Source organism: Paenibacillus sp. PL91 (assembly GCF_012935325.2).
GTDB lineage: Bacteria > Bacillota > Bacilli > Paenibacillales > Paenibacillaceae > Pristimantibacillus.
In genome coordinates, this window is record NZ_JABBYG020000006.1 from 1 (window position 1) to 57,671 (window position 57,671).

Annotated in this window: 54 protein-coding genes and 2 pseudogenes (1 of these 56 running past the window's edge); 35 read left to right on the forward strand and 21 right to left on the reverse strand. The window is 51.0% G+C overall.

What is annotated here, in order from left to right; translation table 11 throughout:
- A pseudogene (locus tag HI950_RS15280) lies at nt 1-276 on the reverse strand (hypothetical protein); the annotation flags it as partial.
- A 168-nt stretch (nt 277-444) separates the two neighbouring features.
- On the opposite strand from HI950_RS15280, the gene HI950_RS15285 reads away from it, so the two are divergent.
- Nucleotides 445-864: a hypothetical protein gene (locus HI950_RS15285; RefSeq protein WP_169085563.1), complete on the forward strand. Its 420-nt coding sequence runs from the start codon at nt 445-447 to the stop codon at nt 862-864.
- A gap of 418 nt (nt 865-1,282) precedes the next feature.
- Here HI950_RS15285 and HI950_RS15290 read toward each other — a convergent pair whose 3' ends face one another.
- The 3 genes from HI950_RS15290 to mscL all read right to left on the reverse strand — a co-directional run bounded on the left by HI950_RS15290 (nt 1,283) and on the right by mscL (nt 2,583).
- Complete coding sequence (locus HI950_RS15290; protein WP_187768100.1) at nt 1,283-1,420, reverse strand: hypothetical protein; 138 nt, start codon at nt 1,418-1,420, stop codon at nt 1,283-1,285.
- A gap of 79 nt (nt 1,421-1,499) precedes the next feature.
- Nucleotides 1,500-2,135: an NUDIX hydrolase gene (locus tag HI950_RS15295; RefSeq protein WP_169085567.1), complete on the reverse strand. Its 636-nt coding sequence runs from the start codon at nt 2,133-2,135 to the stop codon at nt 1,500-1,502.
- Nucleotides 2,128-2,583 (reverse strand): large-conductance mechanosensitive channel protein MscL, encoded by a 456-nt coding sequence (gene mscL / locus HI950_RS15300; RefSeq protein ID WP_169085569.1) that lies wholly within the window; start codon nt 2,581-2,583, stop codon nt 2,128-2,130. Before mscL ends, HI950_RS15295 begins: the two co-directional genes overlap by 8 nt.
- Nucleotides 2,584-2,826: 243 nt before the next feature.
- Here mscL and HI950_RS15305 point away from each other — a divergent pair, with 243 nt between their 5' ends.
- From HI950_RS15305 to HI950_RS15320, 4 genes are all read left to right on the forward strand, one after another.
- On the forward strand, nt 2,827-4,584 hold the full coding sequence (locus tag HI950_RS15305; protein WP_169085571.1) for an ATP-binding protein: 1,758 nt from the start codon (nt 2,827-2,829) through the stop codon (nt 4,582-4,584).
- A gap of 66 nt (nt 4,585-4,650) precedes the next feature.
- Nucleotides 4,651-5,418 (forward strand): sporulation protein, encoded by a 768-nt coding sequence (locus HI950_RS15310; RefSeq protein WP_169085573.1) that lies wholly within the window; start codon nt 4,651-4,653, stop codon nt 5,416-5,418.
- Between the two features lie 141 nt (nt 5,419-5,559).
- Nucleotides 5,560-6,687, forward strand: a complete 1,128-nt coding sequence (locus HI950_RS15315) for a DNA alkylation repair protein (protein WP_169085575.1) — start codon at nt 5,560-5,562, stop codon at nt 6,685-6,687.
- Nucleotides 6,684-7,745, forward strand: coding sequence for an FUSC family protein (locus tag HI950_RS15320; RefSeq protein ID WP_169085576.1), 1,062 nt, complete (start codon nt 6,684-6,686; stop codon nt 7,743-7,745). Before HI950_RS15315 ends, HI950_RS15320 begins: the two co-directional genes overlap by 4 nt.
- 116 nt (nt 7,746-7,861) lie before the next feature.
- On the opposite strand, the gene HI950_RS15325 is transcribed toward HI950_RS15320, so the two are convergent.
- The 6 genes from HI950_RS15325 to HI950_RS15350 form a co-directional block, all read right to left on the reverse strand.
- Nucleotides 7,862-8,161, reverse strand: a complete 300-nt coding sequence (locus HI950_RS15325; RefSeq protein WP_169085578.1) for a transposase — start codon at nt 8,159-8,161, stop codon at nt 7,862-7,864.
- A gap of 26 nt (nt 8,162-8,187) precedes the next feature.
- Nucleotides 8,188-8,331 (reverse strand): hypothetical protein, encoded by a 144-nt coding sequence (locus HI950_RS15330; RefSeq protein WP_169085580.1) that lies wholly within the window; start codon nt 8,329-8,331, stop codon nt 8,188-8,190.
- Between the two features lie 111 nt (nt 8,332-8,442).
- Nucleotides 8,443-8,814, reverse strand: a complete 372-nt coding sequence (locus HI950_RS15335; protein ID WP_169085582.1) for a zinc ribbon domain-containing protein — start codon at nt 8,812-8,814, stop codon at nt 8,443-8,445.
- Between the two features lie 11 nt (nt 8,815-8,825).
- The gene (locus HI950_RS15340) at nt 8,826-9,434 is read right to left on the reverse strand and encodes a TVP38/TMEM64 family protein (RefSeq protein WP_169085584.1); all 609 of its coding nucleotides are present in this window, start codon (nt 9,432-9,434) and stop codon (nt 8,826-8,828) included.
- 15 nt (nt 9,435-9,449) lie between these two features.
- The gene (locus tag HI950_RS15345) at nt 9,450-10,643 is read right to left on the reverse strand and encodes an MFS transporter (RefSeq protein WP_223285311.1); all 1,194 of its coding nucleotides are present in this window, start codon (nt 10,641-10,643) and stop codon (nt 9,450-9,452) included.
- A 19-nt stretch (nt 10,644-10,662) separates the two neighbouring features.
- The gene (locus HI950_RS15350; protein WP_169085586.1) at nt 10,663-11,826 is read right to left on the reverse strand and encodes an MGDG synthase family glycosyltransferase; all 1,164 of its coding nucleotides are present in this window, start codon (nt 11,824-11,826) and stop codon (nt 10,663-10,665) included.
- 133 nt (nt 11,827-11,959) lie between these two features.
- Between HI950_RS15350 and HI950_RS15355 the strand changes: the two genes are divergently transcribed.
- On the forward strand, nt 11,960-12,937 hold the full coding sequence (locus tag HI950_RS15355) for an aldo/keto reductase (protein WP_169085588.1): 978 nt from the start codon (nt 11,960-11,962) through the stop codon (nt 12,935-12,937).
- A gap of 59 nt (nt 12,938-12,996) precedes the next feature.
- Here the strand turns inward: HI950_RS15355 and ilvA are convergent, their stop codons facing one another.
- Entirely contained in the window at nt 12,997-14,265 is a 1,269-nt protein-coding gene (gene ilvA, locus HI950_RS15360) for a threonine ammonia-lyase IlvA (protein WP_317618379.1), read from the reverse strand.
- Nucleotides 14,266-14,387: 122 nt separating this feature from the next.
- Between ilvA and HI950_RS15365 the strand changes: the two genes are divergently transcribed.
- Entirely contained in the window at nt 14,388-14,978 is a 591-nt protein-coding gene (locus HI950_RS15365; protein ID WP_169085590.1) for a hypothetical protein, read from the forward strand.
- 83 nt (nt 14,979-15,061) lie between these two features.
- On the opposite strand, the gene HI950_RS15370 is transcribed toward HI950_RS15365, so the two are convergent.
- Entirely contained in the window at nt 15,062-15,937 is an 876-nt protein-coding gene (locus tag HI950_RS15370; protein ID WP_169085592.1) for an exosporium glycoprotein BclB-related protein, read from the reverse strand.
- Between the two features lie 470 nt (nt 15,938-16,407).
- Between HI950_RS15370 and HI950_RS15375 the strand changes: the two genes are divergently transcribed.
- From HI950_RS15375 to HI950_RS15395, 5 genes are all read left to right on the forward strand, one after another.
- A complete protein-coding gene (locus tag HI950_RS15375; RefSeq protein ID WP_169085594.1) occupies nt 16,408-17,208 on the forward strand; it encodes a hypothetical protein in 801 nt (266 codons plus the stop codon).
- 31 nt (nt 17,209-17,239) lie between these two features.
- Nucleotides 17,240-17,692, forward strand: a complete 453-nt coding sequence (locus HI950_RS15380; RefSeq protein ID WP_169085596.1) for a flavodoxin — start codon at nt 17,240-17,242, stop codon at nt 17,690-17,692.
- Nucleotides 17,693-17,717: 25 nt separating this feature from the next.
- The gene (locus tag HI950_RS15385) at nt 17,718-18,431 is read left to right on the forward strand and encodes a hypothetical protein (protein ID WP_169085598.1); all 714 of its coding nucleotides are present in this window, start codon (nt 17,718-17,720) and stop codon (nt 18,429-18,431) included.
- Nucleotides 18,432-18,668: 237 nt separating this feature from the next.
- Complete coding sequence (locus tag HI950_RS15390; RefSeq protein ID WP_169085600.1) at nt 18,669-19,520, forward strand: AraC family transcriptional regulator; 852 nt, start codon at nt 18,669-18,671, stop codon at nt 19,518-19,520.
- Between the two features lie 174 nt (nt 19,521-19,694).
- On the forward strand, nt 19,695-20,366 hold the full coding sequence (locus HI950_RS15395) for an SOS response-associated peptidase (RefSeq protein WP_169085602.1): 672 nt from the start codon (nt 19,695-19,697) through the stop codon (nt 20,364-20,366).
- A gap of 320 nt (nt 20,367-20,686) precedes the next feature.
- Here the strand turns inward: HI950_RS15395 and HI950_RS15400 are convergent, their stop codons facing one another.
- Both HI950_RS15400 and HI950_RS15405 read right to left on the reverse strand, forming a co-directional pair.
- Nucleotides 20,687-21,679, reverse strand: coding sequence for an electron transfer flavoprotein subunit alpha/FixB family protein (locus HI950_RS15400; RefSeq protein WP_169085604.1), 993 nt, complete (start codon nt 21,677-21,679; stop codon nt 20,687-20,689).
- A gap of 601 nt (nt 21,680-22,280) precedes the next feature.
- Nucleotides 22,281-23,126 carry an electron transfer flavoprotein subunit beta/FixA family protein gene (locus HI950_RS15405; protein ID WP_169086086.1) on the reverse strand — a complete coding sequence of 282 codons (846 nt, stop codon included), beginning with the start codon at nt 23,124-23,126 and terminating at the stop codon, nt 22,281-22,283.
- A 235-nt stretch (nt 23,127-23,361) separates the two neighbouring features.
- Between HI950_RS15405 and HI950_RS15410 the strand changes: the two genes are divergently transcribed.
- From HI950_RS15410 to HI950_RS15445, 8 genes are all read left to right on the forward strand, one after another.
- Nucleotides 23,362-25,605: a (Fe-S)-binding protein gene (locus HI950_RS15410; protein WP_223285312.1), complete on the forward strand. Its 2,244-nt coding sequence runs from the start codon at nt 23,362-23,364 to the stop codon at nt 25,603-25,605.
- A 43-nt stretch (nt 25,606-25,648) separates the two neighbouring features.
- Complete coding sequence (locus tag HI950_RS15415; protein WP_169085606.1) at nt 25,649-28,090, forward strand: 3-hydroxyacyl-CoA dehydrogenase/enoyl-CoA hydratase family protein; 2,442 nt, start codon at nt 25,649-25,651, stop codon at nt 28,088-28,090.
- A gap of 27 nt (nt 28,091-28,117) precedes the next feature.
- The gene (locus tag HI950_RS15420; RefSeq protein ID WP_169085608.1) at nt 28,118-29,332 is read left to right on the forward strand and encodes an acetyl-CoA C-acyltransferase; all 1,215 of its coding nucleotides are present in this window, start codon (nt 28,118-28,120) and stop codon (nt 29,330-29,332) included.
- A gap of 89 nt (nt 29,333-29,421) precedes the next feature.
- Nucleotides 29,422-31,212 carry an acyl-CoA dehydrogenase family protein gene (locus tag HI950_RS15425; protein ID WP_169085610.1) on the forward strand — a complete coding sequence of 597 codons (1,791 nt, stop codon included), beginning with the start codon at nt 29,422-29,424 and terminating at the stop codon, nt 31,210-31,212.
- Between the two features lie 15 nt (nt 31,213-31,227).
- Nucleotides 31,228-33,003, forward strand: coding sequence for a long-chain-fatty-acid--CoA ligase (locus HI950_RS15430; RefSeq protein WP_169085612.1), 1,776 nt, complete (start codon nt 31,228-31,230; stop codon nt 33,001-33,003).
- A gap of 5 nt (nt 33,004-33,008) precedes the next feature.
- Nucleotides 33,009-33,437 (forward strand): PaaI family thioesterase, encoded by a 429-nt coding sequence (locus tag HI950_RS15435; RefSeq protein ID WP_169085614.1) that lies wholly within the window; start codon nt 33,009-33,011, stop codon nt 33,435-33,437.
- A 139-nt stretch (nt 33,438-33,576) separates the two neighbouring features.
- A complete protein-coding gene (locus HI950_RS15440; protein WP_169085617.1) occupies nt 33,577-33,798 on the forward strand; it encodes a hypothetical protein in 222 nt (73 codons plus the stop codon).
- Nucleotides 33,799-33,979: 181 nt separating this feature from the next.
- Entirely contained in the window at nt 33,980-34,168 is a 189-nt protein-coding gene (locus HI950_RS15445; protein WP_053372930.1) for a hypothetical protein, read from the forward strand.
- 87 nt (nt 34,169-34,255) lie between these two features.
- On the opposite strand, the gene HI950_RS15450 is transcribed toward HI950_RS15445, so the two are convergent.
- On the reverse strand, nt 34,256-34,627 hold the full coding sequence (locus tag HI950_RS15450) for a DUF3221 domain-containing protein (RefSeq protein WP_169085619.1): 372 nt from the start codon (nt 34,625-34,627) through the stop codon (nt 34,256-34,258).
- Nucleotides 34,628-35,042: 415 nt separating this feature from the next.
- On the opposite strand from HI950_RS15450, the gene map reads away from it, so the two are divergent.
- The gene (gene map / locus HI950_RS15455; RefSeq protein ID WP_169085621.1) at nt 35,043-35,795 is read left to right on the forward strand and encodes a type I methionyl aminopeptidase; all 753 of its coding nucleotides are present in this window, start codon (nt 35,043-35,045) and stop codon (nt 35,793-35,795) included.
- Between the two features lie 99 nt (nt 35,796-35,894).
- Here map and HI950_RS15460 read toward each other — a convergent pair whose 3' ends face one another.
- Nucleotides 35,895-36,278, reverse strand: a complete 384-nt coding sequence (locus HI950_RS15460; protein ID WP_187768101.1) for a RidA family protein — start codon at nt 36,276-36,278, stop codon at nt 35,895-35,897.
- Nucleotides 36,279-36,317: 39 nt separating this feature from the next.
- Nucleotides 36,318-38,561 carry an AraC family transcriptional regulator gene (locus HI950_RS15465; RefSeq protein ID WP_169085623.1) on the reverse strand — a complete coding sequence of 748 codons (2,244 nt, stop codon included), beginning with the start codon at nt 38,559-38,561 and terminating at the stop codon, nt 36,318-36,320.
- A 342-nt stretch (nt 38,562-38,903) separates the two neighbouring features.
- Here HI950_RS15465 and HI950_RS15470 point away from each other — a divergent pair, with 342 nt between their 5' ends.
- The 4 genes from HI950_RS15470 (at nt 38,904) to HI950_RS15485 (ending at nt 44,686) form a co-directional block, all read left to right on the forward strand.
- Nucleotides 38,904-40,919 (forward strand): beta-galactosidase, encoded by a 2,016-nt coding sequence (locus tag HI950_RS15470; RefSeq protein WP_169085624.1) that lies wholly within the window; start codon nt 38,904-38,906, stop codon nt 40,917-40,919.
- A 259-nt stretch (nt 40,920-41,178) separates the two neighbouring features.
- Entirely contained in the window at nt 41,179-42,102 is a 924-nt protein-coding gene (locus HI950_RS15475) for an ABC transporter permease (RefSeq protein WP_169085626.1), read from the forward strand.
- Between the two features lie 27 nt (nt 42,103-42,129).
- Nucleotides 42,130-43,023 (forward strand): carbohydrate ABC transporter permease, encoded by an 894-nt coding sequence (locus HI950_RS15480; RefSeq protein WP_169085629.1) that lies wholly within the window; start codon nt 42,130-42,132, stop codon nt 43,021-43,023.
- A gap of 64 nt (nt 43,024-43,087) precedes the next feature.
- A complete protein-coding gene (locus HI950_RS15485) occupies nt 43,088-44,686 on the forward strand; it encodes an extracellular solute-binding protein (RefSeq protein WP_187768109.1) in 1,599 nt (532 codons plus the stop codon).
- 67 nt (nt 44,687-44,753) lie between these two features.
- Here the strand turns inward: HI950_RS15485 and HI950_RS15490 are convergent, their stop codons facing one another.
- The gene (locus HI950_RS15490) at nt 44,754-45,104 is read right to left on the reverse strand and encodes a hypothetical protein (protein ID WP_169085634.1); all 351 of its coding nucleotides are present in this window, start codon (nt 45,102-45,104) and stop codon (nt 44,754-44,756) included.
- A 208-nt stretch (nt 45,105-45,312) separates the two neighbouring features.
- Here HI950_RS15490 and HI950_RS15495 point away from each other — a divergent pair, with 208 nt between their 5' ends.
- The 9 genes and pseudogenes from HI950_RS15495 to HI950_RS15535 form a co-directional block, all read left to right on the forward strand.
- Nucleotides 45,313-45,465, forward strand: a complete 153-nt coding sequence (locus HI950_RS15495; protein ID WP_187768102.1) for a hypothetical protein — start codon at nt 45,313-45,315, stop codon at nt 45,463-45,465.
- Between the two features lie 476 nt (nt 45,466-45,941).
- Nucleotides 45,942-46,694, forward strand: coding sequence for a response regulator transcription factor (locus HI950_RS15500; protein WP_169085636.1), 753 nt, complete (start codon nt 45,942-45,944; stop codon nt 46,692-46,694).
- On the forward strand, nt 46,691-47,794 hold the full coding sequence (locus HI950_RS15505) for a sensor histidine kinase (RefSeq protein WP_169085638.1): 1,104 nt from the start codon (nt 46,691-46,693) through the stop codon (nt 47,792-47,794). Before HI950_RS15500 ends, HI950_RS15505 begins: the two co-directional genes overlap by 4 nt.
- A gap of 3 nt (nt 47,795-47,797) precedes the next feature.
- The gene (locus HI950_RS15510; protein ID WP_169085640.1) at nt 47,798-49,036 is read left to right on the forward strand and encodes a molybdopterin-dependent oxidoreductase; all 1,239 of its coding nucleotides are present in this window, start codon (nt 47,798-47,800) and stop codon (nt 49,034-49,036) included.
- Between the two features lie 328 nt (nt 49,037-49,364).
- The gene (locus HI950_RS15515; RefSeq protein WP_169085642.1) at nt 49,365-50,174 is read left to right on the forward strand and encodes a polysaccharide lyase family protein; all 810 of its coding nucleotides are present in this window, start codon (nt 49,365-49,367) and stop codon (nt 50,172-50,174) included.
- A gap of 256 nt (nt 50,175-50,430) precedes the next feature.
- Nucleotides 50,431-51,297: an alpha/beta hydrolase family protein gene (locus HI950_RS15520; protein ID WP_191296881.1), complete on the forward strand. Its 867-nt coding sequence runs from the start codon at nt 50,431-50,433 to the stop codon at nt 51,295-51,297.
- Nucleotides 51,298-51,408: 111 nt separating this feature from the next.
- Nucleotides 51,409-52,275, forward strand: coding sequence for a sulfurtransferase (locus tag HI950_RS15525; RefSeq protein ID WP_169085644.1), 867 nt, complete (start codon nt 51,409-51,411; stop codon nt 52,273-52,275).
- Between the two features lie 323 nt (nt 52,276-52,598).
- The gene (locus HI950_RS15530) at nt 52,599-53,846 is read left to right on the forward strand and encodes an MFS transporter (protein ID WP_169085646.1); all 1,248 of its coding nucleotides are present in this window, start codon (nt 52,599-52,601) and stop codon (nt 53,844-53,846) included.
- Between the two features lie 340 nt (nt 53,847-54,186).
- A pseudogene (locus tag HI950_RS15535) lies at nt 54,187-54,678 on the forward strand (FecCD family ABC transporter permease); the annotation flags it as partial.
- Nucleotides 54,679-55,469: 791 nt separating this feature from the next.
- Here HI950_RS15535 and HI950_RS15540 read toward each other — a convergent pair.
- Nucleotides 55,470-55,793 carry a 2Fe-2S iron-sulfur cluster-binding protein gene (locus HI950_RS15540; RefSeq protein WP_169085648.1) on the reverse strand — a complete coding sequence of 108 codons (324 nt, stop codon included), beginning with the start codon at nt 55,791-55,793 and terminating at the stop codon, nt 55,470-55,472.
- A gap of 203 nt (nt 55,794-55,996) precedes the next feature.
- Nucleotides 55,997-56,395 (reverse strand): hypothetical protein, encoded by a 399-nt coding sequence (locus tag HI950_RS15545; RefSeq protein WP_187768116.1) that lies wholly within the window; start codon nt 56,393-56,395, stop codon nt 55,997-55,999.
- Between the two features lie 136 nt (nt 56,396-56,531).
- Between HI950_RS15545 and HI950_RS15550 the strand changes: the two genes are divergently transcribed.
- Nucleotides 56,532-56,897: an MBL fold metallo-hydrolase gene (locus tag HI950_RS15550; RefSeq protein WP_317618381.1), complete on the forward strand. Its 366-nt coding sequence runs from the start codon at nt 56,532-56,534 to the stop codon at nt 56,895-56,897.
- Nucleotides 56,898-57,173: 276 nt separating this feature from the next.
- On the opposite strand, the gene HI950_RS15555 is transcribed toward HI950_RS15550, so the two are convergent.
- A protein-coding gene (locus tag HI950_RS15555) for a sensor domain-containing diguanylate cyclase (RefSeq protein WP_169085653.1) crosses the window boundary here: on the reverse strand, nt 57,174-57,671 show its 3' end. 1,113 nt of this gene lie beyond the right edge of the window; 498 of the gene's 1,611 nt are visible here — the last part of the coding sequence; the start codon falls outside the window, past its right edge — the gene reads right to left on this strand; its stop codon occupies nt 57,174-57,176.

Genomic DNA, 57,671 nt, shown 5'->3' on the forward strand with positions numbered 1-57,671 from the left:
CATGTTCGGCATATTGCCCATGCTGCCGGGGGCTGCCATACCGCCCATTTGCCCCATGTTCGGCATATTGCCCATGCTGCCGGGGGCTGCCATACCGCCCATTTGCCCCATGTTCGGCATATTGCCCATGCCGCCGGGGGCTGCCATGCCGCCCATTTGCCCCATGTTCGGCATATTGCCCATGCCGCCGGGGGCTGCCATGCCGCCCATTTGCCCCATGTTCGGCATATTGCCCATGTTGCCGATACTGCCCAGGTTCATCTTTTTTTCTGCCAAGCCAAAGACCTCCATTCGAATGGTATGACATATAGGTATGCAGGAATGAGTCGGGTCATACAACAAATGGAATAGTCAGATTCCAACGTTTGGCGGGTGCCACTCGTCCATACAACTCTCTTAAATTTGCATAGAATAGAGTAAGTTCGAGAGGGAGGGGGGATAGAAATGTCCGCCAATTTGAAACTGAAAGTTCGCAATGTGAAAACTTCACGCAAAACAACTAGCCGCGCTCGCATATCTAACTGCAAATGCAATGACAATCACAAAAGCTGTGGCCGCAGAGAAGACCCAGCAGTCGAAGGTGTGCAGGAAGCAGGAAAAGAATTAAGCGATATTTTCAAGCAATTGAAAGACGAACGTACTGCGGCAATGCTGGTCAGAGCTATTCGCTGCCGCGACGCAAGAGCGATTCAAAACTTGCTTGATTGCGATTGCCGTGTTGTTAATTTCTTCTGCACGCGCGATAAAGACTGCGTAAGAATTTGCTGCCAATTCGGAAGATACAATGATGTAACAGTTACCTTCGATATTTGCATTAGAAGAGTGCAGGATGAGTGTCGTCGCAACAATTTCTGGCAATTTTGATTAATAAGAAGGGCTGCCCAAGCATGTGGGGCAGCCCTTCTTGTTGATTTGTAGAAATCACGGGGGCTCAGTTAGCCGCATACGTTATAGGAGTGAAAGCTTAGAAAGCCGAAGGAGAATGGAGGGGAAAAGGATGCCGCAAATACCTAATTTTCCGCAAGCGCTGCTTGATGAACACAAAGTATGGCATCACACGAATCATTTGGTACCTGGGACGGTGCCGCCGCCTGGCTATGGAGAACGCTTCCTGCGATTTCATCGGGATTATATTAATCGGGTTTACAGATGGCATGACTCCATGGGCTACGATCGAAGATGGATAGCGGGATGGAGCCAGATTCCGGAGGGTATTCGGCGTTCAAGCTGTTTTGATGCGGGAGCGGAGCAAAGATTGCAATACAATTTGCAATCGTTCGCGTCAATCGATCAGCTTGGCAGCTTTATTGAAAGCAATTTGCATGGCTGTTTTCATGATATGGCTGCGCAGCTGTACAATCAGCCGGAGCTGAATGACTTTGATCTTGCGCCGCGCCATACCGAGTTTTATAACATCCATGGATGGATTGATCAGTGGTATACCAATTGGGAGCGAATTTATGGAGCACGCGGTCATGCAAGCAAAAGCGCTGCAAGCATTAAGTACAGCCGTGCAGCGCCCGAAGTACGTTCACATAAAAAGAATATTCGCGAGGCACGAATTGATTCGCTTGAACAAAGCGTGAAACGCTCGTTAGCTGATCGGTCTGATCGACAAGCTCGACGCCCAGCGCAGACACCTCGGATAAAGAGCCTTCAAACATTGCGATCAGCTCATCAAGGTCGGCCTCGTATACGCCGGCCACTTCTTCTGGCTGCAGCCGCAGCTTCGTTAAAGGCACTTCGCAAACAAGGGCAAAAACGTCGCTGACCTCACGGTCAATGAAGGGCTTGCCATTTACTTCGCCGCGGGCATCCTCGCGTACTTGTCCGAGCGAGATAAGCTGCTCGAACTGGGCGCTTACGCCAAGCTCTTCCTCCAGCTCGCGCATCGCTTCGCGGATGGTCTCGCCTGCGGCCAAATGGCCGGCAGCCGTAATGTCGTAGCAGCCCGGATTCGTATCCTTGCTGGCCTGGCGCAGCTGGAACCGTACGAATCGGCGATTCCCCTCGCGACGCGTCAGCCAGCAATGGAAGGTCCGATGCCAGTAGCCCTTCGCGTGCGTCTCTGCGCGCGTCGCCGTGCCAAGCGGGTTAAGGTGTTCGTCGTAGATGTCGAACAGCTCCTCAGCCATGCGCGGCAGCCTCCAGTTGGGACGTGCAGTGCTTGCAGCGCGTAGCCTTGATCGGCACGTTGGACAGGCAGTATGGGCATTCCTTCTCGGTTACTTCAACAGGAGCCTCTTCTTTTTTCTCGTTGCGGCGAAGAACATTGATGACTTTGACAAGCAGGAAGATACAGAAAGCAACGATTAAAAAGTCCAGCATGACATTGATGAATTGACCGTAATTAATGTACGGAGCCGAGGCTGGGTCTTTTAGCTCAGCTGAGTTAGAATAGAGAGGAATCTTTAAATCTTTAAAATCAACTCCACCCAAAATCCTGCCAATAGGCGGCATAATAATATCGTTGACGAGCGAGGTGACGATTTTGCCAAACGCTCCTCCAATAATGACACCGACAGCCAAGTCGATAACATTGCCTTTCATCGCAAATTCTTTAAATTCCTTAACGATTTTCATACTTATCCTCCTAAAAATGTTGTGAAGCAAAAACGACTGCACAAGTAGAAGACTATTTTCATCTAGTATTGCCCTGTTTCTACTTCTGCCATTCTAACATAATAGCCGAAGTCGGGAAGAAGAGAAACACCCTCTGAAATTATGACAGAAAACTGCGGAATTTTGCATAAAAAGAGAGGGTTTTATTGAAAATTGTCGAACTTAACTACTTGTAAATAAATTTATGGATATGCAAGGAGTCCTATGACCCAATCTATGATCATTGGCAATCCCTTCTATTTAGTTTTGTCTATCATCATTATGTGCTTTTCCGCCTATACGATGCTCAATATGATTGAGCAGCCGCAGCCGCGTGAGCGGGCAAACGGCTTCAACTGGATGATTGGCGGAGCCTTTGTTTTTGGATTAGGGCTGTGGACGATGCATGTCGTATCTTTGCTTGCTTCAGATTATCGAATACTTATTGATTGGAGCATGCTGCTCGTCCTCATCGTATGTGCCATTATCGTCTATGCAGCGCTTTCTGTACTAAGAAAGCAGGAGCTGAGGCAAGGACGCTATTTATTTAGTGCTCTATTAATGGCGCTTGGGTCTACGAAGCTTCAATATATGTCCATGCTGTCAGATTCGGTAATTATACTAAAAATGGATTGGCTGCTCTATTTGCTTTCCTACGCCGTTAGTTTTATTGGCGCTTATATAGCCTTTCGCAGGCTGGAATCCAAGAAGAGAATGTATAAGCTCAAAAGCTGCTTGTCGCTTGGACTGTCCAATATGGTCATGCATCAGATTAGCCTATATGCGCTGCAAATTGATTATAATGATATTTTATCAACGGATTTACTAAACGAGTATTTGCGACTGCTTGCTTTCTTGCTCGGGCTGTCCACATTAATCATTCTAAGCTTTAGTCTAACGGCTTGGCTGAATGCGAGCAAATACAGCCAGATCGATGAGCGGTATAAGCTGCTAGTCGAGAACTCAATGGATACGATCGCTTTAATTCGGGACAGCAAATGGGAATTTATGAACCGTGCCGGTCAGCGATTATTTGAAATACAGTCGGAGAAGGAAATCATCGGTTCTAGCATATACCAGCTCCTTGATGAGAAGCACCATAATGAAATGGCTGCATGGCTCGCAGCGGGACAAGAGGGAGAGGAATCGCCCAATAAGCTGATTGAGCTGCAATGGATGTCGATGCAGGGCAAGCTTCTCCATACAGAAATGGTCAGGGCAAGCTCCGCTTTTTCGGAGAAGCAGATTGTGCAGGTCATTATTCGCGATATTTCCGAACGCAAGAAGAACGAGGAATTGCTTATTAATTCGGAAAAGCTTTATGTCGCAGGCCAACTAGCTGCTGGCATTGCCCATGAGATTCGAAACCCGCTCACCTCGTTAAAGGGCTTTTTGCAGCTTCTCTCAACAGGCAGGGGCGATAGCAGCAGCTTCTACGAGATCATGAAATCTGAGCTGGTGCGGATCGAATCCATCGTGAGTGAGTTGCTTATGCTCTCCAAGCCGCAAATTTATGAGTTCGTGCATAAGGACTCGCGCAAAATCATGTCGGAGACGGTAAACCTGCTGGATACGCAGGCCATTATGCACAACGTCATCATTGAATTCCACGCCGATTATCGTCCGCTGTGGGTACATGGCGTCGAGAATCAATTGAAGCAGGTGTTCATTAACGTACTCAAAAATGCGATAGAAGCGATGCCAAGCGGTGGCGTGGTTACGATCAATATGTCTCTTGATGAAGCTCGCGGCATAATCATACGAATCAAGGATGAAGGCTCAGGCATCCCAGCAGAGCAGCTGTCCAAGATCGGACAGCCCTTCTATACGACTAAGGATAAAGGGACGGGGCTCGGCTTAATGGTTACATACAAAATCGTGGACAACCATCAGGGCCAAATCACAGCGGAGACCCAGATAGGGGTAGGGACGACCTTTATTATTCAGTTGCCATACAAGGAGCCGCCGGAAATTGAAACCTAATTTTGAAGGTGCCGTAATATGCTTAAGCAGTGAGGAGTTACGATATTTTAAGTGGGGGTTGATTAGATGTTTAATCGTTTTTTGGCGAGTATCGGTATTGGTTCCGCGAAGATTGATACGGTATTAGAGAAGGCTCGTTATGCACCCGGTGATGAAGTTCGCGGCATTGTGAAGATTCAAGGCGGCAACGTAGAGCAGCGTATCGAAACGATACAGCTATCTGTAATGACCGAATATATACGCGAGAGCAACGATACGAAAATAACGCAGCACGGCGAGATTGGCCGCTATCATGTCAGCGCACCTTTCACGCTGCAAGCGGGCGAAAGCCGCGAGGTGCCTTTTTCCTTCCAGCTCCCGCATCAAACCCCGCTTACGATTGGACGCGCACCGGTATGGGTGAAGACGGAGCTGGACATTCGCGGCGGCGTTGATCCTGGCGACAATGACCGCATTGAGGTCGTTCCTACCGCTCCAATGAATACGGTGCTGGAGGCGCTGAACCAGCTAGGCTTCCGTCTGCGCAAGGCAGAATGCGAGTATTCCTCGCGTCTTGGCGGCAAAATGCCATTTGTCCAAGAGCTGGAGTTCGTACCGACTACGCAGTTCCGCGGGCAGCTTGATGAGCTTGAGGTTATGTTCTACCCGTCGGATCGCGAGCTGGAGCTGGTGCTGCAGATCGATCGGCGCGCGCGCGGCCTATCCAGCTTTTTTGCAGAGGCGATGGATATGGATGAGTCTTTCGTGCGCACTCGCTTTACGAATGAACAGCTGGCAGCAGGATCCAATGCGATCGCCCATCAGCTGTCTGACATTATTTCGCGTTATGCTTAAGAAGGCCAGCGAATAGAAGGCAGCTCGGGAGTGCTCCTGCAGGAGCATTTCTGGGCTGTTTTTGTTTGTATTTGCAAGCTAGGCAAAGCGGTAGTGAACATATGGTTTTTTTCGGTATAATAGCTGGAGGAGGGATTTACGTTGGCAGAACCGCTTAAAGCAATGTATGACGGCTTATTTCTAGAACAATTTGCAAGCTTGGTGAAAACGGCATGGAGTCCGTTTGATGAGGCTCATTTCGTCGAACGCGTTAGGGACGGCAGCTGGGAGCAGCTTGAGCTCAAGGCACGATCGCGGAAAATAACAGAAGCGCTGGGTGCCTCATTACCGCAATCCTATGACGACGCGCTGGCTGTTTTATATCAAATAGATGAAAAATGTACGGGGCTGCCGTATTTGTTTTTTCCAGATTTCGTTGAAGTTTACGGAATGGAGCCGCAGCACTGGGAGGTATCCTTAGCTGCGCTGAAACGATTTACAACACGATCAACCTCTGAATTCGCCATACGCGCTTTTATTTTGAGCGATCCAAAGCGTTTGACTCGGCAAATGCTCGAATGGGCAGACGATCCGAATGAGCATGTTAGGCGGCTGGCGAGCGAAGGGATTAGGCCGCGTCTGCCATGGGCGCAGGCGCTGCCGCTCTTTAAGCGCGATCCATCGCCGATTATTCCTATTTTGGACAAGCTAAAGCGCGATCCTTCTCTTTACGTGCGCAAGAGCGTCGCGAACAATTTGAATGATATCGCGAAGGATCATCCGGAGATTGTCACCCAGCTTGCTGAAGCTTGGAGCGGCGAGGATGTGAGGACGGATTGGATTATCCGGCATGGCTGCCGCACGCTCATTAAGCAATCCAATCCGCAGATCATGGCCTTATTCGGTTATGCCAAAAATGAGAGCTTAGATGAAGATGCGCTTCCGCTCGTGACCGCTGCCGCATTAGAGGTAGAGCCAGGTACCGTTGCAATCGGCGGTGAGGTTTCTTTACGCTACCGTGTGCAGCTGCGGGAGGGTGAGCCGGCAAAGCTTCGAATCGAATATGGCATTGCCTTCGTGAAGTCAGGCGGCAAAACATCGTTGAAGCGGTTTTTGCTCTCAGATCGCGAGTACGCAGGCGGCGCTTCCGCATCAGGTACAAGGGTGCATCGCTTTGCGGATTTAACCACGCGCAAGCATTATAGCGGGCTTCACCGCTTCACTTTATGGGTAAATGGGAAAGAGGTGGCCAATTCCGAGCTGCTTGTGATGGAGGCTGAAGCAACATGACGATTGGTGCCAGAGTATTGAAAACGGGGATGGCCGTCGCGTTAGCGATATACTTAAGCAGCTTGTTTGGCTTCGCATCCCCGCTCATTGCTGCCGTTGCAGCCATTTTTACGATTCAGCCATCGATTTACCGGTCATGGCAGCGCGTTGCGGATCAGGTGCAAACCAATCTCCTTGGCGCCTTCATTGCAATCATAGCCGTTCGGTTGTTTGGACATACGCCAATTGCGGCGGGGCTTGTCTGTATTGTAGTTATTCTGATTAGCATCCGTTTGAAGATGGAGAGCACGATCAGTCTGACGCTCGTGACGGTCGTCGCGATCATGGAAGCGAACGGACAGGGCTGGGATGTAGCGATTGGGCGGATATTGATGGTTCTTACCGGAATCGGGGCTTCTTTCGCGGTCAATGTGCTCGTATTTCCCCCGCGCCCTAGGAGGCAGTTCACCGAGCAGGTGCATCAGGCCTACACACAGCTCTCCTTGCTGCTGCGAACGGCTATTTCCAATGAGATGAAGGAGCAGGTGTTCAACCAGGAGAAGGATAAGCTTCACGTGACGCTGAGAAAGCTGGAAGAGCGCCACGCCGTATTTGAAGAGGAGCGCAAGCTGCTTGCAAGGGCAAGGACTAGCCATGCCCGCCAGCTGCTTGTGTCGAAGCAAATGATCAAGACGCTGCAAAAAGGGGCCGATCTTCTTGATGTAGTGGAGGAGCATTATTTCGCCTCGCCAAGTGCTGGAGAGTGGGCACTGCGCTTCGATCGGCAAATTGAGGAATTATCAAAGTATCACGAGCATATTTTGCTCAAAGCAGAGGATAAAATGAAGCCGCATGCGCTAATCGAGCCGGAGGAAGAGCGTGAAGCAAGGTTCGTAAAGGACCTGACGGCATACATTATGGATGATCCGGATGAGCATAAGCGTCTCGTCTTTGTCGCTTCGGGACTTTTCGAATATGCCTATCATCTGCGTCGATTGGAGAAGCTGCTCGATCAGGTGCAGCAGCGCGAGGAGAATGCGAAGCGCGGCGCTGATGAATCGGAGGCTGCCGAGAAATAGTGCGGCATTCGCAGGCCTCATGCTATAGGAATATAACAAAACAGCAGGAGGGAGCATCGCGATTAAGCGCTCCGGCCTGCTGTTTTCTTTGCTATAAAGGGGTCAAGCAAAAATATTTATTGATCGTCGTCCGTTTTGTTGCTGCCCTCGTGACGGCGAGGATGCTGCATATGCGCTTCTGGATTATCATCATCATCATGCGGCACCAAGCGAGGATCGGTATGCCCTTGATGATGGTTATTGAAGAAGAGCTCGACCAATTGCCATTCTGTCGATCCAAGCATAAGGTCTGCCGGGAACACATCCCCGCGCTCGAGCTGTTCCTCGCGGCCCCATTCGTTTCGGTAGGTGCCCTTGACTTCAACCGTTTCACCTGACATGGGATTCATCTCATGATGGTTTTCTGGATTGCTCATATGGTGTCAACCAACCCTTCCTATGCTTATAATCCGTGCTTCGGCACCGCTGCGCGATCCGCATTTGACTGCAGCTCGCTGGCTGATTCTTTGCTGGCTTGATTGCGGTCGGCTTTTGATTGCGCTTTGCTTGCCGCTTTCTGCTGATCGGATGGCTGTTCTCCTGACATGTGGTTACCCTCCTGAGGAATTCATCGTTGTCTTCACAAGAAGATCCTCAACAGTGTGCCACAAATGGAGGGAAAGTATGAGTCCAGTTAACGAAAGAGAAGGAGGAAGGTCTATAATAGCTGAAGGCCGCAGGAGGGACAAATGGAATCGCGTTCTGTGACGGTTTCGCTGCAAGCCGGACACGGTTCGGAGAAAGCGGCTGCGGCGCCTGCTCTTCTCTCGGATTTGGCGCCATCCTTGGCGGAATTGTCTTCTGAATGCGGACGCAGATGGGCAGGTGTGCCGAAAATGGTCTCCACCATTTCTTTGAGCTCCTTGTACCGATCTGAGTCGTCAGAGGCGATTCTAACGAACATAAACATGCCGGTTAGCAGCGCGCCGGCAATAATAAGCACGACGGCGGTTGCCAAAGCGTCAAACCAAGTAAATAAGAGCGGCGCTGCATGCGCCGCTCCTCCGATCAACAAGCTCCACTCTGTCACTCGCGCTCACCTCACCCATTCACCTGATAACGCGACTCGAGGCGCTTGCCTCCGAACCACATGACCAGCACGGCGGTAATCGAGACAAAAATACGCCAAGGCTCATCGACCAGATTGCCGATATCGAAGCTAATCAGAGAGATGCAAAATATCATGACGGCCTTTCCAAGCAAAGTGGCAAGCAGAAAGGTGTGAAACGGAACTTTGCTTAGACCGGAGACAACCGTAATGACGACGGAAGGGGTGAAGGGAAAGCAAGCAAGCAGAAACAAAGGCGTGAACCCTCTGCGCTCGACCCAATTGAAAAAACGTTCCGACTTCGGAAAGCGTTTCTCAAGCCTGCCCTTGACGTTGCGCCCGAGCGAGCGGCTAATCCAAAATACGGTTACAGCGCCGGCTGTTACGCCTATCCATGAGAATAGAAATCCTAAGCCAAGGCCGTATATGTTGGCATTAGCGGCAATGATAAGAATTAACGGAAGGAAAGGGAGGAATGATTCAATCAAGGGAAGCAAAATGCCGGGCAGAGGGCCCCACTGCGAATAGCTTTGCAGCGTCCATTGAATAGAATCGAGATCCAGATGCTTTATGTATTCCAGCCAATTGCGCCAATCATCCATAGATTTAACCCCGATCTACTTATTTGTAGCTTTTTCATTTGTAGCAAACGCCTCAAAAGGGAACCATAAATAAAACAACCCGATCGCACCAAAAAGAATAGCGCTAATCCAAAAGACGGCAACCTCGCCGTTCCAAGCGGCGATCATGCCGCCTACAATTGGTCCAATCATAACGCCAACGCCTTCGACGGTGGATAATATGCCCCAGCCGAGCCCTTCCTGTTTAGGAGGAACATAAGTAGCCAGAAGCGCATTCCAAGCGGGTAAAATCGCGGAATAAGACAAGCCTAACGCAATTGCTATAAGTAAACAATACCAGAACGGCAGGCCGGAGGCTAGCATGTATAGACCAATAGCAAATATGCAGAAGCCGATAACAAGAAACCATTTTTTGCCCCCAAGCTTATCGGAAAGCTTGCCCATTGGAATGAGTCCTGCAGCAGCGCAAATCCCGCCTACCGTAAGGAGTATCGAGTACTGCGTTCCAGAGAGTCCTAGCTCCTGATCAGCAAAGCTCGGCAGAATCGGAACGAGCATGCTGGCACCCGTCGTTTGCAAAATCATGCCTGGAAGCAGCAGCCTCATTTTGCTAAGCCTGCCTTTGAGGATGATGAGCTGCTTGCGGAACGGCATGCGTATTGGCGTAGTAGCCCGCTCTTTGCTCATGAAAATCGTTAACAGGCATGCAGCGACGGACATGCTGACAAGCAGCTTGTACGTAAACGATACGCTAAAGTCGAGCAAAATATTACAGACAATCGGCCCGCTCCCAAGTCCTACCATCCAAATCGTATAAAGGACTCCCATTTGGGTAGCGCGCTGCTGCTCGGTTACCTTCGTGAGGCAAACGATCCAAATCGGCGACATGCCGATGCCATACAAGGCGGCTGTACCGATGAACATCCATGGAATCTCAGCAAATTGGAGCAGATAAACGCCGATAAGAGAGATAACAAGCCCTGCTTGCACGACGATACGGATCGAGAAGCGATCTAACAAATAGCCGATAGCCATCTTGAGCAGCGTATCAGTAACGTAGTGCGCCGATATGGCAGCTCCGATGACATCGGGCGCAAGCCCCAATGTTTTTGTGCCATAAATAGGCAATAAGCTAACCAGCACAGCACCTCTAACAAACTCTACAATGAACAAAATAACGGAGATGAGTCGCATCTCCGCTCCAAACCAACTGTTCTGATTTGTACGCAAGGACAAGCTCCTTATCCAATTATAAAGTCGCTGCTCTCTCCATTATACGCAAATTGGATAGCATATCCAAAACGATGCTGTCGGCTGCTGTTTGCGAGGCTTGAAGCTGTTTGGTGGACAGCTTGCTATTTGTAAGACGTAACGGATCATGCACAAGTTTCAAAATTTGTTCCGTCAGCTCATTCGCCTCGCTCGCTAAAATAGCCGCGCCTTTGGATTCGAGATACAGCGCGTTTTGTTTTTCTTGGCCGGGGACCGGCCGGTAAATGAAAATCGGGAGTCCTGCAGCGATCGCTTCTGAGAGAGTAACGCCGCCAGGCTTCGTTATGAGGCAATCCGAAAGCGCCATCAGCTCATGAATAGGATCAATGAAGCCGTAAACATGAAGGCGCGAGGCTCCGCTATGAGTCTGGAATTGTTTTTCAATCGTTTCTTTCAAGAGGTGATTGCGTCCACACACAAGGGCGACCTGTACGTGATCGTCTTCCAGCAATCCGCTGCAAATTTGGGATACGTCAGGCATGACGCCTTGCGCGCCCGCCATGATGAGCACGACAGGTTTATTGGGATTCAATTTATAGCGCTCGTAGAGCTCGTTTGAGGCTGTCGTTGCGCGGAAGCCGCGCTTAAGGGGGATGCCGCTTACTTGAATAGAGCTGCTCGGAATGCCGAGTTGCATAAGCTCATGCTTCAAATCCTCCGTTGCAACGTAGTAGCGCTCAATGCTCGGATGTACCCAGCGTCCATGCAGATCGAAGTCAGTGATAACGGCATAGGAGGGCGGGTGAACATTTTTTCGCCGCTTCAGCTCCGGCAAGGCGAAGCTTGGAAAAGTGTGCATGACGATATCCGGCTGCTCCACCCTGAGTATACGACGGATCTTGTCTCTTCCGAAGGAGTGAAGCAGGCCGCCGAATAACGAGTCATGCTTCATCAGTCTTGTAAAGTCATACATCCAGCCGTAGAGAGAAGGCATATGCGTATAGCTCTTTAGATAAAACTTCCTCGTTACCACATTTATCCAAGGATGAGACTCTGCCATTAAATCCACCATTACCGTACGATAATTGCCTTGTTCCTCTAGCGCGCTCTTAATTGCGTGAGCGACCTGTAAATGTCCTTCACCATAAGATGCGTACAAAATTAGCAATTTTGGCTGTGGATTATTATTGAACATGATCATATGTACACCTCCTGCCGTTAGTTTAGCGGACGAATGTCAAGCGAACATGAACGCAGTTTGGTTACTTTGTGTAATTTTTGTATAATGAATACGTAATCCATCCTATTTCAAAATTGAAGGAGCGATGATTAGAGTGCAGTACACAAAACTAGGAAGATCAGGGCTTCGCGTAAGTCGATTATGTCTCGGTACGATGAATTTTGGCGTGGACACCGATGAGAAGGAATCATTTCGTATTTTAGATGCTGCTTTGGATGCAGGCATTAATTTTATTGATACCGCGAATATTTACGGCTGGGGCGAAAATGCAGGCCGGACCGAAGAAATCATCGGCAAATGGTTTCAACAGGGAGACGGCCGCCGCGAGCGTACCGTTCTAGCTACTAAAGTGTATGGCGATATGCATGATGCCCATGACGGACCTAACCGCGAAGCAGGCTTATCCGCCTATAAAATCCGCAGACATTTGGAAGGCTCGCTTAAACGGCTTCAAACGGATCATATTGAGCTGTACCAAATGCATCATGTGGATCGGAGCGTGAACTGGAGCGAGCTGTGGGGAGCATTCGAGACTGCCGTATCGCAAGGCAAAGTCGGCTACATAGGCTCTAGCAACTTTGCGGGCTGGGATATAGCGGTTGCACAGGGCGAAGCGAAGGCAAGAGGCTCGATTGGGCTAGTATCCGAGCAGCATAAATACAATCTGCTATGCCGTCTGCCGGAGCTTGAAGTGCTGCCTGCTTCGAGGGAATTGGGCCTTGGCGTCATCCCGTGGAGCCCGCTTGATGGCGGATTGCTTGCAGGCAACCATCGCCGGAAGGACGGAGGCCGCCGCAGCGGAGATACGAAGCGGCTCGAGCAGCACCGTGAGCAGCTGGATGCTTACGCTGCATTCTGCGACGAGCTTGGCGAGCCAGAGGATCTTGTATCGCTAGCTTGGCTGCTTGCTAATCCGGCTGTGACAGCTCCGATCATCGGCGTTCGCACCCTGGATCAGTTCGAGCGCTCGCTTCGCGCAGTCGAGATCTCCTTGGATGAATCGGCGCTGAAGCGCATCGATGAAATATTCCCTGGCCCTGGCGGGGATGCACCTCGCGCATACGCCTGGTAAAAGAAAAATCGCCCCGTTTCCTGAACTGGAAACGGGGCGAATCCTATTTTGGATACCGATTAAATCAATAAGTTGAATAAGACAGGGTCTTTGTTAAGCTCAAGAAATTGAAAGCCCTTCTTCGTCATGCGCTCGACGAGGGGATCATAGTCTTCCCGGTGCGTAAGCTCAATGCCGACGAGTGCGGGACCGTTATCCTTGTTCGATTTTTTCGTATATTCGAAGCGCGTTATATCATCATTTGGCCCAAGCACCTGGTCGAGAAATTCCCGCAGCGCACCGGCGCGTTGTGGGAAGCTGACCATAAAATAATGCTTATAGCCCTCGTAAATGAGGGACCGCTCCTTGATTTCCTGCATGCGGTCCACATCGTTGTTGCCGCCGCTCACGACGCAGACGACCGTCTTGCCTTTGATCTGCTCGCGGTAGGCTTCAAGCGCCGCAATGGGCAGCGCGCCTGCCGGCTCGGCGACAATGGCATTCTCGTTGTACAAATCAAGCATAGTTGTACATACTTTTCCTTCAGGTACGGCGATCACGTCGTCCAGCAGGTCTTTGCAAAGCTCAAACGTCAGATCGCCGATACGCTTGACGGCTGCGCCGTCCACGAACTTGTCGATATGATCCAGAGGCGTCACATGGCCTGCATCAAGAGAAGCTCTTAACGATTGTGCTCCTTCCGGTTCAACGCCGATAACCTTTGTTGCAGGAGAGACGATTTTGACATAGGAGGAGACTCCGGCTGCAAGTCCGCCGCCGCCGACGGTTACGAACACGAAGTCGGGTACAGCTTCAGCCGCTTCCATTAATTCTTGGCCGACCGTTCCATTTCCAGCGATGATTTTTGGATCGTCGAAGGGATGAATGAAGGCCATGCCGCTGCGATTGCTCTCGGCAACGGCCTCGTCATATGCATCATCGAAGGTATCGCCTGTCAGGATGACCTCCACATAGGATCCGCCAAAGAAGTTGACCTGCGTTACCTTTTGGCGTGGAGTCGTGCTTGGCATATATATTTTGCCGGGGATTCCGAGCGTTTGGCAGGAGTAGGCTACCCCTTGCGCATGGTTGCCGGCGCTTGCGCACACAACGCCCCTCGATAAGGTTTCCGGCGAGAGAGAGCGCATGAGATGGAAGGCGCCGCGTATTTTGAAGGATCGAACGATTTGCAGATCCTCTCGTTTCAGCAGTACATTGCAATCGTATCGCTCGGACAGCACGCGGTTATGTTGGAGCGGTGTACGCGTAATGACATCCTTTAAATGCATTTGCGCTTGAACGATCTCTTCAAGCCCAATGCGGTGTAAGGGTACGTTGTTCGTGTTCACGGGTGACCATCCTCTCAGCTTACCAGATCAGCAGCATAGATTATTTGATCTATTATAGCACTATCAATGCATATTGACGTATGGGATTATCGTTTATTTTGAAATAGAGGAGGGGTACAGGTATGGGGAAAATGCTGAAACGATTTGTGACGGCAATCATTATCATTATTTTGCTGCTTGGCGGCGCACTGTGGTGGCTGCTATCCTATATTGCGCCGGACGAGAAGCTGGATATGAGCTACGCGCCAATTGATGTGAAAGAGAAGGCGCTGGCTATGGTCCGCAAATTAAAGCCGGAGCTCGTCCTTACGGAAGAGGATATCAACCATTTGATTAAAATGAATATGAAAAGCAAGTATGCGGCCGTGGGAGCAGGCGGATCATCCTTGGAGCTTGCAAAGGATATTCGTCTGGATGGCGCCGTGTTCGAGCTGGAAGAGGATAAGCTAATCGCTCGGATGAATGTAACCTATAAGGAGCGTATTCCAGCTGAGCTGCATGCTGTCTATTCGCTAGAGTGGCAGTCGCCGAGTATTACGCTCAGGCCCCAGTCGCTATCGATTAAGGAAATGGCATTGCCGATCAGCATGCTGGAGACGATCATTATACCGCTCGACTTGCCGGCTCAGGATGTCGTAACGGTAAGGGACGTTCAGTTCGAGAACGGACAGATCAGAATACGGTTCAAGGTGAGTCTTCAATTACCATTATAACAAGGTTCATCATGTGAGAGAGCCAAAAAACCGTCCTCGTGGGGGACGGTTTCTTGTGCTATGAAATACTAATGGTTCATTTATTAGATGATAGATACGCCAGCGCTAGCATAACCTACTACGGCAGCAGCAAGAGCCAGGTCGGCTGTATCGGCGGAGTATACCATGAGAAGACGGGTTCCCGCAGTTACTGGGATAGCTAAAGCAGGAGCAGTACCGGTTCTTGTTTCGCCTAGGGCAAGGAGGCCTGTAATTGGTGCAAACGTTACAGCAGCGCCAGCTACAGGGTTGAAGAGATTGTCACCGAGAGGAGCGCTGTACAATTGTGCCGTAAGGGTAACCGAGGAGGTAAGCAAGTTAACTGTTGCCGTATTGCTGAAGAAGGCTGAAATCGAATCTATCAAACCATCGCGAGGAACTGAAAACGCATAGTTAAAAAGAGGTCCGCCAACAACGGAGCCAGTAAGATCGATCGAAGTGCCAGTCAGTACAACCCCCGGCAGAGAAATCCCAAAACCAATTAGACTTACTGTACCAACTAAACCGCCTGCTACAGTAGTTGCGGTAATAGGTGCTCCTGATGCAAAAGGAATCATTGCTCCACCGGAAGCAGGACCAGTTGCGCCAGTTGCGCCAGTAGCTCCGGCAGGGCCTACTGCTCCAACAGCACCAGCAGGACCGACAGGACCAGCAGGGCCAGCAGGGCCAGTTCCTCCTGCTGTGTATGGACCCGCAGGGCCGACAGGACCGACAGGACCTTGAGGTCCTCTGCGGCCTGAGCTTCCTCTCCGACCATTTTCACCTCTCGGAGCTTTTACGATAAGCTCCTTCTTGACGATGATAACTTTATCTGCATCTTTCTTTCCTTTTGGACTGCAGCCTGAAACAGGTTTTCTAACGCAACGTTTCTTGTGATTATTTAAATAATTCAGCGAAAGCACCTCCTTGGTATTTGCCATATTCTACGTTTGTACTCTATCTATTGATTGGGTATGTATCCGTTATAGTCATAGACCTTCATCTATATTTGCTTAAATGTACGTTTGTAGGGAAGCTATTTGTCTACGATAAGGATCACGCCAATCAGAGAATGACATAACGAGAGGCTGTTATAAATGATTTGACATCGCAGTTGAGAATGGTTATCATAATTACGAAAGTGATAATCATTATCACTTTAAAGAATACATATTCACATATAGCGGGAGGCAGAGCATGTGGGCTTGCTTTATGAGATGGTTCTAAAAAAGCGAAAATCGGCGTTCCTGCTGCAAAAGGAAGACAATTGGAAGCAGCGGATCATGGGATCTGCGCATCAAAAACGGTCCCTAACGGTTCAATTGCCGGAGCACGGGAGCAAAAATAAAAAAACAATAACGCTGCATTACGCTATACGATTAAGTGATATTTTTCGGAAGGAGCTAGAGAAATGCAGACTGAAACAAGCAAGCCTTGGAATTGGATGCTCTTTCCTTTCTCATCGGTAAAGGCAGGACCCGACTGCTTGTTCGCGGCTTCAGTCGGCCACGGAATTTATCAAATCGATGCGCAGAGCAACTGGAAGAAGCTCGATCATGGGATGGAAGAGCAGGCTAACGTAAACCGGCTGCAGCTCCAGCATGAGCTGCTGCACGCCTGCACGAGCAGCGGCTTATATGAATGGAATGGAGATGCGTGGGAGAATGATGGCTTAACGATTCCTTGCTATCAATATCGCAAAATTGGCGGAAGCAGCTACGCTGCCACGGAATATGGACTCTGGTCCAAAGCAAGCTCCAGATGGGAGCAAATCGCGTGCAACGAGAAGCGAGTATATGATTTTATCAATCTGCCTCAATATCTAATCATTGCGCATGATAGCGGAGTCTCGCTCTATGATCGCTTTATGGATGATTGGGCGCATTTTGAGCTGGAAACTAGCGTCACGAGCTTAGTGGTGTTCAAAGGCCATTTGATCGGCACGAGCGAGCAAGGCGAGCTCCTAATCGGGGATAAGAAAGGCAGGTTTGACCGTGTGCGCTTCGGCAAGCCTTTTATTTTTTCCGTGCTGGCCAAGGGGAATGACATCTATGTATGTACAGATCGAGGACTATTTCAGCTTGCTTACATTTGCAGTCAAGTCACGCTGCTGTCCGTTAAGCTGGGCTGCCCGGTAACCGATATCGACATGCAGGGCGGCAATTTATACTTGGCCACGCTTTTTCAAGGCATTCAGACGGTAAGTATATGAGACTAAGAAACAGGAAGCGGAGGAATCGCAAATGCCAAAAGTACTTGTCGTATATGCGAGCATGACAGGGAATACGGAAGAAATGGCTGAGGCTATTGCTGAGGGAGCAAAGGAAGCGGGCGCGGAGGTTGTATCTAAGGAAGCATTCGATGCAAGCGCTGAGGAGCTTAACGATTATGATGGCATCATCATTGGCGCGTACACATGGGGGGACGGCGAGCTGCCGGATGAGTTTCTTGATTTCTATGAAGCGTTGGAAACCCTTGATTTAAGCGGCAAGAAAGCGGCTGTATTTGGATCGGGAGACACCTCCTATCCGATTTATTGCGGCGCGGTCGATACGATTGAAGCGAAGCTGAAGGAGCTTGGCGCAGAGATCGCCGGCGAATGCATCAAGTTTGAATATAATCCATCGGAAGAAGAGAAAGAGCAGGGCAGAAGCTTAGGCCGTCAAATAGCAGGCCTTGCAGCGGTTGCCGGATAATTCAGCGTGAAGGGCGGCCTATGTGATGATGGAGCAACTGCCAACGGTATTAAGAATTGAAGATTATAAGCTGGAAGAGCTGCTGCGCTGCCCTGAAAGATTCGCAAAAAGGAAATCGGGTATGCGGGAAAACGACGTAAACTGGCGGCAAATGGTCCAGTTCGCGGCAAGTCACAGCGTGAATGACTTTTATAGGCTTCCTGAAGAAGCGCGTACACAGGCCGCGATAGAGGCTGCGGTGGAGCGCTGGTGGACGAACCGAAATTATAAATTCCATTCGGATGAGCATTTTTTGCAAATGAAGCAAATGGTTAAAGCGCATTTGACGGCCTTTCTGCTTGGCGGCTCATGTCCAAGCATGCCGATTATATTTTATGAGCAGCTGACTGCCTATGTGGATGAGCTGGATTTGGAGCTATCGCAAATTTTTCATTTGGTTTCCGTCGACATCGAAGGCGCTGCTGACGATTACATCGTGCAGAAGCTTGCCATAGATACCGATCAGGATTCCCTCGATTTATTATTTCATATGACGTCGGTATTTTGCATGAGCGCCTTCGGGAAGCTTCCGATTCGGATTGAGGTTTTGTCGCTGCTGAATGGCAAGCGCACGGTGTTTGTGCCAGACGAAGCATCGCTGGAGCGGTCGTATGATTATATGTATTTGATCAAAAGCTTGCTGCCAGACGTGGATGTATTCAAGGTTAATCCAGGCCGATCGGTACAGCTAGTCATGTAAAGTGGAAAAACAATAGGATAGTTACAGCTAAGCTCTCAGTCATTTTCCTGACGCGAAAATGAGGGGGCTTTGTTTTGTTGTAGACAAATGAAACGGTTTTCAAGTAAGATGGGCATTAGTCATTTTTTGCATATTTACACATGGGAGCTGAATAAGAGTTTTGTTTTGCTATGCAAAACTAAGCATATGCTTACGAAGTAAGTTTTGCTCTGCAAAACTTTAGAAGGAGAGATTAGGTTGTCAGAGGAATTATTGCTAACTTTTCGGTCACCGCCTTTGCCGTTTTTCATAGAATCAAACCGAATAACCTATCGCGCTGGCGAGGAGCATCCTAATCGTACAAACCTAGGCGTGTTTGATTTATTGTTCGTCAATCAGGGAGCGCTGCATGTAGCAGAGGATAATCACCGCTGGACGCTTGGGCCGGGCGATGTGCTCATTCTAAGGCCGGACCGCTGGCATTATTCCACTCGTCCGTGCGAGGAGGATACCGTGTTTGATTGGATTCATTTTCAGACGGTGGGCGCTTGGGAGGAAACGGTAGGCAACCAAAGCGGCTCGCTGAGAGGCGACTACTATACGTACGCGATTCGGCTGCCGAAAAAAATGAAGCTTACCTATCCGGATGAAGCGAGGCTTATTTTCTCGCAGCTGCATGAAGCAGCAAAGAGCTCGTCGCATGGCGCGTTCTGGGATCGTCAGCAGCGATTTTTGCATTTGCTGCAAATGCTGGATGAGGGCTGGCGCTCGGATGCGGCTAAGGCCGCGGTATCGGTTGCGGAGCGGGCGGCTGCTTATTTGAAGCTGAATTACCGCAGCCCAATCAGCAACACGATGCTAAGCGATGTGCTGCAGCTGCATACCAACTATATTACACGCTGCATGACAGAGGTATTTGATTGCACGCCGCAGCAATATTTGCTGTATTACAGGCTCGATCAGGCTAAGCTGCTGCTTATCAAGACGGACTGGACGATTGCGCGGGTTGCGGAGGAAACCGGCTTCCGGCAAACGCCGCATTTCTCTAGGCTGTTCGCCTCGCACACAGGCATGCCTCCGCTAAAATTCCGAAAACGTTTTACGATGTAGGTGTGTTTAGGAATATCACTGCTGTATGAGAATGCTCGGGTGCAGTGGGTATGGGAATAGAAAACGAGCGTCAGCTGCCGCTGTTGCCGACCCGATCATTTTGACCAGAAGCGTTGCATAATTTTCGACCCTTTAACAAAAACTGGATTCAACAACGTGAAAAGGGTGGTCGCGATGATTGAACGGTTTTCGTTAACGGCAGAATTAGGCGATATGGTGGAGATGTTTCAGGTAGGCAAGGTGATACGGGGGCATACGAACCGGTTCAATGTGGCGCCGACTCAGACGGTGTCTATCGTAATGAATGATCGTTTTGATCAAAGAACGATGCAGGAGTCGAGATGGGGGCTGTTCCCTTTTTGGGCGAAGGATGCGATCAATGCGGATCATATGACGCTATCAGAGAAGCCCTTTCTGGAGCGCATGCTGCGGAGACAAAGATGCGTGCTGCCGTGCAGCGGTTTTTTTGGGCAAAAGCAGTTCGGGAAAGAGCGTGACCCGCGGGCGATGCACATCGTCGTTCCGAGCCAGAAGCTGTTTGGCATCGCAGGCATCTATGACTGCTGGAAAAATGTGAGCGGCAAAGAAGTGCGTGCCTTCACGATGATTACCGCCGCTTCAACAGGTGCGATGTCCGTGTGGCAGCCTCGCGTTCCGGTTATTTTGGACGAGGAGGGCATCGAGGACTGGCTCAATCCGCGCATTACGGAATTTAGCGGCTTGCGCAAGCATCTGGAAGCGATGGATTCCTACCTCATGCGTGCCTACCCTGTAACCAATGCGGTGCATGATGATTTGTACGAGTCGCCGGATTGCATCCGCGAGATCCGTCCGGATTTCGCCTAAGCGCGAGGCCGTAACAATATAAGGCGTTATTTCAATTGGCGAGCTTCTTATGAGGTTGAGCCGATTGAGATAATGCCTTTTTTTTGTTCGAAAAAGGGAATGCCCCTGCCGGGCGCTGATGGTCAGCGGCAGCAGGGGCGGGCGCGTTATGGATAGTATGGGAGAGGTTGGGCTGGTATAGATTACTGAAAGGTGGCTAGGCGCGATTGGGGTGATGACAGTTTGCATGAAAGATGCTAAGCGCGGCATAACAGATAATCAGATTACATGAAAAGAGGCTAGGCGCGGCACAACAGATAATCAGATTACATGAAAAGAGGCTAAGCGCGGGCGCGTTCGAGCTCTGTCGTCAGAAGTGGCACGACCTCGAATAAATCACCTACGATGCCGTAATCCGCGACGCCGAATATCGGAGCGTCGGGGTCTTTGTTGATGGCGACTATGACGCGCGATTGGCTCATGCCGGCCAGATGCTGAATGGCGCCGCTGATGCCGCATGCGATATAAAGCTGCGGGGTAACCACCTTGCCGGTTTGCCCGATTTGCAGCGCATAGTCGCAGTAGCCGGCATCGCAGGCGCCGCGCGAGGCGCCGACAGCACCGCCGAGCGCGGCGGCCATCGCTTGCAGCGGCTCGAAGCCTGCTGCACTGCGCACGCCTCGACCGCCGGATACGACGATGTCGGCTTCGGCGAGATCCAGCTGGCCGCCGGTGCGGCGCACAAGGCTGCGCACGGCGGTGTAGAGCGGAGGCACCGTGAACGGCAGAGCCTGGGCGGTGCCAGTAATATCGGCGGCGTCCAGGGTTTCCGCCGCCGGCAAATTATTCGGGCGCACCGTGATGACCCACGGATAGCCCGGCACGAAGCTGCGCCGCTCGAACGCCTTGCCGGCGTAGAGCGGGCGAATGAATAAGGCGTCATCGCCATCGTCAGATGCTTCGATGGCGATGACGTCAGCGATGTGGCCGGCGCCATGGGCCGCGGCCACGCGGGGCGCGAGCTCGCGCCCCATAGCGGTGTGGCCGAGCAACAGCGCGTCCGGCTGCACCGCAGCCATGGCTGCGCCAAGGGCGGCGATGTACGCCTCGGGCGCGAAGGCGCGGAGGGAAGGATCGTCGGCGATATGCACGACGTCCGCCCCCCGCGCGGTTAGCGCGGCGGCTTCTTCCGCCGCGCCGCCGGAGCAGGCAAGGACGGCATGGACAGCGCCGTCCTTGCCTGCAAGCCGCCGTGCTGCGCCGAGTGCTTCCAGCGCCACGCGGCGGAGTACGCCGTCCCGGCTTTCTGCAAATACGAGAATCGTTTTGGACATAGGATGCTGCTCCTCTCCCATAACTTTATTACTGAGAACGTGATGTGACTGCTATAAACTAACGGGTTACTTAAATGCTGCTAGGAGCGAACTGGGTTACTTCAGTTGCTAAAGCGAACGAACTGATTACTTCAAATACGGCTACCAACTATTTGATTACTTCAATTGTTCCTACAACTAGTTCCTTCAATTACTCCTGCGTAGCGACTTACGCAGCCACGCATTCCCCCGCCTTTGTGTTCCGAACCAGCTCTACGCTGCGGTTTATGCAATAGAAACCTGACATCAGAGCCTCATTCACGGGCTACGTTGCACTTATGCAATAGAATGGTTCACTGAACTCTTCTAGAGCTTATCAATGGATGATTCTGTTGCACAAACTGCAGTGTAGAGGAGCAAACTCAGCTTCATATGCGATTCTGTTGCACAAACTGCAACGTAGCCATGCTAACTTACGCTTCTTCCATCATCACAATCAACTCCACCATCCACGCTGCCTATACAACGCGGCTTGCCCGAGGTTTAACCTCAAAGAAGCTTCACTTCCTCCCTAGCCCCCCACGCTGCAAACACAAACACAACGCAGCACAAATCTCCAGCCTCAAAGAAGCTTCGCTTCTTCCCTCAACAACGAAACAAGCGCGCTCGCTTGCTCCGCCGGAGCACCGGGGATACGTTTGCCCGCTGCCCGTGGCGGCGGCGGGAGCAGCTTCGAGCGAGTGGTTCGCGGTGCAACGCTTTCAGCTGTGAGCGCGCCGCTGCCAGTCAGCTCGTCGAGCGTCACGATGCGAAGCGGCTTGCGCTTTGCCTTCATAATGCCCGGCAGCGACGGATACCGCGGCTCGTTTAAGCCTTGCTGCGCTGTAATGAGCGCCGGCAGCGGGATCGATACGGTTTCCGTATCGCCTTCGATATCGCGCTCGACTAAAGCGTACCGCGCGGCAGTTACCGATACAGGAGCGCTAAGCACTCCATCCGCTGGCAGTGTGCCTAGCTCACCCGCAGTAACAATGGTGACCTTAACAGCGGAGGTGGCATGCGGCAGGGAAAGCCGTTCAGCCACTTGAAGCGCCACGCTTCCGGCGCCGCTATCGACCGCGAATAAGCCCGCTAGCAGCAGATCGGGAGCGAGCGGCTCAATGACGGCAGCCAGCGCAGCAGCGATGGGGGTGCCGTCATCAGGCAAGGCCGAGCTATCCAGCCGTATCGCTTCATCCGCTCCAATCGCCAGCGCAGTGCGGAGCGCCTCTTGCGACCGCTCGGGTCCGCAGGTAACGACGATCACCTCGCCGCCGTGCTGCTCGCGCTGGCGAAGCGCCTCCTCCAGCGCATACTCGTCGTAAGGATTAATGACAAATTTGGCTTCTCTTTCATCGACACCCGTCTCCGTTACGACGATTTTCTCCTCGGTATCGAACGTTTGCTTGAGAAGCACCACTATTTTCAGCATAGAAGCTCCCTCACTTATTTCGATATTTGGTTAACACGTCCATCATTGCTACGATATGTCGATTGGCAAATGAATAGACCGTACGCATTCGCCTTGCGAGCGGCATGTTCAAAGCAAAAAGCTCATATACATGGAGCACCGCGGCTATTTTGAAAGCGTTCTAAAGCTTGTCCGACTACTTCGCGCATTGGTGCTTGTTCCATGAGCCGGCATATAAGAGGGGGCGAGGCATATGCCAACGTTATTGGCATTAAAGCAGGTCGATCACTGGCTGGTCTGGGGAAAATGGACATTGTTTGCGGCGGTCGTGCTCATTGCTGTTTCTATGTTCGTGCTTGTTGTGCAGAGGCGCGTTTTGTACATGAGGCTAGGGGTGCCGACGGTGTTTAAGCGGTATCAACGCGAGCCGAAAAGCAGCAAAACCAGCTTCAGCGGCCAAGTGCTCGGCCATCGCAAGCTGCTGAACGATGTACGAAGCGGAATCATGCATTTGGTTTATTTTTACGGCTTTATTGTGCTTCAGTTTGGCGCGCTGGACTTGATTTGGAAAGGGCTGAACGAAGGTGTGCCGCTCCCGCTGCCCTACTATAACGGGTTCTCGCTGACGCAGGAGATGACGGTAACGCTTGTGTTTGCGGCTGTTCTTTATGGCGCATTTCGTCGTTACGGGGAAAGGCTGCCTCGGTTAAAAAGGGGCTGGAAGCCGTCGCTTGTCATGTGGTTTATCGGCTCCTTGATGCTCACGATTCTTTTCTCTTTAGCCTTCGAACGTCTGGCTTCGGTGAGCGGGTCAAAAGCTTCTATCGTAGAAGCTAGCTATGCCCCGGTAAGCAATCAGCTGGCTATGCTGCTCGAGGGCATGGGCGTACAGCCGCAAAGCGCGGCAGCCCATGCGGGATTTGAACTGTTTTGGTGGCTGCATCTGATTGTGCTGCTGGGCTTCCTCGTTTATGTGCCGCAGTCGAAGCATTTTCATTTGCTGACTGCTCCGGTCAATCTGTGGTTCCGGCGCAGCACGCCGCCCGGCCGCCTTACGCCGCTGAATTTGGAGGACGAGGAGGCAGAGTCCTTCGGCGCGGGGAAGGTAGAGCATTTTACGCAAAAGCAGATGCTTGATTTGTATGCCTGCGTTGAGTGTGGACGCTGCACCAACGTTTGCCCGGCTGCGAGTACCGGGAAACTGCTGTCTCCGATGCATCTGATCGTAAAGCTAAGGGATCATTTGACCGAAAAAGGAGCCGCCATTACGTCGAAATCGCCGTGGCTTCCTGCGAGCATATGGCAGTCCAAAACAAATGCCCCTTACGCCCATGTGATGGGAGCAGTTCTTCCTGCATGGGAGACAGAATCCGAGGGAGCGACAAATATCGAACCGACGATGGCGGCGCAGGGAGGTGCATGGAGCGTGAGGGATGGCGCAAAGCCGGAGGAGGTGGAGCTGATCGGAGAGGTGCTGACCGAGGAGGAGCTTTGGGCATGCACGACATGCCGCAATTGCGAGGAGCAGTGTCCAGTCGGCAATGAGCATGTCGACAAAATCATCGATATGCGCCGTTATCTGGTATTGATGGAAGGCAGGCTGCCATCCGACGGGCAGAGAGCGCTTCAGAACATCGAGCGCCAGAGCAATCCGTGGGGCCTGCCGCGCGCCGAGCGGGCAGCTTGGATTGCCGATTGCGAGAGCCGCACCGGCATAAGGGTCGTAACGATGCAGGAGCTGAAGCAGCAGGGCAAAAAGGCAGACATTTTGCTATGGGCGGGCTCAATGGGGGCCTACGATATGCGGAGCCGCCGCGTTTTGTACGATTTGGTCCGGCTGCTTGACCAAGCGGGAGTCAGCTTCGCGACACTTGGCCTTGAGGAGAAAAGCTCGGGCGATACGGCAAGGCGGATCGGCAATGAGCTGCTTTTTCAAGAGCTGTGCCGCGAGAACATAGAGACGCTCAGCAAGTATGACGTCAAGCAAATCGTGACCGCTTGCCCGCATACCTACAACACGTTCAAAAATGAATATCCCGATTTTGGCCTCTGCCCAGACATCGTCGTGGAGCATCATACCGAGCTGCTTGCGCGTTTGCTTGCGGAGGGCTCGCTGCAGCCGGTGCATACGATTGACGAGCGCGTGACGGTACATGATTCCTGCTATCTCGGTCGCTACAACGACACCTACGAGGCGCCGCGCAGCCTGCTTAGAGCCATTCCGGGAGTGACGATCGAGGAGATGGAGCGCTCTCGCTCCAACGGGATGTGCTGCGGCGCGGGCGGCGGATTAATGTGGATGGAGGAGCATTCGGGCACGCGGGTCAACCTTGCGAGAACCGCGCAAGCATTGGAGGTGAAGCCGACTGTCATCAGCTCTGCTTGCCCGTATTGTCTCACGATGATGGAGGATGGCCTGAAGGCGTTGTCTGCGGATGAGAAAGTGATCGCACGCGATGTGGCGGAGCTGCTTGCCGAGAGTGTTTTTGGCGAGTAAATAAGTTGCAACTTGGAATGTAAGAAAAAGAAGGAGGCTGCCTATGACGTTACAAGCGTCGCAAAAAAACGCCGGCTCCATTCGCAGAGCCGCCGTTATCGGCTCAGGCGTAATGGGTGCCGGCATCGCCGCACATCTTGCGAATGCGGGCATGCATGTCGTGCTGCTGGACGTGGTCCCGCAGAAGCTTACGGAAGAGGAGGAGCGGAAGGGGCTGACGCTCTCGGATGCCAAGGTGCGCAATCGGCTGGCAAGCGCTGCCGTTGCCAGAATGGGCAAGGCGCAGCCTGCGCAGCTCTATGACCCGTCTTGGTCTTCACGCATCACGCCAGGAAATTTAACCGATCATTTGGAATCGCTTGGCGAGGCGGATTGGATCGTTGAAGCGGTTGTTGAGCGGCTGGATATTAAACGAGAGGTGCTGGCAGCGATTGAAGCGGCTCGCAAGCCCGGAGCCATCGTCTCTACCAACACGTCGGGCTTGTCGGCAGCGTCGATGGTTGAGGGCCGGAGCGAGGAATTTCGCCAGCATTTTGGCGTGACGCATTTTTTTAACCCGCCGCGGTATATGAAGCTCGTCGAGATCGTTCCGACCGTAGACACTTCTCCCGAGGTCGTGGGATTGCTGAAGGAGGTTTGCGAGAAGCGGCTCGGCAAAGGCGTCGTAATTGCGAAGGATACGCCAAACTTCATTGCGAACCGGATCGGAACGTACGGCATGCTCGTCACGCTCGAGGATACGCTGCGCTTTGGGTTGACGGTAGAAGAGGCAGACGCCTTGACCGGGCCTGCGATGGGCAGGCCGAAGACGGCGACGCTGCGCATGCTTGATCTGGTCGGGCTCGATACGCTGCTTCATGTCGTGGACAATGTGCGGGAGAGAAGCAGCGACCCAGCGGAGCAGGCTGTGTTTGCAAGGCCGCCGCTGCTGGAGCAGCTCGTAGCATCCGGAAGGCTGGGCGAGAAGTCTGGAGCCGGCTTTTATAAGAAGGTGAAGGGGAAAGGCGGCAGCGAGATTGAATCGCTTAAGCTGGATACGCTCGAGTACGGGCCGAAGCGCCCTGTTGGCTCTCCAGTTATTGATGCCTCCAAAGCGGCGAAGGGCGCGGCCGCAAAGGTGAAAGCGCTGCTTCGAACTGATCCTCGTGACCGCTATGCGCAGTTCGCATGGTCGACGATCAAAAAAACGCTGCTCTATTCCGCCGCTCAAGTTGGTGTCATTGCGGATTCCATCTCGGATATCGACCGCGCGATGCGCTGGGGCTTTAACTGGGAGCTTGGTCCGTTCGAGCTTTGGGATGCGATTGGGCTTCGGGAATCGGTGCAGCAGATGGAGAAGGAGGGCGAGGAAGTACCGGCTTGGGTAAGGGCTTGGCTGGAAGCGGGCCATGAAAGCTTTTATAAGACGGAGGGCAGCGAACGGGTCTATTCGGCAAGCGGCGCATACAAGCAGGAAGAAGCGGAAGCGGACTCGATTTCTTTAGCGGGATTAAAGGCTTCCGGCAAAACAGTGCTCTCCACGTCGGGCGCAAGCTTGATCGACATTGGGGATGACGTTGTGCTGCTCGAATTTCATTCACCGAACAATGCGATCGGGGGCGACATATTATCCGCCATTCGGCAAAGCGTGAAGGAGGTATCGCAAAATTGGCGCGGGCTGGTGCTCGCGAATGAAGGACGGAATTTTTGCGTCGGAGCGAATCTGATGCTTCTGCTGATGGAAGCGCAGAACGGCGAGTGGGATGAGGTCGAGGATATTATCCGATTCTTCCAGGGCAGCATGCTCGATCTGAAGCGGCTTGACCGTCCAGTCGTTGCTGCGCCGCACCGGATGACGCTCGGCGGCGGGGTAGAAGCCTGCTTGCCTGCCGATCGCATTGTGTATTCGCCAGAGACCTATTTTGGACTCGTGGAAACGGGAGTGGGCCTTATTCCTGCGGGCGGGGGCTGCAAGGAAGCGGCTGCGATGGCGGCTGAACGGGCTCTTATAGCGAATGGCGGCAAGCCGGGCGGAGACCTGCAGCCGCATTTGAACGCGCTGTTCGAGACGATAGCGATGGCCAAAACCTCCTCTAGCGGCTATGAGGTTAGAGGGCTTGGATTGATGCGGCCGCAGGATACGGTCATTATGCGGCAGGAGGCGCGCATCGCCGAAGCGAAGCGGGCGGTGCTGGAGCTGGACCGGGCGGGCTACTCGCCGCCAGCGGAGGGGCGCATTCGCGTTGCCGGGCGTGAAGGCAATGCGGTGCTTAAGGTAGCGGTGCAAGCGATGCAGCTAAGCGGCTACATTAGCGAGCATGACGCGCTTATTGCCGGCAAGCTTGGCGCTGTGCTCGCAGGCGGCGACATTCAGCCGGGCGCTGAGGTGAGCGAGCAGTATTTGCTCGATCTGGAATGCGAAGCGTTCCTCAGCCTTTGCGGCGAGCGGAAAACGCAGGATCGCATGAGTCATATGCTCGCAACGGGCAAGCCGCTGCGGAACTAAAGTCTATTCCAAAGGAGGAGAGCGAAAATGTCAGCTTCATCACCGTTTGAAGAACACGATCGCGATGCCGTTATCGTTGCTGCGGTGAGGACGGCGGTCGGCAAAGCATCGAAGGGCAGCTTGGCGGAGACAAGGGCGGAGGATCTGGGGCGGGCGGTGCTGCAAGGCGCGCTGGAGAGGCTGCCCGGCTTATCGCCTGAGCTTATTGAGGATGTGATTATCGGCTGCGCGATGCCCGAAGGCGAGCAAGGGCTGAACATGGCCCGCACTATCTCGCTCTATTCGGGCTTGCCGGTTACGACGCCGGCCGTCACCATTAATCGGTTTTGCGCATCGGGGCTGCAGGCCATCGCTTATGCAGCGGAGCGCATTCGGCTTGGCGATGCCGATATCATTGCGGCTGGCGGCGTGGAAAGCATGAGCCATGTGCCGATGACGGGCTTTAAGCTTTCACCGCATCCGGCCATCGTAGATACGAGACCTGAAGTATATATGGGCATGGGGCATACGGCTGAAGAGGTTGCCCGCCGCTACGGCGTGACGCGCGAAGCGCAGGATGCCTTCGCATCGTCAAGCCATCGCAAGGCAGCGGCAGCTATTGATGCAGGGCGCTTCCAAGCGGAGATCGTGCCAATAACCGCAAGCCGTTCGGGCGTGAACGATGCAGGACGGCCTTGGTCGAAAGTTTTTCAATTTGATACCGACGAAGGGGTGCGGCCGGAGACGACCGTTCAGACGCTAGCGCCGCTTAAACCGTCGTTCGCGAGAGAGGGAACAGTTACGGCAGGCAATACCTCGCAAATGAGCGATGGAGCAGCCGCCGTTATCGTGATGAGCCGGGCGCGCGCGAAGGAGCTGGGCCTGCGTCCGCTCGCCGTTTTCCGGAGCTACAGCGTAGCTGGCGTCGCGCCCGAGGTGATGGGCATCGGTCCAATCGAAGCGGTGCCTAAAGCGCTGGGCAAGGCAGGCATTACGCTTGATCAGGTCGATCTCTTCGAGCTTAACGAAGCCTTTGCCGCACAATGCGTTCCGATTATACGGGAGCTTGGCATCAATCCCGAGCTGGTCAATGTGAACGGCGGCGCGATCGCGCTTGGGCATCCGCTTGGCTGTACGGGAACAAAGCTGACGGTGTCGCTCATACACGAGCTTGGCCGCAGAGGCGGCGGGATCGGCGTCGTGACGATGTGCGTAGGCGGAGGGATGGGAGCAGCCGGAGTGATCGAAGTGTATGGCAGCTGAATCGCATGAACAGCTCATTCTATTAAACATTAAGGCCCATTATTATTTACGGTCCTAATAAACGATTTGACTGAAGGGAGACCTGCGGCATGACGGAGACGATACGATTTGGCGGACGGTTTGTCGTGGAGGACAGTATGCCGGAATCGGTTGTGACGCCCGAGGATTTTACGGATGAGCAGCGGATGATGGGGGAAGCGGCACAGCAGTTTTTGGAGGCTGAAATTACGCCGCGCGATGCGGAGCTGGAAGCGCTGAACTACGACTTGACCGTAGAGCTGATGCGCAAAGCCGGCGATCTGGGTTTGCTGGGCGCCGATGTGCCGGAGCCATACGGCGGATTAGGACTAGATAAGGTGAGCACGACGCTGCTGGCGGAAACGTTAGCGCGGGCATCATCGTTTGCGCTATCGGTAGGCGCCCATACGGGCATCGGCACGCTGCCAATCGTGTTTTTTGGTACGAAGGCGCAAAAGGAAGCCTACCTCCCAGCGCTTGCAACGGGAGAACGCATTGCGGCTTATTGCTTAACCGAGCCGGCCTCTGGCTCGGATGCTTTAGGAGCCAAGACGACAGCGAGGCTGTCTCATGACGGCAAGCATTATGTACTGAACGGCTCCAAGCTGTATATAACGAACGCCGGCTTTGCCGATTTGTTTATCGTCTATGCGAAGGTTGACGGGGAGCATTTCACCGCTTTTATCGTCGAGAAGGAAATGTCGGGGTTCAGTATTGGGCCAGAGGAGCATAAGATGGGCATCAAGGGTTCGTCAACACGTCCTTTATTTTTTGAAGACGTGCAGGTTCCCGTGGAAAACGTGCTGGGGGAGGTTGGCAAAGGGCATCATATCGCCTTTAACATTTTGAACATCGGACGGTTCAAGCTTGGAGCTGCCTGCCTTGGCTCCTCCAAAGAGACGATCGAGCTGGCATCGGCTTATGCCAATACGCGCAAGCAATTCGGGAGGGCGATCTCAGCCTATCCGCTTATTGGCGCCAAGCTTGCCGACATGAACATTCGCACGTACGTGCTGGAGAGCATGGTTTACCGGACTGCCGGCTGGATCGATGCGATGCTGAAGGCAACGGAGCTCAGCGGCGAAGCGGCGGACGATGGCATGAAGATCGCGAAGGCGATCGGGGAGTATGCGATAGAATGTTCGATCGTCAAAGTGTTTGCATCCGAAGCACTCGATTTTGTTGCGGATGAAGGGGTGCAAATTCACGGCGGCTACGGCTACATTCGCGAGTATAAGGTTGAGCGGATATATCGGGATTCGCGGATCAATCGGATTTTTGAAGGGACGAACGAAATTAACCGGATGCTCATTCCCGGCACGCTTATGAAGAAGGCTTTGAAGGGCGAGCTGCCGCTGCTGCGCAAAGCGCGTGCATTGCAAGCTGAGCTGGTGCAGCCGATGCCGCTACCGCCGTTTGAGAAGCCGCTTAGCAAGGAAGCGTACCGCGTCGCGCAGGCGAAAAAGACGTTTCTCGCCATTGGCGGCCTTGCTGTTCAGAAGCTCGGACTGCGGCTTGAGCAGGAGCAGGAGGTACTTTGCTCGCTTGCCGATTTAATGATCAACATATTTGCCATGGAAAGCGCGCTGCTGCGCTCCCAAAAAATTTGGAAGCAAAGCGGCGGCGTCGTCTCTGAAAAAACGGAGAATGTCATTGCGATGACGACGGTTTTCGTGCAGGAGTCCATGGAGAAGGTGGAGTCGCTGGCGAAGCTTGCGCTTGCCGCTCTGGAGCAGGGAGACGGGCTGCAAATGCAGCTTTCGATTCTGAAGAAGCTTATGCGCGCGCCGCTATCGGATACGGTAGCTTTGAAGCGATCGATTGCCGCTCGCGTCATTCGCAGTGAGCATTATGTCGTGTGAAGGGGGAGAGCATGAATGGATTCGCTCAGACCGGAAGACCCGTCTTTGCCCGAACAACCGCCCGCCGAAGCTGAAAAGCTCGCGCGTCCATGGCTACATCATTACCCGAAGGAGGTTTCTCCTTCGCAGAGCTATCCCGATCAGAGCATCGTCCAATTTTTATTGAATGCGGCTAAAAGCCATCCGAACCATACTGCGGTTCATTTCCTTGGCAAAACCGTGACCTATAAGCAGCTGCATGATGATGCTGTCCGCCTCGCCTACGGTCTCCTTTCGCTTGGCATAGCCAAAGGAGACCGCGTGGCGATTATGCTTCCGAATTGTCCGCAGACCGTTATAGCCTATTATGGCGTGCTGCTTGCAGGCGGCATCGTCGTACAGACGAATCCGCTCTACGTCGAGCGCGAGCTGGAGCATCAGCTGGCTGATAGCGGAGCCGTCGCCATCATTACGGTTGATCTGCTCTATCCGCGCTTGTCACGGGTGCGAGGCAAGCTTCCTGAGGAGGGGCCGCTGCCGAAGCTTAGGCATGCCATCATTACGTCAATTAAGGATGGACTTCCGTTTCCGAAAAATTTGCTCTACCCCCTTAAGCAGCGCAAAGAGGGCTTTCGTGCGGATATTCCATATGGCAGCTTTGGCGTAGTCGGTTATAAGAAGCTGCTGTCCGCGAAGCTGCCTCAAACGCTTCTGCCCGCGCCTGCCAAGAGCGCCGAGCTTGCGGTGCTTCAATATACAGGCGGTACGACGGGCACGCCAAAGGGCGTGATGCTGTCGCATGGCAATCTCATTGCGAACACGATGCAAATTTCTGCTTGGTGCTATAAGGCGGAGGATGGCAAGGAACGTTTCCTTGCGGCGCTGCCTTTGTTTCACGTATTCGGATTAACGGTATTAATGAATATGTCGGTGCTGCGCGCAGGCACGCTTATTCTGCTTCCGCGTTTTGAAGTAGAGACGGTGCTGCAAACAATCAATCAGCAGAAGCCGACGATTTTTCCTGGGGCGCCCACGATGTATGTCGCGCTTATCAATCATAAGGCCGCTTCCAAAACGGATCTCTCCTCTATTAACGTATGCATAAGCGGCTCGGCGGCATTGCCGCTTGAGGTGCAGGAGCAGTTCGAGGCGATGACCGGCGGCAGGCTTATTGAGGGCTACGGCCTCTCGGAGGCCTCCCCTGTGACGCATGCCAATCCGATATGGGGACATCGCAAAATCGGCACGATTGGCATACCTCTCCCCGATACCGACGCCGCTGTGATCGACCCGGAAACCGGTGAAAGATTGGGGATAGGCGAGCTTGGCGAACTAGTCGTACGCGGCCCGCAGGTTATGCAGGGATACTGGAATAAGCCTATGGAAACCGATCAAGTGCTGAGGGATGGCTGGCTGTATACAGGCGATCTCGGGACGATGGATGCAGATGGCTTCTTTACCGTAATGGATCGGATTAAGGATGTGATCATTGCAGGCGGGTTCAACGTTTATCCGCGCGAGGTAGAGGAGGTGCTGTTTGAGCATCCGGCTGTTCGCGAAGCAGCAATTATTGGCGTGAAGGATGAATACAGGGGCGAGACGGTGAAAGCATTTATCGTATTTAAGGAGGGCTGGCAGGTTTCGAGCTATCAGCTGGATCGCTGGTGCAGAGAACGGTTAGCGTCCTATAAGGTGCCGCATCACTATTCCTTTCGGGAAACGCTTCCAAAAACGATGATCGGAAAAGTGCTTCGCCGGAAGCTGCAGGAGGAGGAAGCGGAGAAGCAGTCTGCCGAGGACAAGGGAGAGTGAACGGCATGGATGAGGATTGGTTTATTCAACAGGCGGATCAGGCCGGTCACCTGACTAGGCTTGCGGAGCGTGCGCAAGCGACGTTCTGGGGAGTGCTCGGGTGCGAGGTTGTGCAGGCGAATGGCAATAAGGCAACCATCTGCCTGGACGCTTCAGAGCGGCATTTGAATTTGCTTGGCATCGTTCACGGCGGAGTACTTATGTCGCTTCTGGACAATGCAATGGGCCTCGTGGTCATGCTGGCAGTACCGGATGAGCGGACGGTTACGGCGAATTTAAACACACAGTTTCTTGCCAGCAGCAAAGGCGGCGTAGTTGTGTGCGAGGCAGAGCTGGTGCATCGAACCAAACGAACGCTGACGCTGCAAGCGCAGGTGAAGGATGACGGAGGCAAGCTGCTTGGCCTTGGAATGGGAAGCTATCGAATTATTTAGGGGGCGGAAGCGGGCAATTTGCTTGCCCGCTTCCGATTCGTTATAATATCTAATATATGGAAAGTATAAAGGCTTTAAAAATGACTAACAGTTGTTCGTTTTTTTACCGATAAAGTAATAAGAGAAGGGAGGCGAGGATATGGTTCAGGGCTGGGTTACAACATTGGTGCTTGCTTTCGGAATTATTGTTGCCGTTATTGGCGTAATCGCCTATTTAAGAATGTTTCGTAAAGACAGGCTCTCTTCAGCGTCCCATCGGTCCGTCGATATCTCGTCTCCTAACGTCAACAAGCCAGTAAAACTAATGGATAGCGGGAATAGCAAGGACACCAAACCCGAACATGCCTCGCCGCCAGATTAATAATTGTTCACTTTCATAATGGAAATCAAAATGTTATAATAGTAAGAAAAATGCGAACATTGTGACTCATTGGCCATGGAGTTACCTGCACCGAATGGGGGTTCTTGCGGTGTAATCGCCGCATGCGGTCTCGTATAATGCTGTTTAGGACGACCATCCAACGTAAAGGGGAGGAGATTTCATGGCGAAGCATAGCCAGAATGAAGTCAAGGAAAGCCTGAAGGAACTCACGAGAATTTTTCAACCCAAGGACCCGCGTAAATTTGTTAAGGAGTATATTCGCAAGTACCGGATTACCGGAGGCTACGAGGATGAATTGACGACATTGGTGGAAAATGAATTAGGCAGAATGAACTCCTCGGTCAGCTAACTCATCATGTAAAATACGGCTTTGTAAGCTGCCATTTGGCAGATTACAAAGCCTTTTTTGTTTATCATGGACGGTTTAGGACATTGGCTACTGATTACCGTCTTGGTCATGTCTAATGATTTCATCGGCTACAGCTTGCGGCGGATAGGATTGCATGATGTATCCCATAGTTCTGACCGTTACTCGTTCACCAACATTCAAGTCATTATACAGAGCGATATCATTAACGTGATAGACCATGACGTCATCTTTATCTTCATTATTCAGAAAATAGGAGAGGGATTTTGCTTTGGCTTCTTTTTCAGAGAGGTGATGGACGACCGTTATGGTAGCAATGTTATTGCCGTTGATTCCTTTTTCGATGATATAATCGCCCTTTTCCGATTTTGTGCTATAAGCGATGATTGCTGCTATTAAAGGTATTAATACAAACACTAGAGCAAACCTTCGTTTCATCATCGTTCCTTCCTTTCATTTTCCAAACAATCGGATTAGCTTAGAAGTGTTAATCACAATCATTTACGTTATTAAGTTATGTATGTTGCGGTCTAGCTGCACGCCTGAAAATACCTAATATTTTACATAAAACCATACTTTAGGAGATAACGGTGCATCTGCCTCCTTTTTTAGTTGCTTTCACCCCCCCTCAAACATAATTTCGCCATATATGATCGGCATGTGAAGTCTTTTTCCCGAATAAGTTATACATAGACAAATCTACTTGTTATCGTACTGCTGTTACACCTGTGAAGTGGATTTTGCTCGGCAAAACTTAGGTCTACGTTTACGAAGAAGGATTTTTGCTACCTCAAAACCTGGTCTATCTTACGAAGTGGATTTTGCTTCGCAAAACCTTAAGGAGGTTAGTACACACATGGCAGTGGATTTGAAAACGAAGGAACATATTCGGGGAATTCGCAAGGCTGGGCGTATTGTCGCTGCCTGTCACAAGGCACTCTCGAAGAGGATAGCGCCGGGAGTCACGACGCAGGAAATTGATCGGTTTGTTGAACGGTTCATGCTTGACCGTGGAGCAACGCCGGCTCAGAAGGGTTATAAGGGATACCCGTTTGCCACGTGTGCTTCCGTTAATGAGGTTGTCTGCCATGGCTTTCCCGATTCAGAGCCGCTTGAGACAGGCGATATCGTCACCATTGATATGGTAGCCGACTTGAATGGCTGGAAAGCGGATTCGGCTTGGACTTACGCGATTGGCAAGACGAATGCGGCTACGGAAAAACTGCTTCTTGCAGCAGAGCAAGCGCTGCTTGACGGCATTAAGCAGGCTAAGCTCGGAAATCGGCTAGGCGATATAGGCTATGCGGTGCAGTCGAGAGCGGAGAGGGCTGGCTTTGAGGTCGTCACGTCGTTCGTCGGTCATGGCATCGGCAGAAGCATGCATGAATATCCTGAGGTCATGCATCGAGGCATACCTGGCCAGGGAATAGAGCTTGAGGAAGGCATGGTTATTACGATTGAGCCAATCGTTACGGCAGGCAGGGCGGATGTTTACATTACGCAGGATGGCTGGACGGCCCGCACGAGGGATGGGGCGTGGGCAGCGCAATTCGAACATACGGTAGCGATTACAAAGGAAGGCCCGATTGTATTGACCCGCTGGGATTAATAAGGAGAAATCATTTGCGATGCAAGCCCAAAAAGCCGAGCGAGCGCAGGGAATCGAGCCTGCACCTGCACGGCCTTTTTAATGGAATAGGCAACGTTACTAATCAATGATAGCTTCAACTTCTATTTCAACAAGCAAAAGCGGGTCGATTAGCGCTTTTACTTCCACCATCGTTGCAACAGGCTGAATGTTTTTGAAAAACTCGCCATGAGCCCTGCCGATTTCTTCCCATTTGGAGATGTCAGTCACGAACATTCTTGTCCGTACGACATGGGACATCTCAGCCTCAAGCTCATTCAGCGCTTTTTCGATCGTTTGCAAAATGTATTTCGTTTGCTCGTAGGGATCCCCGACCCCGACGACCTCCCCTTCCTTCATGGCAGTTGTTCCGGCCACTTCGATCCGATTGCCAATGCGAATGGCACGGCAATAGCCGACGAGGGGTTCCCAAGGCGAGCCTGTAAAGACTTGCTTTCTGCTCAAAATATCTACTCCTCTCTGTTGGTAATAAGGAATGTCAGATTAACCGAGCTTCATCTTCCGGTAATCGGAGGGCGTCACACCGAAGCTCTTTTTGAACAAGCGATGGAAATAGGAGCTGCTCGTATAGCCGCTCTTCACCGCAATGTCGACGATAGACCAATCGGTCTTCTCCAAATGCTCCTGCGCCCTCTCCAGCCGCACATTATTAATGACATCAACGATTGCGCTAAACGTCTGCTGCTTATAAACCCTGCTTAAATAGATAGAGGACATATCTAATTCATCGGCGATCCAGTTCAAGCTGAGGTTCGGATTCGCGTATTCACATTGAATGAGCTCGTTGATCTTGCGAATTAAATCCGTTTGCTTCGTCGAGCGCTTCGCAGACAGCTTCATTTGGATGTCATCAAACAGCGAGAAAAAAATGTCATTCACTTCATTAATCGTTTCAAAATGGTCCGGCGAAGGAATATGGATGCTGAGGCTCGCCTCAACGTCGAGACTATTATTTTTCTGTATCGTAAACAAAATATTGTTGACCGTCATCGTCAGATGCGAGATGGCAAGCTGCACGACATGAATCGGAAACGAAGCCGTCTCCTGCACGATCTCCGCGAACAGCTTCTTCGCTTCCTCCGTTTTGGAAGTCATTAAAGCATCCGTTAATTTCCGTTCACGATCAACCGGGAAAATATACTCCTTTGATTTTAAGCTGATGATATCCTGAGCGTCAATCAAGCAGCCATGCCCATAAAATAAGCGATGCTGCGATGCTTCCTTCACCAGCTTATAGAGGTGGGAGAGATGCTGCGCTTGGAATGCTTCCGGACTGTAAGTAACGGAGAGGCCAATTTTCAAATAATCCATGGACGATTGCTGTATTTGAACGAGCACCGCACGAAGCAGCTCATCATCAGGCTCATCGGTATCATCGAGCCGATTTAGAAGCATAATAACATAGTCGGCATCCATATCGACGGTTTCCACCCGGTAATGCTTAAGGCCAATTTCACCGCTTATATTCATAATGGCGAATTTGTAGACATGCAAATCATCCCCGCGCGTCTGCTTTAAGGCGGCAAGCTGGTCAATTTTTAGCAGGATGACACGATATCGTGAGTTGAAATCAAAGGTGATTCCGTTATTTGACAGCTTCTGAAGCTGGGTGCTCGTTTGCAACGATTGCGAGCCTTGGATGAGGCTGCGCAGCATATTTTGCCTGATCGTATAGGAGCTGTTTCGTTTCTCTGTCTCCAGGATGTTCATTTTGCTCATGATCTGATGAATAGGGCGGTACAGCATCTGTGACAGCAGCCATGAGATGAACAAGCCGATGACTAAAATAGCCGCAGCGATCAAAATCGTCGTATTGCGGATGGAATAGATCGCTTTGGTTACTTGCTTGTAAGGCGTAATGCGTACATATTGCCAGTCCAGCGAATCCGGCGAGGTATAGGAGACAAGTGATTTTTTGCCTTCAAAATCCGCGACAATATAACCGGATTCCTTATTTCTAATTTTATCGATTAGCAGAACATTATCCTTGTCGCTTAATTGCCTCGGCAGCAAGGTATCGCCTGACAGCAGACGATCCTGATTATCCAATATAAACGATTTCCCCTCGCTGTCGCTCTTATTCACCCCAATGTCCTTATTGATCCAAGCGGATGAAATATTAATGATAACAGCGGAATTGATGGTTTGCGTTTTGCCAATGGCATCAAAGCCTAAATAGGTATACGCCTTAGTCGGCTGCTCTCCAGCTAAGCTAACCGTTGTATACGTTCTCGGGATTGGCGTAAACGGACGATATTGCTGGAAATTGCCGAGTATATCGAGTATCCCCTTATCCGCAAACTCCTCTTTGCTGAATGTGCCGCTCTCTCCTTGACGGCTCGCCGTATAAAAGAGCCCATTAGCCGAATTGTACACATAAATGGATTCAATAAAAGGCATCGAGTTCAAATAGTTGTTCAACTCGTTCATCGCAGCGGTCACATCGTAAATATTAGGCTCTGTATAGAACATCAGCTTAGCAATGGTGAAGGTTCTATACATTTGGAAGGAGAGCGATTGCGCGCTCTCGGTCATGCTGATCACTTCTTTGCTGGTTTGGGTTAAATTGCTCACGTCGGATTGATAAGCTTTCTTCAAATCAATTTGCATATAGGTGAAGAAATAAAATATGGAGGATACCAATAACGTAAGCACAATGCACAAGGTAATCGTGAACAGCAGCTTGCTGTACAGTTTCCCGTTGTTTTTCAAATGAACTGCTGACATGCTAGCCCCCCTCTATGTATGTATAGCTTCTTTAAGACAGCGCTGTGATGAAATGTGCGTAAGCGCTTCCGATTTTAAAATGTCATCTGGCCTGAGCATCATGCGATTAGTTTGATTAGTTCACTCCATAGGCGCTTGATACATTCATCATTATAATCGGCGTTTATTGCTGGGTGCAATGAACCAAATAAATGAAGGTGAATGAACCTGATATTAGGAAGTGAACAATCCATACCATAGTGAAATTATTGGCGAAACCGTGCAAGATAGGTGACAATTCGCTGATCAATCCGTTAGAATGTCACGGAATTCCATGATAATAGCGGAAGGGACAGTGAAACCATGATTAGTTCGAAGCTGAAACAGATTTGGTATGGAGGAGACTATAATCCGGATCAATGGCCGGAGGAAATATGGCATGAGGATATGCGTTTGTTCAAGGAGGCCGGCATCAATGTCGTGACGCTTCCCGTATTCAGCTGGGCGAAGCTGCAGCCCTCGGAGGATACATACCAGTTCGAATGGCTGGACAAATTACTAAACTTAATTGCGGATAACGGCATCTATGCTTGCCTTGCGACCTCGACCGCCGCGCAGCCGGCGTGGATGTCCCGCAAATACGAGGACGTGCTGCCGGTTGACGTTGACGGCAGGAAGCGCACGCATGGCGCGCGTACCTACTTTTGTCCGAACAGCAAGACGTACCGCCGTTTGTCGAGCCAGCTGGCGCGTGTGCTGGCCGAGCGTTACAAGGACCATCCATCGCTACTAATCTGGCATATTAATAACGAATACGGCACGCATTGCTATTGCAGCAATTGCGCGGAGGCGTTCCGCGAATGGCTGAAGGTGAAATACGGGACAATCGAGCGGCTGAACGCCGAATGGAATATGAGCTTCTGGGGCCATACCGTCTATGAATGGGAAGAGATCGTGGCGCCATCCAATCTGAACGGCGACAATCGCAACTTTCAGCCAATGGCTATCGATTACAAAAGGTTCATGTCCGACTCGATTCTCGGCTGCTATCAGGGAGAATATGACGAGCTGAAGGCCGTTACGCCGGATATTCCGATTACGACGAATATATGGGGTCTGTTTAACGGGCTTGATCTGCAAAAATGGGGAGAAGCGATGGATGTCGTCTCCTGGGACAGCTATCCACAAATGAATGAGCCTATGGGCAACGTCGCAATGCGCCATGACTATATGCGCGGCTTAAAGGAGGGCAAGCCGTTCATGCTGATGGAGCAGACGCCAAGCCAGCAAAACTGGCAGCCCTACAATAGTTTGAAGCGTCCCGGCGTTATGCGGCTGTGGAGCTATCAGGCGGTGGCGCATGGCGCCGACACAGTGATGTTCTTCCAGCTTCGACGCTCCTTCGGGGCATGCGAGAAATATCACGGAGCCGTCATCGAGCATGTCGGCCATGAGGATACGCGCGTATTCCGGGAATGCGCCGCTTTGGGACGGGAGCTGGATTTGCTAGGCGATCGTTTGCTGGATTCAGAGGTTCATGCTGAGGTTGCGCTATTATTCGATATCGACACGTGGAACGCGGTTGAGATGACGAGCGGGCCAAGCGTTGATCTAAACTATTTGGAACAGGCGCAAAAGTATTACAAAGCCTTTTACGATCAAAACATCGCCGTAGATGTGCTTAGTCCGCTTAGCGACTTCTTGAAATACAAAATAGTGGCCGCTCCTGTGCTCTATATGCTGAAGCCGGGCGTTGCCGAGCGGATAGAGGCGTTTGTGCGGGATGGAGGAACGTTCATTACGACCTTCTTCAGCGGTATTGTAAACGAGAATGATCTCGTAACGCTGGGCGGATATCCAGGCAAGCTTCGCAGCCTTCTTGGCTTGTGGGTCGAGGAAATGGACAGCCTGCTGCCTGAGATGCGCAACAGCATTGAAGTGGGCGAGGCATTCGGCCATGTACAAGGAACCTATGAATGCGGCCTGCTTTGCGACCTTCTTCATTTGGAGGGCGCGAAGGCGCTCGGCACATATGGAACCGACTTTTATGCGGGAATGCCGGCTTTGACGGTTAATGCCTATGGAAAGGGAGAGGCGTATTATGTGGCGACGGCGCCTGAGCAAAGGCTGCTCAGGGACTTTGTCCGTACCTTGTGCGAGAAACAGCAGATTACAGCTCCTTTCCAAGCGGGAGCGGGCGTTGAATTAGCGCAGCGCGTGAAAGAGGGGCAAACGTACACCTTCGTGCTCAATCATAACAGCGTTCTTGCCGCCATCGAACTAGGACAAACGAGCTATACGGACCTATTATCGAGGCGCGATGTGAGCGGGACGGTTGAAATCGACCCGCATGGCGTCATGATTTTGCAAATAGCATAAGGCTATATACGAAAAAACCATGAAATCGCAAGTCTCGAGCAAGGTTCGAGCTGGCGGGTTCATGGTTTTTTTTGGGTTGAATTCAGGTGAAATGGCTTGTTAATGCATAAAAGTTTAAATCGTTCACTCGTTCAATCGCTATTTCGTTCACTGACTTTGCTTTCTTACTCTTTTCCGGCACACAAGGAGGGACGTACAGTGAGAACAGAGCAGACAACACAAAAAAGAACAGAACGCTGTGAGAGGAGACATCATCTGCATGTTGAAAAAAAATGGACTGCTTAAGGAACTGGTAACGAACCGTTTACTCTTCCTTATGTTAATGCCAGCGCTAATCTTCTTTATTGTAAACTCGTATGTACCTATGGTGGGCATCTACTACGCGTTCACTCGATTCGACTTCAATACGAGCTTATTCAATAGTCAGTTCGTGGGACTCGACAACTTTAAGTTTTTATGGAAATCCGGGGTTCTCGCAAGGCTTACCTTAAATACGGTCGGCTACAACGTCGTATTTATTCTACTCGGCAACGTACTGGCGATTGCACTTGCCATTCTGCTAAGCGAGCTGCGCTTGCAATGGTTCAAGAAGCTGACGCAATCGATTATGTTTCTGCCTTACTTCGTTTCCTTCGTTATTCTAAGCGTTATCGTTTACAACGTGTTCAACTTCGAAAGCGGATTTCTGAACTCGACGCTGGGGTCTTTCGGATACGAGTCGGTAGACGTCTACAATACGCCGTGGGTTTGGGTGTTCCTCATTATCATTTTCTACTTGTGGAAAAACATCGGTTACAGCATGGTCATCTATCTGGCATCGATTACCGGGATCAGCGAAGAATATTATGAGGCTGCCAAAATTGACGGCGCGAACATCTTCCAGCGCATTTGGTACATTACGGTTCCGATGCTGAAGACGACGTTCGTCATGCTTCTGCTATTCGCACTCGGCAGCATCATGAAAGGCCAGTTCGATTTGTTCTATCAGCTGATCGGCAACAACGGCGTTCTATACAATACGACAGATATTCTCGATACGTATGTGTACCGTTCGCTCAAAGTAACGTTCGATATCGGCATGTCGACGGCAGCCGGACTTTACCAGTCGCTATTCGGCTTTGTCCTGATCATGACCGTCAACTACATCATCAAGAAAATCAATGACGAATACGCATTGTTCTAAGCGATCAGCTCACAGTAGGAGGTACCTATGAAAATCAAAGACGACAATTATATGAAGTGGTTTAGACTCATTGCATTCGTAGTCATTCTGCTTGCAACCGTAGCTTGCTTGTTTCCGTTCCTGCTGATCATCTCCGCTTCCTTCACGCAGAACGAGGCGATCATTAGAGATGGCTATCATCTCATCCCGACCGTATTTTCCTTCGAGGGCTACGAGACGGTGTTCCGCTTTCCGAAGCAGGTATTGACCGCATACGGCGTAACGACATTCACGACGGTGATCGGAACGACGCTAGGTCTGTTTCTGATGACGATGGCTGGTTACGTTCTTCAGCGCAAAGATTTTAAATACCGTAATTTCTTTGCCTTCATGATCTATTTCACGACCTTGTTTGGCGGCGGGCTTGTTCCTTGGTATATCCTGATGACCAAATATTTGAAGCTGACCGATACGCTTACGGTTCTGATTTTCCCAGGGCTCATGACGCCTTTTCTTATTATATTGATGAAAAACTTCATTCGCTCCGCAGTACCGGATGAGGTGATCGAATCCGCGAAAATCGATGGAGCAAACGACTTTACGATTTATAGCCGGATCGTGCTGCAGCTGTCGATGCCGGGCATCGCAACGGTTGGTTTGTTCCTTGCGCTTCATTATTGGAACGACTGGTTCACCTCCTCGTTATTTATCAACGATACGACGAAGTACCAGCTGCAATACTACCTGTACAACGTTATTAATGCGATGAGCTTTATTGCGCAAATGGGCTCAGGCACTGGCGTATCGCTAGGCTCCGACATGCCGACCGAATCGACCAAGATGGCGATGTCGATCATCGTAACAGGGCCGATCCTGTTCTTGTATCCGTTCGTGCAGCGTTATTTTGTCAAAGGATTGACGATTGGTGCGGTTAAAGGTTAGAACTAGACAAGGAGTTTATCATTCCGCGTTTAGCTGACATAGATAAGAACTTATTAAAGGGAGGATTCACATGACAAGGAAAGCAGCAAAAGCCGTCTCCATGTTACTATCGATCATCGTATTTATTACCGTTCTGGCAGCCTGCGGATCGAACAACAATAATGGAGGCAACACCGCAGACACAACAAATGCGCCGAAAGAGACAGAGGGCACAACGAATGCGGGCGCTGGGGAAAAAACGGGAATTGATACTTCGAAAAAAGTGGAATTGCAATTTTATATGTTAGGTGATGCTCCTAAGGACATTGCTTCCATCCAAGAGCAAGTAAACAAAATGGCATTGGAAGATTTGAATGCTACTGTCAAATTCAACTACACGTCTTGGACGGATTGGGATCAAAAGTATAAGCTGCTGCTTGGTTCAGGCCAACAGGTTGACTTGATCTTTACGGCGGAATGGACGCAGTACCAATCGTATGCGAAGAAAGGCGCGTTCCAAGCGCTTGATGAGCTTCTTCCAGCAGCTGCGCCTGCGCTAAACTCTTTTGTACCTAAGGAGATGTGGGAAGCTGTCAAAATCGACGGCAAAATTTACACGGTGCCAGCTACTTACAAAGAGTATGTAACAGACGGCTTTGTATGGCGCGAAGATCTTCGCGAGAAATACAATCTGCCTACACCGGTTGATATCGCCACATTCGAGCAATACCTAGATGGGATCAAGAAAAACGAGCCAACGGTTACGCCGCTTTCGATGAACTCTGACGTGAAAACAAACCTGATGGACCGTTTCAAAGGGATTGCACACGCTCCAATCGGCGCGCTTCCTTACGGTATCGGCATCAACTATGCAACACCTAACGATGTATACTCCTACTGGGGTTCGGATGAGCAAAAACAAGATTTGACCGTCTTGAAGCGTTGGCAGGACAACGGTTACATGGTGAAAAACGTGCTGGCCGTCAAAGACACGCTGCAGGATCAAGTAACGAGCGGCAAAGCCGCGGCTATTCTTGGCGACAACCCGACTCGCTTCAATGACATGGTGATCAAAATTCAATCGACTCACCCGGATTGGAAGCTTGGCTACCACCCATTCCCGGAAACAAACGGCATTGCGACACCGGTTCACCCGATCCACAACGGCTTCGCGATTCCAGCTAGCAGCAAAAACGCAGAGCGCGCGCTTGCGTTCTATGAGAAGCTTGTTACTGACAAGCGCTACAACCTGCTTACGCAATACGGCGTAGAAGGCAAAAACTATGAAGTGAAAGACGGCTACTACTCCATGATCGGCGATTCCAATTCGAACGGCTTCCCTCGTGAGGGCATGAACGGCTGGGCTTGGAGAAACCCGGAGTACATGCTTTTCGACAAAAACTATGACGGCGTAAAAGCAATCTTTGAAAAGCTTGATAAAATCCAAGTGCCGGATAAATTTACGGGCTTCGCCGAAGATTACACCGCTTACCAAGCAGAGAGAGCAGCGCTTGAGCAAGTGGAGAAGCAATACCTGTTCCCGCTTAACGCTGGTCTTGTGAAAAACGTAGACGAAGGCTTGAATACGTTTATGGAGAAAGCGAAGCAAGCCGGTCTTGAGAAAATTCAAGCCGAGTACACGAAGCAATGGCAAGCGTATGTAACGGAGCAGGGCATTAAATAAGCGATTTTATGATTTAGGATCGAAAAGGCTAAAAAACCGCTCAGTGGCGGTTTTTTAGCTTTTTTTGTTATCCGGTTATTGAAAGGACCATTGCCGTAAATCCTCGACTCTCAACTGAAGCATCTATAAATCCAGCTGATGCGGACCCAACAATGGTAAACGAATAATTATAGGTTCCTGGTGCAGGATTATCTACCCAGTTTAAAGGAGTGGTTACCGTTGCTTGATCAAAACCCGGTTGATTCGGACCTTGAAAAATAGCGCTATTATTGACGTCAACGATGTCATTTGGATTTCTGGAAATAAAACTATTAACGGAATAGCTTTGAACATTAGCAAAATTAATATTGGCAAAGGCATCTAATTTTACCGACTGATTAAGTGCAACAGTAATTGGAGGCAGTGTTAACTCGACCAAAACAGAGCCTTAGGTATCTTCATTCATTGTAAATGGAATCGATTCATTGCTCCCCGCAAATCTAACAACGATTATTCCTGAAGGTCCCTGAAGCCCTGCCGGACCCTGAAGTCCTTGGGGACCTTGTTGTCCTGCCGGACCTTGTGCTCCTGTTGGTCCTTGGGTTCCTGCTGCGCCTTGGACACTTATACTGCGAACAGCTTGATCTGTGATTGCGGCGGTTGCGGCCGCTGTTGCAACTGCTGTTGCAGCCTCGCTAATGGCTTCCGTAACGTTTGAAGTAAGCGATCTTACGACGGTGGGTGCGATTTTATCTAATGTTATCGATTGCCTTGCTAATCTGGAGGCCGTAACCGCTTGAGGAGCGATTTTGCTGTTTGTAACAGCGCCTCTTGCTAACCTGCCGGATCTTATAGGCTGTTCAAGCCTTCTGATTTGATTCCTTAATGCTTGCAGATCACTCGCAACACTAGCTAGCGTCCGTCTGGGTAATGCAATCGTCCTCTCCAATTAGATATTGGCATAACAATAACCACATAGTATGTAGATGGGGGAGTGTCACGACACGATGTTTGTCTTGGTGAAATCGCCTATTCTTGTTCTTTTCAGCCTAGGGTGTTGTAATACTTTCGTAATGGTTTCCTAATGGTTTCGCAAGGGTATCGTTCTTGGTTGGTTAGCATTATTCGATATGATCGGCAGGTAGCAAGGCGATGTGATAATAATGGATGCAGAATGAAGCTGTTGCACTTTTTTGCAAAGCGTCGTATCCGCGTCCTAACGGCGTTATAATGGAGGAAGAAGAGATAAGGCGGATGAAACCAGGAGGAACCAGCGTTGAGCGCTAAAATAATAGTAGCCGATGACGAACGGAATATAACGGATGTGTGCCGCCGCTATTTGGAGCGTGAGGGCTGGACGGTATGGGTTGCGGCAGACGGGGAGGAAGCGCTTCAGCTGTGGAGAGAGCATCAGCCGGATTTGCTCGTGCTCGATTTGATGATGCCGAAGCTTAGCGGGCTGGAGGTATGCGACCGGGTTCGGGAGGAAGAGGAAACGCCGATTATTATGCTTACGGCGCGAGGCGAGGAAGCTGACCGGCTGCTAGGCTTGACGATGGGTGCCGACGATTATATGACGAAGCCGTTTAGTCCGCGAGAGCTTGTGCTGCGAATCAAAAATATTTTGAGAAGAACGGGTGTTCAAGCAGGCAGCATAGCGAAGCAGCAGAGGACGGGGCAAACGGGAAGCGAGAGTAGAAACGGTGAGACGGGGCGATCGCTTTATTTTGACGGATTATCGATCTTTCCGCAGGAGAGAAGGGTTACGGTTAAGGGCGCAGAAGCGGATCTAACGGCAAAAGAATTTGATTTGCTGCATTTGCTGGCCCTCTATCCCGGCAAGGTGTTCTCGCGAAGCCAGCTGCTTAATCAGATTTGGGATGTCGCTTACGATGGCGATACGACGACTGTGACGGTGCATATTCGTCGTCTGCGGGAGAAGATTGAGGAAAATCCGTCCGATCCTAGCTGGATCAAAACGGTGTGGGGGATTGGCTATAAGCTGGACGGAAAAGGAGTAACCGGATGAAGCTTCGCTCCTACTTATTGCTGGCTAATACGATCAGCATTGCGTTTATTATTATTTTGCTGCTCGCTTTCTATCGGTTTATGCTGCTGTCTAAGGAGCAGTTCATTTGGCTGACGCTTGCGACTGTTGGAGCGGGCTTGGTGTCTGGCTTGCTTCATTTCCTGCTTGTGAGGCCGCTTGAAGCGTCTGTTCGCCGGATTGGCGAAGGGGCTGGACGAATTGCGGCAGGTGACCTGGAGGCGCGTGTGGAGCATGCCGGACTAAAGGAGTTCAAGCAGCTGGCGGAGCAATTCAATCATATGGGCGTTAGCTTGGGGGAGAGCTTCCGGCAGGTAAAGGCTGCCGAATCGGCGCAGCGTGAGCTCGTTGCGAATATGGCGCATGATTTGCGTACGCCGCTCGCCTCTGTCCAGTCGTATGTGGAGGCATTGGAGGATGGCGTCATTCAAGACGAGGAAACGTTCAAGCGTTATTTGGGGACGATTCGCAGCGAAACGATCAGGCTTGGCGAATTGATTCAGGATTTGTTCGAATTGTCCACGCTCGATGCCGAGAGCCGGGAGCCGAAGCAGCTTCGGCCAGCGATTGTTGAGGATGTTCTCGTGGAGTTATTGCCGCGGTTTACGAAGCCATTGGATGAGAAGTCGCTGCAGCTGAGAGTGAAGCTGCCGGAGTATCCGCTGCGCTTAACGATGCAGCCGCGCCATTTGCAGCGGGTCCTGCAAAATTTACTCGAAAATGCGATAAGGCATTCGCCGCAGGGCGGATTGATTTTAATAGAAGCGAAGGAGCTGCAAGAGGAGTCGGGGAAGCTTGTCGGCTTCACTGTCTCTGATGAGGGGGAAGGCGTGCCGGAGGCAGAAAGAGAGCGGATATTCGAGCGATTCTATCGTTCGGATCGTTCACGGAGCCGGGAAAGCGGTGGCGCGGGCTTAGGACTCTCGATTGCCAAGCTATTGGTGGAGCAGTATGGAGGCAGCATTGGCGTTCAGCAGTCAGGTGTACAAGGGAGCTCGTTTTGGTTTACTGTGCGTGAGTTAGCAGAAGGTGTAGGAAAGGTTAATTTGGCTAACGACTTAAGGAAGAAGGGGGAGGCATAGCAAATGAGCGGACTATTGGATCGGCTACGCAAGGGCTATGGAAAAAAGCTCGTTTCGCTTCATGCTTGGAACGGCTGGATTGTAGTTATATTGGCGCTGACCGGACTTATCTTGATAGGCGGCTTCTGGCGCGGTATTCTCGGTGAGGGCAGAGTTTGGATCAAGTGGGCGCATATTGTCGTCGGGATTGCATCCATTTTGCCGGTTATCTATTACCTGCTGCTTGCGGGCAAGCATTGGAAGCAGCTGAAGCAAAAGCCTTGGCAGCGATTTAATGTGCTTGTGGTGCTTGGTTTATTGCTCGGCTGGTTCGGGTCCGGCGTGCTGCTATGGCAGTTTAGAGCGGTTGGCCCGGGCGTATCCAACGTTGCGCTAGTCGTGCATGATTTGCTGACATGGATCGGGCTTCCGTATATCATTTACCACTCCATCACCCGGGTTAAGTGGCTGAAGGAGCCGAATCGCCGCACCATCAAAAATGAGCAGGAAGCGGATAGGATTCATCCTGCCGGCGCGCCTCAGGCTGTCTATACGCGCAAGGCGTTTATTCGGGGAGCAATCGGCATAGGTCTCGCGGTTACCGTTGGACCATCTTTTCTGAAATGGCTGGGTACCTCGCTATTAAATGTGGGGGGGAGCCAGTCCATAGAGAAGCTGATTGAGAGCGATAGCAATAAGCTGCTTCCGGCACCTGAGCCGCTGCCTGCGTCCGCGCCGCCGGTTGGAGGAGGCGCAGTTGGACAATTCCGCGTATATACGGTGACGCCGATCCCTTCTTTTACGAATGGGGATTGGTCGTTTACGATTGATGGGCTGGTTGAGAAATCGTTTAAGTGGGATTGGAAGCAGTTTGTGGCGCTCAAGCGAACGGTGCAGGTTAGCGATTTTCACTGCGTGACCGGCTGGTCCGTGTACAAAAACACGTGGGAGGGCATTCCGCTCAAGGAGCTGCTGAGGATGGCGGGCGTGAAGTCCAGCGCTCAAACGGTAAAGCTGTATTCCGGCGATGGCGTGTATACCGATACTTTAACGCTTGAGCAAGCCGACATGGACGATGTGATGGTAGCGGTTATGCATGACGGCAAGCCGATTCCTAGCGATCTGGGCGGGCCAGTCCGTCTTATCGTTCCGAAAATGTATGCGTACAAATCGGTGAAATGGCTAAATCGCATCGAATTGATAGAAGGCGAGCATGTCGGCTATTGGGAAGCTCGCGGTTACGCGAATGACGCTTGGGTGTAGACGCCTTGTGAGAGTTGGAGGCGGTATAAGAGTGAAGGAGGAGGGCAGGCAGGCAGAGGCCTGCCCTCCTTTTTGCGCATGGTTTTAAGGGCTTCAAGGATTGGGCATTCTCCCCATATGCTTCCGAGCGCTTCGCGAGGCAGGATTTTGCGGTCGTTACTAATGTTTAAAAAATACAGGTGATTCGTAAAATATCACATCCAAACTAGATTTATTTTCCAATATGATAGGCACAAGGAGGTGAAAGCGCTTTAACTTTTAAATTCGCATCATGTAAAGGCATTAAGCATGCATGATCAAGAACACTAAAACATTGGAGGTTAAGTTCATGAACAAAAGGATGAAATCATTCGTCGCAGGAATTACAGTCGCATCTATCGTCGCAGTAGCATCTACCGTATACGCAGCGACAGTTACCATCAATTCCGATGGCGCAAACACCGGCTTGACGCCGCTGCAAATCTTTCAGCAATATTTGGGCAGCGATCCCGTGGATGGCCCGACGGATTCCTACCATATCAGCGAAACGACCTCATCGTACATCGCGGGTAACAATGTCTTTCAATTCAAGGCGGGAGACGCTTCGGACACGGCTGCCCTCGACGGATCGAATACGGACAGACAGCGAGTCGAGGTTAAAGCGTACAAAGGGTCGCCTAGCAATGCAACGGCTTCAAAGGACCAAACGACTACGTATAAGTGGAAGTTCCGTCCGATGAGCCCTTATCCGCAATCTCCTTCAGGCAACTTCCATCATATTTTCCAAGTGAAAGCGGTGGATGGGGACGATGGTTATCCGATTCTGACGTTCTCGGTCGATGGCGGCAACTTGAAATTCAAGCATAGCCCGATCGGAGCAGATGCTTCTCAGGTCCAAACGTTGGCGCAAACGGCGTTCTCCAATATCGACGGTCAATGGGTTGAAGCCACAGTTACCATGAAGCATAGCGATAGCGGCTCGATCAATATGACACTCAAAAAGCTGGACGGAACGACCTTGATGTCATACAGCGGAACGAAGGACAATTGGAGATCCGGCTCCACTATTAATCGTCCGAAATGGGGCATTTACCGCAAATTGTTTACCGGCATTCAGGAAGCAAAAATCCAGTTTGCCGACTTTCAAATTACAGAATAACAAGAAGAAACCGTCAAGGGGTTCATTACCCTTTGACGGTTTTCATTTTATGTCCGCTAAACGTTATCCCAAGAGCGATGCGATCGTCGGACATTTTGTGGCCGCTGATGCGCTCGAACTCGCCGAGTCTTGTGAAAGTTGAATGTTAATCCTACCTCCACACTATGCTTTAATGATATGATGATTGTAGCAACGATACAGTCAGAGCCAGTAGGCCATATTTTATCAAAAAATAGTGATGGGGAAGGTGCTGCTAATGAGTAAGGCGAGCATTTTGCATCAGACGTTTACGTTGGAGCTGAACCCGGGAGTATATGTTCGAGGCGATATAAGAGTGAAGGAGGAGGGAGGGCGCAAGCCTGTCCTCCTTTTTGCGCATGGTTTTAAGGGCTTCAAGGATTGGGCCTTCTTCCCGTATGCTTCCGAGCGCTTCGCGAGGCAGGATTTTGCGGTCGTTACGTTTAATTTCTCCCATAACGGCGTGAATGAGCATGATTTTGACGAGCTGGATAAGTTCGGGCAGAACACCTACTCACAGGAGCAAGCGGATCTGTCAGCCGTACTTTCAGCTGTACTGGAGGGCGGAATTCCGCTGGCGGAGCGGCTTGACACCGAGCAGATTTTTATCGTTGGGCATAGCCGAGGCGGCGGGAACAGCGTGCTGTTCGCGGCAGAGCATCCCGAAATACGCGGCGTCGTGACGTGGAACGGGATCGCCGATGTCAACCTGTTCGGAGCCGCGTTCCGCGAGCAGGTGCTGCAGGACGGTGTAGGTTATGTGGAAAATGCGAGAACAAAGCAGCAGATGCCAATTGGCGCTGCATTTTTTGAGGATCTGGAGCGTAACCGGGAACGGCTCGATATTACGGCTAAAGCGGCTGCGCTGCGCACGCCAGTGCTGTTCATTCAAGGCAAGCAGGATTCGGAGCGGCTTCTTGAGGGCTATCGCAAGCTGCAAAATGCGGCTCCCCACCATCGCTTCGCGGCGCTGGAGGGTGCTAATCATACATTCGGGACGGTGCATCCTTTTGCAGGGACAACCGATGATTTGGAGCGGGCGATCGCGCTGACGGGTGCTTTTTTTGCGCCGCTGTTGAAGCGGAAAGCGGTAAGTGAAGAATAGGAAATGCAGGTAAGTGATAGATAGTAGGGAATGAAGCGCTGGTAAGTGATGATTGATAATGAAATATTGGTCAGTGATTGAAATAAATAATGGGTAGAGGAGCTGGTCGAAGTGACTTTTTACAAAAAGGCGGATTGGGTGCTTGAACAGTTGGGCGTGGAAGGTACTGTCATCGTGGATGCGAGGTATGCGTTAAATGATTCGGAAGCGGGTGCGAGGGCGTATGAAGAGGCGCATATTCCAGGCGCTTATTATGTAAGTTTAAGTCATGACCTCTCTGGACCGAAGCGTCCGAATGGAGAGGGTGGCCGCCACCCGCTGCCGGAGCCGCAGGCGCTAGCTGCTGTGCTTGGACGAATGGGGATCGGTAATGATACAACGGTCATCGCCTATGATGATCAAGGCGGTGCGATGGCTTCTCGCCTGCGCTGGCTGCTGCAATGGCTAGGACATGATGGACAAGTTTATCTGCTTGAGGGCGGATTCGCAGGCTGGCAAGCGGCAGGGCATCCGGTCAGCACGGAAGTTCCTGAGGAAGTCGAGGGAGTGACATTTACGCCTGTCGTTAGGGAGGACATGCTGGTTAGCCGAGATGAGGTTAAAGCACGCATTGGCAAATCCGGCACGGTGCTGATCGATTCGAGAGAAGCTCCGCGCTACCGTGGCGAGGTGGAGCCGCTCGATCCGGCGGCCGGACATATTCCCGGCGCGATCAACCGCTTCTGGAACGAAGGCAAACGCGCCGACGGCACGTGGAAGTCGCCAGAGGAGCAAGCCGAGCGCTTCGCAGGATTTTCTAAGGATGACGAGATCATCGTGTACTGCGGCTCAGGCGTGACGGCTACGCCGAATGTTTTTGCTTTGCAGGAAGCGGGATTCCGCAATGTGAAGCTTTATGCGGGGAGTTGGAGTGATTGGAGTTCAGATAGCGGGAATCCGGTTGCCACGGGTGAGGAGCAAGAACTGAAAGGCGTATAACAGTATGAAAGATCTGAATACATCGCCATTGCGCTATAGGCCTTGGGCGATGTATTTGTTATGCTCTGCAGCCTGATAGTGGAAATCAGATGATTGGAAAGGTGAAACCAGCAATCCATAAGAAACCGACCGCTTATGTTCATGTCATAATAAGAGGCGGGAGAACCATTTTTGATTTACTGGGAGAAGTAAGTTGTATAGAAAGCGATATTCGCAATTATTCTGTGCCTGCAGATAGAATTAGTTGTATGGAATATGGCAATGACTTACTAGGAAGCCTCGAAATCAATGATGAATACTTTTGCTCCAGAAAGGTGTAAGAGATGACACAAACCGAAGAAAAAAAACATTGGAAAAGGGATATTATTCTCTTTTTGAGCAGTCAAACCATTTCGTTATTTGGTTCCGCATTAGTTCAATATTCGATTATGTGGTACGTAACGCTTACTACAAAATCAGGTCTTATGATGACGCTATTTATCGTTTGCGGATTCATTCCTACTTTTCTGTTATCGCCGTTTGCCGGTGTGTGGGCGGACCGCTTCAACCGAAAATATCTGATTATGATAGCGGATGCCATGATCGCTATTGTTACGCTGCTGCTCGCTCTTACTTTTTTACTGGGATATGACGCGCCATGGTTGTTGTTTGTCATTGCCGCCGTCCGCGCGCTCGGAGCAGGCATTCAAACGCCTGCAGTGGGAGCGATATTGCCGCAAATTGTGCCTGAGGATAAGCTGACGAAGGTCAATGGAATAAACGGAACACTTCAGGCGCTGATGATGTTCGTTGCGCCTATTGTCAGCGCGACGCTGCTTTCCATGGCAACCATCGAAGTCATTTTCTTTATCGATGTTATCACAGCGGCGATCGCGATCTTTACGTTATTTTTCTTTCTGAAAATACCTTTGCACCAAAAGGCGTCGGATAAACAAACGACAAGTTATATGGATGACTTTAAGCAGGGATTAATCTATATTAAGAATCATAGCTTTCTGAAAACCTTTTTTATTTTTTTCGCCTTTTTCTTTGTATTAATGGCGCCGGCCGCGTTTTTAACGCCGCTGCAAGTCACTCGCAGCTTCGGAGATGATTATTGGCGATTGACGGCCATCGAAATTGCTTTTTCAATCGGGATGATGGCCGGCGGAGCCATAATCGCATCATGGGGCGGCTTCCGCAACAAAGTATATACGATGACTTTCGCTAACTTGATTATGGGCGTATGCACGTTAGTTTTGGGCATTGTTCCGATATTCTGGATTTACTTAATGGTGATGGCTGTATTCGGCGTTGCAATACCAATGATGAATACGCCAACGACCGTCTTGCTGCAGGAAAAGGTGGACCAGAATTATATGGGGCGCATTTTCGGGGTATTCGGTATGATATCGACTTCGATGATGCCAATTGGAATGCTGATATTTGGCCCGCTTGCGGATGTGATTGAGATTGAATGGCTGCTTGTTGGGACCGGATTGTTAATCGTTATTCTGGCCATATTCTTCGGTGGTAACAAACGCTTGATTGAAGCCGGAATGCCTGTAACCAAGGAAGCATTGCAAGAGTGAGTGATGAATTCTGCAGCTAGAGTGATTGGAATTCTGATAGTGGGAATCCGATTGCCACTGGCGACGAACAAGAACATTGAGTGGTAATAGTAATAAAAGCAAATACAGAGCCACAGAGGTGTGACCTCCGAGGCTCTGTATTTTTGTATGCTTCGGAATCAACGCGAAGTCAACACGATTTAACAATCAGCAATCCAATCCTTCAACATACTTGGGTCAACAGCAGATGTCGAGGCGGGGGCTGGTTGCTGATGCGCTGAATGTACGGAGAGTGCGGGGGAGAAGATAGCGCTATAGCGGAACGTGTTCAAGAAAATACATCGATTTATTTCGTTGACAGCTGATCTCCTCGGCCGATTACAGGAAGGTCGATTTTATCGCGAAATGGTTGGCGGGCAACATTTGGGGAACGGATTGGCCATTCGTATGGTCGCTGCTGCCGTGGCTTGCGATTCTACTTCCTTACACGCTATACAAGTCGAGCGCCCTTAACCTGCTGGCAATGGACGAAACGGTTGCCGTGGGCGCTGGCGTCTCCATCAACCGGGACCGGCTGTTGCTGCTCGGGAGTGCTGTGGCGCTTGCCGCAGCGGCGGTATCCGTCACCGGGGGCATCGCGTTCGTAGGCCTGATGGCTCCCCATATCGCCAAGGCGATCGTAGGGCGCCGCCACCAATATTTCGTCCCTCTCGCTGTCCTGATGGGAGGTTGGCTGCTCTTGTTCGCCGATACCGTTGGGCGTAATCTCGTCGATCCGGCAGGCATTCCCGCCGGCATTATGGTCGCGATTATAGGAGGACCTTACTTCCTGTATCTTCTGCTGAAGAAGTAATCACGGCGATGCATCATTTGGGGATGGGATAATTGGACGCTTCAGAAGTGCTCTGGGTCAGTGCGGGGAAATAAGCCTAGTTTCTTGACTTATTTCTGCGTATGAGGCTGGTTTCGGGAGAATAGATCTAGTTTCTAGATCTATTTTCTGGAAATGGGTGCCACGAGCGCTATATTAAGGGGCTAAAGCCGCAATAAGTCTAATTTCTAGACTTATTTCTGTGAATTAGGCTGGTTTGTGGAGAATAGATCTAGTTTCTAGATCTATTCTTTGAAATGGGTGCCACGAGCGACATTTGAGAGGCTAGAGTCGAAATAAGTCTAGTTTCTAGACTTATTTCTACGTTAGCAAAGCTGGTTACCAGCTGGAGTGATTGGAGTTCTGACGCGAGTAACCCGGTTGCTACGGGAGAGGGGTAATAGCCGTAAGGTGAATAGTAGCGTATAAGATTTGAATACATCGCCATATGGGCTGCTTGCCTTTGGCGGTGTATTTTTTATGCTCAGAGTCAACACGGAGTCAACAATCGCTCGCTTCAAGATGCTCTTCACAGAGCGTGCGTTCTTACGTTTTTTAGGTACATCACACATCACCCGCGATCTTCCACTCTCAAACCTTTCAACATGCGGTGTGTTTCTGCTTGTCCTACACAGACAAATAAAGGGTCTGCGAGCCCTCAAACGAGGAATCCCAGCCCTTCAATTTACTAACAGTTAGCCTGCTATACTCTTATCGTGATGATCGCAACATATTTCTCCAACACCGTATATCGCGGCAAAGAGGGGGTTCGCTCACTCTTGGGGACGAGTGCCAGGCTCCAAGCCTGTAGATGTTGCTGTCTTGATAAGCCGGACCGTTACGTCACTATGTAGCCGGATTTGGCAAGATAGCCGGATAGCGGCGTCCTCGATTCCTTTATTACGGAGGACTGTCGCTTCTGCCTCTTCCATCTCGCCCGCATTCCCAGAGAGCACCTCTACGGCGCATGTCGTGCACTTGGCATTGCCACCGCATCTGTGCAGGATGTCGATCCCGCTATCCTCTAGTGCAAGCACGAGCTTCGTACCTTCAACTGCCTGAATCGCGTCTCTTCCTTCTACTTGAACCGTAGGCATTGGCCATTCCTCCTCGAATTGTTCATCCTTAAATTTTCCTAACCCGCTTATATTAAACCATTACTTTCGTGAATAAGTCCAATTCGATAGTCATTTCGTAAAAAAGAATCCGCCTTGAACAACTTCGCCTTCTGATTGCAGGTCAGGTCCCTATGCATCAGCGGGGAGACTTGCGTCATTTTGTATATCGAAAGCGTGGCAATCTAGGTCAGCAGCAGCTTGAGTTGGCGCAAATACGAACGCAGTTCCGGAACAGCCTCCAGATGTCCCTTCAGTACTCGCAACAGGACAGGGTTCGGCTTTTCCGAGAGCACTTCCTTGCGCAGCAGACCGACGACGTCTCTCAACTCCGTACGAGCGGCTGCTGTTAAGGGTAGCGTCTGGATACGCTCCTCCATCGCTGCGAGGAAATCACGGAGCGTTCCCTTTCTCGCCGCCTCGTCGCTTCGGTTCAATGGATTGTAATTGACGATCCATTCGCCGATAATCGCTTTTGGCATCGTTCGTATCAAATCCTGAACGACGGCTTCCATTCGATCGACAATGAAGTCAGCTAGCTCTGCGATCGGCAGCGAGATCACCTTCCCTAAGACACCGCTCATATATTCGTGGAGGATACCCTGGAAGATCATAACGGCGTCCCATGAAGACGATAGGGACACGATAGACGGGAAAGCTCCGCTTCTGAAATTCCCCCCTGAGAGATTAAAAGCCGAGCTCGACACCTTACCGGACGAGGTGCGTATTCAGTTCGAGAATATCTTTGTTCGTCCGTCCAAGCCAAATGTGACGCGACTCTTGGCGGACGGCGAGACGCTTCCTATAGGCGGTGGTCTAACGGTAATCCATACGCCAGGACATACGCCGGGCCACATCAGCCTTTACCACCAGGCGAGCAAAACGCTGATAGCGGGGGATGCCTTGGTTATCCAGAACGGCGAATTGCAGGGTTCATCTCCTTATTCCACGGTTAACATGGAGCAAGCTCTCCGCTCGTTGGAGAAATTCAAACCGTTTGACATTGAAGCCGTCATCTGTTACCACGGCGGACTGCTGAGAGGCAACATTAACAAGCGCATTGCGGATTTAACCGTGCAGCCGTGATCCTCTTCCTAGCCATGCTTACGCTTTCGCACGTCGGGGGAATATTTCATTTTCTCTGAAATCATAGAATCCTATGTTACGGGCAAGGAGTAAGGGCTGAGAAGCCCGATGGTACGGGTGATATGAATACATTTCCATATGTAACGAGCGCTTGCTCGTGTTCTCGTTCCAATCCTTCGTACAGACAAACAAAGGCCGGTAGCCTGCTCTTTCGAGTGGCAACCGGCCTTATTATTTGCATAGCCAAAAACCCCATATTGGGAATGAGTAAATGGTCTACAATTCGCTCTGACCCGCTATATCCGTAACTATCGTTCGGTTTCTACCCGTTTCCTTAGCCTTATATAAAGCTTTGTCGGCTAGATGGAACAATGCTTCTGCAGAAGCAGAGTGTATTGGATAATGGGCGATGCCCATTGAGACCGTTATCTGCTCCCCGACTGCATGATTACTCGTTTCCAACGTTTTGCGAATTCTTTCGGCTACTAGATAAGCATCGGACACTGTGGCTAAGGCGAGAAGCACGACGAATTCTTCACCACCATAACGGCAGCTTACATCACCGGGTCGAACAGATAACATAATGATTTCGGCGAGTTGCTTCAACACTTCATCCCCGGTTTGATGGCCGTATGTGTCGTTAATTTTTTTGAATCGGTCGATATCCATAACAATAATGGAAAAAGAGACTTGTTCAGCTATCCATTTATTCATAATGGTTTCAAGCGTTCTTCGGTTTGTTAACCCGGTCAATGGATCCGTCATGGCATCGCG

Coding starts and splice junctions, on each gene's coding strand:
- HI950_RS15285 (WP_169085563.1), top strand. CDS start 445: ATGTCCGCCAATTTGAAACTGAAAGTTCGCAATGTGAAAACTTCACGC.
- HI950_RS15290 (WP_187768100.1), bottom strand. CDS start 1,420: ATGGATGTTATAAAACTCGGTATGGCGCGGCGCAAGATCAAAGTCATT.
- HI950_RS15295 (WP_169085567.1), bottom strand. CDS start 2,135: ATGGCTGAGGAGCTGTTCGACATCTACGACGAACACCTTAACCCGCTT.
- mscL (WP_169085569.1), bottom strand. CDS start 2,583: ATGAAAATCGTTAAGGAATTTAAAGAATTTGCGATGAAAGGCAATGTT.
- HI950_RS15305 (WP_169085571.1), top strand. CDS start 2,827: ATGACCCAATCTATGATCATTGGCAATCCCTTCTATTTAGTTTTGTCT.
- HI950_RS15310 (WP_169085573.1), top strand. CDS start 4,651: ATGTTTAATCGTTTTTTGGCGAGTATCGGTATTGGTTCCGCGAAGATT.
- HI950_RS15320 (WP_169085576.1), top strand. CDS start 6,684: ATGACGATTGGTGCCAGAGTATTGAAAACGGGGATGGCCGTCGCGTTA.
- HI950_RS15325 (WP_169085578.1), bottom strand. CDS start 8,161: ATGAGCAATCCAGAAAACCATCATGAGATGAATCCCATGTCAGGTGAA.
- HI950_RS15330 (WP_169085580.1), bottom strand. CDS start 8,331: ATGTCAGGAGAACAGCCATCCGATCAGCAGAAAGCGGCAAGCAAAGCG.
- HI950_RS15340 (WP_169085584.1), bottom strand. CDS start 9,434: ATGGATGATTGGCGCAATTGGCTGGAATACATAAAGCATCTGGATCTC.
- HI950_RS15350 (WP_169085586.1), bottom strand. CDS start 11,826: ATGATCATGTTCAATAATAATCCACAGCCAAAATTGCTAATTTTGTAC.
- HI950_RS15365 (WP_169085590.1), top strand. CDS start 14,388: ATGGGGAAAATGCTGAAACGATTTGTGACGGCAATCATTATCATTATT.
- HI950_RS15370 (WP_169085592.1), bottom strand. CDS start 15,937: ATGGCAAATACCAAGGAGGTGCTTTCGCTGAATTATTTAAATAATCAC.
- HI950_RS15375 (WP_169085594.1), top strand. CDS start 16,408: ATGCAGACTGAAACAAGCAAGCCTTGGAATTGGATGCTCTTTCCTTTC.
- HI950_RS15380 (WP_169085596.1), top strand. CDS start 17,240: ATGCCAAAAGTACTTGTCGTATATGCGAGCATGACAGGGAATACGGAA.
- HI950_RS15385 (WP_169085598.1), top strand. CDS start 17,718: ATGATGGAGCAACTGCCAACGGTATTAAGAATTGAAGATTATAAGCTG.
- HI950_RS15395 (WP_169085602.1), top strand. CDS start 19,695: ATGATTGAACGGTTTTCGTTAACGGCAGAATTAGGCGATATGGTGGAG.
- HI950_RS15400 (WP_169085604.1), bottom strand. CDS start 21,679: ATGTCCAAAACGATTCTCGTATTTGCAGAAAGCCGGGACGGCGTACTC.
- HI950_RS15410 (WP_223285312.1), top strand. CDS start 23,362: ATGCCAACGTTATTGGCATTAAAGCAGGTCGATCACTGGCTGGTCTGG.
- HI950_RS15415 (WP_169085606.1), top strand. CDS start 25,649: ATGACGTTACAAGCGTCGCAAAAAAACGCCGGCTCCATTCGCAGAGCC.
- HI950_RS15420 (WP_169085608.1), top strand. CDS start 28,118: ATGTCAGCTTCATCACCGTTTGAAGAACACGATCGCGATGCCGTTATC.
- HI950_RS15425 (WP_169085610.1), top strand. CDS start 29,422: ATGACGGAGACGATACGATTTGGCGGACGGTTTGTCGTGGAGGACAGT.
- HI950_RS15430 (WP_169085612.1), top strand. CDS start 31,228: ATGGATTCGCTCAGACCGGAAGACCCGTCTTTGCCCGAACAACCGCCC.
- HI950_RS15435 (WP_169085614.1), top strand. CDS start 33,009: ATGGATGAGGATTGGTTTATTCAACAGGCGGATCAGGCCGGTCACCTG.
- HI950_RS15440 (WP_169085617.1), top strand. CDS start 33,577: ATGGTTCAGGGCTGGGTTACAACATTGGTGCTTGCTTTCGGAATTATT.
- HI950_RS15445 (WP_053372930.1), top strand. CDS start 33,980: ATGGCGAAGCATAGCCAGAATGAAGTCAAGGAAAGCCTGAAGGAACTC.
- HI950_RS15450 (WP_169085619.1), bottom strand. CDS start 34,627: ATGATGAAACGAAGGTTTGCTCTAGTGTTTGTATTAATACCTTTAATA.
- map (WP_169085621.1), top strand. CDS start 35,043: ATGGCAGTGGATTTGAAAACGAAGGAACATATTCGGGGAATTCGCAAG.
- HI950_RS15465 (WP_169085623.1), bottom strand. CDS start 38,561: ATGTCAGCAGTTCATTTGAAAAACAACGGGAAACTGTACAGCAAGCTG.
- HI950_RS15470 (WP_169085624.1), top strand. CDS start 38,904: ATGATTAGTTCGAAGCTGAAACAGATTTGGTATGGAGGAGACTATAAT.
- HI950_RS15475 (WP_169085626.1), top strand. CDS start 41,179: ATGTTGAAAAAAAATGGACTGCTTAAGGAACTGGTAACGAACCGTTTA.
- HI950_RS15480 (WP_169085629.1), top strand. CDS start 42,130: ATGAAAATCAAAGACGACAATTATATGAAGTGGTTTAGACTCATTGCA.
- HI950_RS15505 (WP_169085638.1), top strand. CDS start 46,691: ATGAAGCTTCGCTCCTACTTATTGCTGGCTAATACGATCAGCATTGCG.
- HI950_RS15510 (WP_169085640.1), top strand. CDS start 47,798: ATGAGCGGACTATTGGATCGGCTACGCAAGGGCTATGGAAAAAAGCTC.
- HI950_RS15515 (WP_169085642.1), top strand. CDS start 49,365: ATGAACAAAAGGATGAAATCATTCGTCGCAGGAATTACAGTCGCATCT.
- HI950_RS15520 (WP_191296881.1), top strand. CDS start 50,431: ATGAGTAAGGCGAGCATTTTGCATCAGACGTTTACGTTGGAGCTGAAC.
- HI950_RS15530 (WP_169085646.1), top strand. CDS start 52,599: ATGACACAAACCGAAGAAAAAAAACATTGGAAAAGGGATATTATTCTC.
- HI950_RS15540 (WP_169085648.1), bottom strand. CDS start 55,793: ATGCCTACGGTTCAAGTAGAAGGAAGAGACGCGATTCAGGCAGTTGAA.
- HI950_RS15545 (WP_187768116.1), bottom strand. CDS start 56,395: ATGAGCGGTGTCTTAGGGAAGGTGATCTCGCTGCCGATCGCAGAGCTA.